The sequence below is a fragment of the Mycobacterium shunyiense genome, from assembly GCF_058270035.1.
In genome coordinates this window covers 1-53751 of the sequence record NZ_JBZDPT010000001.1, presented here as the reverse complement: position 1 = coordinate 53751, position 53751 = coordinate 1, and the positions used below count along the sequence as shown (strand labels likewise).

Here is a 53751-nt window from a genome sequence, read left to right as displayed (position 1 = left end):
CTGCGAGACACCGACCCGCTCGGCGATCTGAGTCTGCGTCATGGATTCGAAGAAGCGCAGCAGCAGCACTGTCCGTTCCCGCTCAGGTAGTTGAGCGAGCAACGGCCGCAACGTTTCCCGATTGTCGATCTGGTCCAGCCCGTCGTCCAGATCGCCGAGCGTGTCCACGATCGCAGGCGCGTCCTCGTCGCCGCCGCCGCCGCTGTCGATCGAGAGCGTGTTGTACGAACTGCCCGCCACCAGGCCTTCGATCACCTCTTCGCGGTCCATGTCGAGTTCCTCGGCGAGCTCAGAGGCCGTCGGGGCGCGTCCCAGCCGCTGGGACAGCTCCGCGGTCGCCGTGCCGAGCCTCAGGTGCAGCTCCTTGAGCCGCCGTGGCACCTTCACCGACCAACTGTTGTCGCGGAAGTGGCGCCGGACCTCCCCCATGATCGTCGGCACGGCAAACGACACGAAGTCCGACCCGGCCTCGACATCGAACCGGTTCACCGCGTTGACCAGGCCGACACGTGCCACCTGGACCAGGTCCTCGCGCGGCTCGCCGCGGCCGTCGAATCGCCGTGCGATGTGATCGGCGAGCGGCAGGCACCGCTCGACGATCCGCTCACGTTGACGTTCGCGGGCCGGCGAGTCCTCGGACAGTCCGCTCAGTTCGCGAAACATGTCGCGAACATCCGCATATTCCGACGTCACCGCAGCAGGCTCGCTCGCCTCGTCGTCAGGGTGATGCCGTGTACCTGTCCGGCGTCGGACCCGTCACCGTCGGTAAAGGTGTTGACTTCGTCGGTCAGGGAGCTCAGCACGTGCCAACTGAAGCTGCCGTGCTCGACCACCGCGGCCTCCGAGCTGGTGGTCGAAGCGGTGATCACCACGGCTTCTTCACGGGGGTCGACCGTCAGTCGCAGGGTCGAATCCGGCAACGCGGCCCGAATCAAAGCCGTGCAGGCCTCGTCCACGGCCAACCGGAGGTCGGCGACGACGTCGAAATCAAGATCTTCGAATGCTGCTACCGCAGCGATAAGTGTACGTACTACAGCCAGGTTCTCCAGCCTGGCAGCGACCCGAATCTCCACTGACCGCTCCGCGCGGTTCAGCGGCTTGGATTGGCCTCGTTCGTCGGCCATCTCACCTCCCGACATCTCGGATCGACAGTATCCCAGGTGGGGACCCGGCCCTCACGAGGCCGCACTGCTGACCACAACGCGTCGCGATGATGTCGGTCTCGACTTCGACACTGCTGTTCCTTTCCTGCGCAGCCCCACGTGGGACTCCGGCCAGGGATGCCCATCGCGGCGCAAGCTGAAACCTGTGACAAACGTGGGATTATCGAACTTATGGATCCGGACCGTCCCGAGCTGGATCAGCGCTGGGATCAGACCGTCCGGCATGAAACGGAAGCCGAACGGCTTGACCGTAACTGGAGCAGTCTGCTGCAGGAACTGCGGGTCGTGCAGACCGGTGTTCAGCTGCTCACCGGCCTGCTGCTGACTCTGCCGTTCCAGGAACGGTTCTCGATGCTCGACGAGCCCATGCGGGACGTCTATCTCGTGACCGTCGCGTGTTCGGCCGCTGCTACCGCGCTGCTCGTCGCCCCGGTCGGGATGCACCGCATGCTGTTCCGCCGGCACCGGTTGAACCTGCTGGTCTCCGCCGCGCATCGGTGCGCGTTCATCGGGTTGGTGTTGCTCGGGCTCGCGATGACCGGGGTGACCGAGTTGATCTTCGATACGGTTGCCGGGCGTGAGGCCGGAGTGATCGCGGGGGTCATCGCCCTGCTGACGTTCATCGGCGTCTGGCTGCTGCTGCCGTTTGCGATGCGGCTGGGTCATCCGATGTCGACCGGGTCCTCAGTCGAGTTCCGCGCGCAGCGCAGCCAGTAGCGGCTGCGCCGCCTCGTCGAGAAAGCGCTGCTGTCCCTCATCACCGATCTGGACCAGGGCGATATCGGTGAATCCGGCGTCGCGGTACGGCGCCACCGCAGCGACGATCGCGTCCAGATCCGGTCCGCACGGGATGGCATCGGCCACGTCCTCAGGACGCACAAACTTGGTTGCCGCCGCGAATCCCGCCGGGGTCGGGAGATCGGCGTTGACCGCCCATCCGCCGCCGAACCAACGGAACTGGTCATGGGCTCGCTCCACCGCCGCGACCCGGTCTGGATCCCAGCACACCGGAACCTGTCCGATCACGCGTCCCTCGGGCAGCACGCCGGTGGCTTGACGACGCTCCTGCCAGCCCTCGACGATCTCCCGGTCGGGAGCGACGTTGATCAGGTGATCGGCGGCCACGGCGAGCTTCTCGACGGATTTCTCACCCGTCATCGAGACGGCGATGGTCACCGGCACTTCCGGCACGTCCCAGATGCGTGCAGAGTCCACCTCGAAGAACTCGCCCCGGAAATCGATCAGGTCCCCGCTCAGGAGTTCTCGAATCAGCTTGATGGCTTCGGCGAGCATGTCGAGGCGACGGTCGACGGTGGGCCACCCCTGCCCCACCACGTGTTCGTTGAGGTTCTCCCCGCTGCCGAGACCGAGGGTGAACCGGCCGTCGGCCAGGATCTGCACGGTGGCGGCCTGCTGGGCGACTATCGCCGGGTGATATCGGATCGTCGGACAGGTCACATACGAATACAGCTGCACGGTATTCGTCGCGTGGGCGACCGCGCCCAGCACCGGCCAGGCATTGGGAGCGTGTCCCTGACTTGCCAGCCACGGGCTGTAGTGGTCACTGCTCACTTCGAAGTCGAAGCCCGCCTGCTCGGCGGATACCGCGTAGTCGACCAGCTGTCGTGGGCCGCTCTGCTCGGTCATCAAGGTGTATCCGAATCTGGCCATGCCGCAGGAATACCCGTGCAGAAGCTCATGAAACTGGGTATGCGGACACCATGACCGAATCACAGACTCTGCAGACTGAGCGCACCGGCGAGCGGCGGATGCGGATCTCGATCACCTGGGTGCTGGCGGTTTTGACCGTCCCCGCGGCCGTGTTGGTATTCCTGTACGGCATGGGTGCGGTGATGGGCATGGCCGGGTGCACCAGCGAGGCGTGCGCGGACAAGGGCCCGGGCGAATTCTGGTTCGGGATTCTGTTCTACGGCGCGCCGGTGGTGCCCGTGGTCACGATCGCCGTATCGATATTCACTGCGCGGCTGCGCTACGGCGTTCTGGTCCCGGTGATCGGATTGGCATTGCTGGCAATCGATTTCGCGGTGCTGGCACTCACCTTCTGAGCCACACCGCATCCTGAGCCACACCGCATCGCAAGACAGGGACCCGGCCGCACAGCGGCCGGGTCGCTCGTCGAAAGGCTCAGCTGCTGGGCCGCTGCCTCATGACGCCGGGATGATCGGTGTACCAGCGATCCTCGATGCGACGCACACGCATGTGCTCGAGCGCCAGCCACATCGATCCGATGAGGAATCCGGCGGCAGACAATGTGCCCACCATCAATCCGACATCGGAATGGCCGGTGGCGAACGCCGCCAGAGTGCCGACGAACAGCACCAACCCCACGAGGATCAGTACCAGCGCGGGCATGATCACGTTGTCCTTCATCGACTCGCCGGCATGCGGCCGGGTTGTCCGGGCGTGGTCAACTGGATCTTTTGGGCCATGCATGGCTGCTCCTTCCGCCATTTCTCGCCCCACCTGCCGTACATGGGCTGCCTTCCACGGTAGATCTCCCGGGCGACTCTGGCGACAAAACCAGCATGATCGCCTTCTGCAGTTACAGAACCCCGTGCGCTGCGCGAACGACCCGGCCCCGACGGGTGCCGTCGGGGCCGGGTCGTTCCGCGGTGGGTCAGGTCAGTGATTGCGGAGCATCCCGATCAGCTCGCGCTTGTTCTTGTCGGAATATCCTTTGATGCCAAGCTCTTTGGCTCGCTTTCGCAGATGATCGACCGTCCAGTCGTCATAGGAACCCGACTCGCCGCCGGCCCGTCCGACACTCGAACGTCCCTTGGCGGCAGCAGCGTTCGAGATACGCGCGGCCTTCTCCTTCGAGTTGCCCTCGTCGCGCAGCTCCTCGTAGAGCTTCTCGTCCTTGATCGACGGATTCGGCATCGTGCATCTCCCTTTCTCAGTACCAGCTTCGCCGCCCGGCAACCGGCCGGCCGATGGCTCCGAGCAGCCAGAACACGCCGCCGATGACCAGCAGGATCACGCCGACCACCCAGAGCAGGTAGATGTTGAAGATCAGGCCGAGGATGAGCAGAATCGCTCCGAGCAGAATCATGGCGACCTCAATTCACGGCGGCGATGGGGGCCATCGCGCTGGGTTGGGGCAAACGGCATTCGTCCACCTTCGGATTTACGCCCGCGTAGTTGAGCGGACCGGCGATGACCGTGAGCGCTATCGCGCCCGCAGTCGCGCAGTTCGTTGATCCACCATGGAAATAATCGCGCTGCCAGGCTGCGACCACGCCGATGATCAGCCAGATGAGCACGAGTGTTCCAAACAATCCACCAAGTCTCATGACATGCGAAGTACCCCGCTGACGCGCGGGTCAAACTTGAGGCAACCGGGTCGATTCCGCTCATCGGTAAGCGTAGACTTACCGTTCGTGACGACTTACCCGTCGGCAGATCCGTGGGCCGCCCTGGCCGACGGCACCCGGCGGGCCATCGTCAGGAGGTTGGCTTCGGGGCCGATGGCGGTGGGCGAATTGGCCCGCGACCTCCCGGTCAGCCGGCCGGCGGTCTCACAGCATCTGAAGGTTCTGAAATGCGCTGGGCTGGTGACGGATCGAGCCGTCGGAACCCGTCGCCTCTACCACGTCAATCCTGAGGGTGTCGCGGCCCTGCGCGCCGAGTTGGACGCCTTCTGGGGCCAGGCGCTGGACGCCTACCGGAACATCGTCGAGCAGGAGGGAGAGTCGAAATGACACCCGCAGAAGTCGAGCCCATCCGCAAGAGTGTCGTCGTCGACACAAAAGTGGAACGGGCGTTCACCCTGTTCGTCGATCGATTCGATGCGATCAAGCCCCGCGAACACAATCTGCTCTCGGTTCCGATCGCGCAGACCGTCTTCGAACCCCGCGTCGGAGGCAAGATCTACGACGTCGGGACCGACGGCAGCCGATGTGAGTGGGCACGAGTCCTGGTCTACGAGCCGCCCACCCGCATCGTCTTCTCCTGGGACATCGGACCGACGTGGCGCCTCGAATCCGACCTGGATCGGACGAGCGAGGTGGAAGTCCGCTTCATCGCCGAAGGCAACGATCGCACCCGGGTCGAGTTGGAGCACCGACATCTCGAGCGCCATGGCGACGACTGGCGGGCGGTGGCCGGCGGCGTCGGCGGCGACGCCGGATGGCCGCTGTACCTGGGGCGCTTCCTCGACCTGGTCACCCGGGAGGGATCACGATGAGCACCGACGAACCGTCGCTCATGGACCTGGCCTGCGCAGAGCGAACCGACCTCGCCGAATTCCTGGCCACCCTGACGCCCGAGCAATGGCGCACCGAGTCATTGTGCGCCGGATGGACCGTGAAAGACGTTGTCGCACACGTCATCAGTTATGAGGAGCTCAACCTCGCAGGGTTGGTGAAACGCTTCACAAAGGGACGGATCGTGCATGCCAACGAGGTCGGAGTCGCCGAGTACTCGGCGATGTCCACCGACGAACTGCTCGCGTTTCTCCACCGACATCTGCGACCGCAGGGCCTGACCGCCGGATTCGGCGGCATGATCGGCCTGGTCGACGGCACCGTCCATCACCAGGACATTCGCCGCGCACTCGGCCGTCCCCGAGTGGTGCCCGCGCAGCGGTTGCAGCGAATACTGCCGTTGGTACCGGGTAACCCACGACTCGGGGCGGGACGGCGGATCAGAGGACTCCGGTTGCGGGCCAATGACATCGAATGGGAGCACGGCGACGGCCCGGAAGTCACCGGCCCCGGCGAGGCGTTGCTGCTGGCCATGACCGGCCGCAGACAAGCCGCCGAAGAACTCACGGGCCCCGGCGCGGCGACCCTGCTCAGCCGGCTCTGACAAGTCATCCGCGAGCACCACGGCCCTGAAGTTCTATTGTTCCGGCCCACTATGGCGTAGAGTCCAACTCAGGTTGAGTTCACAGCCGCCCCGGAATCGTCATCGGGTGCAGGGTAGTGATACTCCCTGTATCCAGGGGTTTTGAGTCCACAGAGCCTGAAGAGTGACGTGACCGCAGTAATTGCTACTGAGGGAGTCACGATGTCCACCATCACCGCCGCGAAGCCGGCGAAGCAATCTTCCACCGACCGCAGCCACGCGCAATTTTTTGCCCAATGGCTGTGGCCGGCCACTTCCGTGATCAGCGTCCAAGGTGAATTGGACGCGTCCAACGCCACCGAGCTGACCGACTGCGGGATCCGGAACAGCAGGCCGCGCGGACAGCTGGTCCTCGACCTCAGCGCAGTCGAATTCTTCGGCGCGGGCTGCTTCGCCTGCCTACACACCATCAACGTGAGGTGTGCCTGCGAGGGCATCGACTGGGTATTGATTCCGAGCGCTGCCGTTGCCCGGGTGCTGGGGATCTGCGATCCCGCCTGCGCCCTGCCGGTCTCCAACGAGCTTCCGGCCGCCCTGTCGATGCTGCGCGATCAGCCGCAGCAGCTGCAGTTGGTGAACGTGCATCACTGACGTCGCGCTGGGGCCCCATGCCGCCGGACGGTCAGCGAGATGCCCAACGTCGGCTTGGGGTTGCCGGTGCGCTCGAAATCGGCGTCGTCGACGAAGGTCTCAACGCGGTCGGTGAGCGCCTCCAGTACCCGTCTGCTGAAGCCGCTCAAGACGGCACTGCCAGGGACGCTTTCGACGCCGTCACAGTCCGTCGACACGCGGACGTTGAGTTCGTGTAGGCGGGGGTCTTCAACCAGCACCAGAGAAGCCCCTGGAGCGGCGATGCCGATCAGCACCGTACACGCTTCATCAACCGCCAGCGCCAGATCGTCCGCGGTGTTCCTGCCGAGGTCTTCATTGTCGGCCAGGCAGCCTGTCATGGTTCTCACCATGGCCAGCGAGTCGGCTCGGGCGGGTACCCGGAGTTCAACGGCGCGCGCTCCGGGCGTGTGGCCGGATCCCCGGCGGGGTATTCGCCGACTGTGCAGCACAGTGAGCCGAGGCCCTGGTACCGAGTCAGACGATGACATACATGTCGCGTACCCGCCGCCATCCGGTCCCTAAACCAGAGTGTCGGACCCGATGAGGCTGCGTCGCAGCGTCGTCGGTGGTCCGGGGCTTCGCCGGGTACGCCGCGGACGTGGATTCGGTTACCGCGACGAAGATGGTGCTGCCGTCACCGATGCGGCAACCTTGAAGCGCATCGAGGATCTGGTCATTCCGCCCGCGTGGAAGAAAGTCTGGATTTGTCCCCACCCCAACGGACACATCCAGGCCGTCGGCACCGACGTTGCGGGACGGCGACAATACCTCTACCACTCCCAATGGCAGCAGGACCGCAGCGAGGAGAAGTTCGACCGGGTGCTTGAGCTCTCAGCGGGGCTGACCGACTGGCGTACCGGCATCGCGGGTGATCTGCGTCGGCGCGGGCTGACCCGCGATCGCGTGCTGGCGCTCGGCCTTCGTCTGCTCGACCTCGGGTACTTCCGGGCTGGTGGGGATCACTACGCCGAGGAGAACAATTCGTTCGGCATCGCGACGCTGCTGCGCGAACACGTCACGCTGCGGCCGGATGCGGTCGGATTCGACTATCCGGCCAAGAGCGGCGTGCGTCGCACGCTGGTGGTGGAAGATCCAGCGGTGGTACGTGCGGTCCGGTCGCTGCAGCGCGCCCGGGGCAATGGCGATCGCTTACTCGCGTACCGCAACTCGTCGGAGTGGATCGAGGTCCATGCCGAGGACCTCAACGTGCGTTTCAAAGAGATGGTCGGTGACGAGTACACCGTGAAGGATCTGCGGACGTGGCATGGCACAGTGCTGGCGGCCGAGGCGTTCGTGGACGCGGATCCGCCGGTCGACGACAAGGTGATCAAGCGCGTCGAAGCCGCTGTGATGCGCGAGGTCTCCGAGGCTCTCGGCAACACCCCTGCGGTCGCCCGTAGCGCCTACGTCGACCCCCGGGTGGTCGACGGGTATCGGGACGGGTTGACCATTGCGGCCGGATTCCGCCGCGCTACCCGCACGCGGAACAGCAACCGACGCCAGGAGATCCTGGACCGCAGTACAGCCCGGCTGATCCGGAAGGTGGCGCGCCGGGCGTGACCGGACACCCGGCGCGTTTGATCAACTGGCCACGGGGTATTCGGGCCGCATGACCCGCGAAGACGTGCCCGACGAGGTGCCGGTTGCCGATGCACTCGAGCAGCAACGCGACCAGACCGATGTGGTGCCCGACGCCGAAGCCCCGGTATCCGATATGGACAGCCCGCCGCTGGAGGCGACAGAACCCGACTGGCAGGAACAACGTGAGGTGGTCGCCGACGACGCGGGCCGCGACGAGTTCGACCGCGAAGACGGCGAGACGCTGCCCAGCTGAGGGTAGGGCGTCATGGCCGGCGAAGGCGACCCCGAAGACAAACCGCGACGGATACGGGTGGCGCTGCTTGTCGTCTTGCTGCTGATCTCCCTGAGTCTGCTGCTGACCCGCTGTCCGGCCAACCGTGACGGCATGTCAGGGCAGCTCGCCCAGGCGATGGAAGAGTCGGTGGCCGCCGCCCGCAGCGGCGCGTACGCCCTCGACCTCAGGACACGTGACCGGTCCACACCGCAACTGGTGAGCGTCCAGATATCCGATGCGCGAGACGAGATCGTCAAGGCCTACAAGAGAATTGCCGACCTCAAAGCCGACGATCCGGTCGATCTCGACCGCCAGAAAATGCTCACCGAAGCCATGACGATGATGATCGGCCACCTCAACACCGCATCGGCGCGGGTCCGCGAGGTCACCTCCGATCCAGAGTTGCCGGTGCTGCGTACGCAGCTGCTGCAATCGGCCGATGCGCTGGAAGCCAGGTACCGCTGATGAAGAAGTTCTTCGCGGTAGCGCTGGGGATCCTGACCGCGATCGGCGGGTTCCTCGACATCGGCGACCTGGTGACCAATGCCGTGGTCGGTTCGCGGTTCGGTCTCGCGCTCGTATGGGTCGTGCTGGTGGGCGTCGTCGGCATCTGTTTGTTCGCCCAGATGGCGGGCCGGGTCGCAGCGGTCAGCGGGCGAGCCACGTTCGAGATCATCCGGGAACGCCTGGGCCCGCGCACCGCCGCGGCCAACCTGAGCGCATCGTTTCTGATCAACCTGATGACGCTGACCGCCGAGATCGGTGGTGTGGCACTGGCCCTGCAACTTGCCACCGACGTCGGGCGGATGCTGTGGATACCGGTGGCAGCCGTGGCCGTGTGGCTGGTGGTCTGGCGGGTCAAGTTCTCGGTCATGGAGAACACCGCGGGTCTGGCGGGGCTGTGTCTGATCGTGTTCGCCGTCGCCGTCTTTGCCCTGCAACCGCATTGGGGTGAGCTCGCCCATCAGGTCGCGCAACCGGTGATTCCCGAATCCGAATCGTCCGCGACGTACTGGTACTACGCCATCGCACTGTTCGGCGCCGCGATGACACCGTACGAGGTGTTTTTCTTCTCCTCCGGTGCCGTAGAAGAGCATTGGAAGACAAAGGATCTCGGGGTCTCACGCCTCAATGTCCTGGTCGGATTCCCGCTCGGCGGCATCCTTTCGGTAGCCATCGCCGCGTGCGCGACGCTGGTGCTGCTGCCGAACCAGATCGAGGTGACGTCGCTGTCTCAGGTGGTGATGCCCGTCGTCGAGGCCGGCGGCAAGCTGGCCCTGGCGTTCGCGATCATCGGCATCGTGGCGGCCACATTCGGTGCGGCCCTTGAGACCACACTGTCCAGTGGCTACACGCTGGCGCAGTTCTTGGGGTGGCCCTGGGGCAAGTTCCGCCGTCCGGCCGAGGCATCCCGCTTCCACGTCGTGATGTTCGTGAGCATCGTCGTCGGCGCTGCCGTCCTGTTCACCGGCGTCGACCCGGTCATGGTCACCGAGTACTCGGTGGTGTTCTCGGCTATCGCCCTCCCCCTGACCTACCTGCCCATCCTCATCGTGGCCAACGATCCGGAATACATGGGTGACAACACGAACGGAAGGTTGCTCAACATGTTCGGGTCCGTGTACCTGGTGATAATCGTGGCGGCCTCGCTGGCGGCCATTCCGCTGATGATCGTGACCGGGGCAGGCCAATGAGAATCGTCGACGCCCGCCTGCACCTGTTGGACCGGCAGATACTCGACGACGACGGCGCGCCGGTCGGGATCGTCGACGACCTCGAACTCGACGGCATCGAGGCCGATGTGGATATCGAACCAGGCAGCCCGCCACCACACGTCAGCGCGATCCTGTCTGGACAGGTGGTGATGACCCGGATCCTCGGCGGCGCGCCGCCGCGATCGATGTTGCACGAAATCCCTTGGGAACAGGTGGCTTCGGTCGGCGTGACCGTGCAACTGACAGCCTCCGAACTTCCGGCGGACGCGGACTGGGTAGAGCGTTGGCTGCGCGACCACATCGTCGCCCGTATCCCGGGAGGGCGCCATGCAGCTGAGTAACCTGCTCGGGCTCCGCGTGCTGGATGCCGGCCATCACCCCCTCGGCACCGTGATCGACGTCCGGCTCAAATTCGCGGACGAGGACGCGGAGCACTCCGGCCGCACCGAACTCGTCGGCCTGGTCGTCAGCCCCCGTACTCGCTCGTCATACCTGGGTTACGAGCGCACGGCCATCAACGCCCCGGCCCTCATCGCAACCATCGCCGCATGGCGCCACCGAGGCACTTTTCTGGCGGCATGGGAAGACGTGGCCCGGGTCGGGTCCAACCACGTCACGCTGCGTGTCGGCTACAGCCGACGCTCGCCGACCCTGCAGAGTCAGTAACCCCGTCGCCGTGGCGGTGCCACAGCAGTTCGGTCAGGGCGTACTCACTGAGAGCCTGCCGCTGCTCGCGCTCGATGACATCGGCGATCCGCTCGAAAACGGACGGTGCTGGTCTGGCCATGTTTCTCACCTTGACTCCAACAGGTTGCTGTATACCCGGGCATGTACCCGGACAAACCGCCAGGCCGGTTTACCAGAGGCCGTGGACGGGCATTCCTCAACCGCCATGACGACGTTCCTCACCGCTCCGCAACCGGGGCTTCCGCCCGCGAAGGGCCCCATCTCCGCCGCGCTGATCGACAGGCTCGGCGATCGCGCGCCACACAACCACCTGGAACCGGTCTGGATCCCGCTGCGCGATTCGGATCCGCTCGGGCTGGACGTGCAACTGTCGCTCTATCTCTGTTACGAACTGCACTACCGCGGATTCTCCGGTGTCGATCAGGACTGGGAGTGGAACGCCGGACTGTTGCACCTGCGCTCACAGTTCGAGCGGAGCTTTCTCGCGGCGGTCCGACGCGAGGTCGGCAGAATCGACCCCGACGACACTGCCGAGCGGGAGATGGCACGCCTGTCGGTCGAGCCCCGTGACGGAACCGGCCCGTCGTATCACCTTCGCGATGCGGGCACGTGGGAACAGATGCGAGAGTACTTCGTGCACCGGTCGGTGTACCACCTCAAAGAGGGTGATCCGCACGCCTGGCTGATCCCCCGCCTCAGCGGACAGGCGAAGGCCGCCTTCGTCGCCGTCGAATACGACGAATACGGAGCAGGCTCGTCGGACCGCATCCACCAGAACCTGTTCGCCGACCTGTTGAAAGAGGCCGAGCTGGACGACGCCTACCTCGGCTATCTCGACGCGGTGCCGGCCGAAAGCCTCGCGTTGGTCAATCTGATGTCCATGTTCGGTCTGCATCGACGACTACGTGGCGCCGCCGCGGGGCATTTCGCGGCCACCGAGATCACCTCCTCACCGGGATCACAGCGCCTGGTGACCGCGTTGGAGCGACTCGAGGCGCCCGAGGCGTGTGTCCGGTTCTACCGCGAGCACGTCGAAGCCGACGCGGTACACGAGCAGGTCGTCCGCCACGACGTGGTGGGCGATCTGGTCCGGCGCGAACCAGAACTCGACTGCGACGTGGTGTTCGGGATGCGGGCGTTCGCCGCCATGGAGGACAGGTTGGCCGATCACCTGATGGAATGCTGGCTGGCCGAACGTAGTTCGCTATGCCGGCCGCTTTCCTGAGTTTTGGCAGGATCGCTTGACCTTGCGGTGGCTGGTGTCACACAACGGATAGGTCTTGGACCGTCGACACGTACAGATGGCCACCATGAACCGATCGGAGTCGACGGTGCTCCCGTCGGGCAGCTCGATTCGAACCGGCCCCTCGACGAGGATCGGCCCACCCTGGACCACCCGCACGGCCCGTCGCTCGGTCATGGCTTGTCCGCCCGGATGACGACCAGTTCCTCTTCGGTCCTGTCATCGGTCAAGCGTCCGGTGTCTCGAAGCCAAGTAGCTTGTGAGTGCAGCACTGGCCCGAACGGAATTCGTTGGGTGACATAGACGTCCACGTTCAGCCCACCTGCCCGCAACAGCCTCACCGACTCCGCGACATCGGCAAACTCGGATTGGACGAGGTACAAAGATCCGCCTTCCGCCAGCATTTCGGCAGCCGCGCGGCACAGCGGGTCGAGTATCAGCCGACCGTCCGGACCGCCGTTCCATGAGGCCATCGGGCCGGTCGACACAATCACTCCGGCAGAGGTTTCCGGCGCCACCGGAACGTAGGGCGGGTTGCACACCACGATGTCGAACGGTTCGTGTTCCAGCGCCTGAGTCCACGAGCCGAGCCTGGCGTCGACATCGACCTGTGCAGCCAATGCGTTGGCCTGGGTACATCGCACCGCGCTCGGCGAAATATCCAGCGCAGTAACCTCACTGGCGCCCAGCTCGGCCGCGGCAACGGCAACCACCCCGCTCCCGGCGCAAAGGTCCACCACTCGGCGGCCGGCCACCTCATCGTTGCCGGTGAGGGCATCGATGAGCAGCCGTGAGTCCTGCTGCGGGCGATAAACGTTCTCGGCGCCAACAGCGATGCTTCCGGAGATCACCCCTATTCGGTACCCATCCGGGCGCCAGGCAAACTCGCTTGTCGCCAACGCCACGATTCGGCACTTCACGTTTAGTGCCTGCGCATCAGGGAATCCAAGATGTGCGTGGAGAAGCCGCGTAGTAAACACCAATCCACTCCTGAAGCGGAAAGGTAGAGCATGACCGAGAAGAACTCAGGACCTGAAGAAGGCATCAAGGGCGTCGTCGAGGACGTCAAGGGTAAGGCCAAGGAAGCTGTCGGCACCGTGACCGGCCGCGAAGATCTTGTGCGCGAGGGTAAAGCCCAGCAGGACAAGGCCGACGCCCAGCAAGACGCCGCCAAGAAGGAAGCCGAAGCCGAATCGGCTCGGGCAGGCGCGAAGGCCGCCGAAAAGCGTGAGCAGGCGAGCCAGCGTCCCTAGCCCGGCCTGATTGAAGAGATGGCCCAGCCAATGGTGGCTGGGCCATCTCGTTTATTCACGTCAGCTGTTCGGCGATTGCCTGATCACATCGGGATGCTCTGCGTACCAGCGTTCTTCGAGGCGCCGCACGCGCTGGTGAGCGATTAGCAGCCACAGACCGCCACCCAGCAGCCCCACGGCCGCCAGGATCGCGAGCACCACCGCAACCCCGGTGTTGCCGGTCGCGAACCCGACCAGGCAGGCGACGAACATCACCAGACCCACGCCGACCAGGATCAGCGCGGGCATGTTGCGGTTGTCTTTCATCGACTCGCCGGCATGGGGTCGGGTTGTCCTGGTGTGGTCGACGGGGTCGTCAGGACCTTTCATCATTTCTCCCTCTCACTCGTAACGCGGGTACTGGCCGACCTTGAGCAGTCCGGCCAGGTGCGCTGCGTTGCGCGCGGCCGCGGCGGTAGCGTCGGCGACCGGACCGGGCACCTCGTCGAGATCCAGGTAATCGGTGCCGTGCATGGCCTCGCCGTTCCAGTACGTACAGCCCTGGGCCGGAATGGTGTAGCCGATGTCGTTGAGCGCCTGGAAGAGGTCGGCCACGGTCTTGTGCGCGCCGTCCTCGTTGCCGACCACCGAAACCAGCGCCACCTTGCCCGCCAACACCGGCCTGCCCGCATCGTCGGTGTTGGACAACTCGGCGTCCAGCCGCTCCAGAACGCGCTGCGTGATGCTCGATGGATGCCCGAGCCATACCGGTGTCGACAGCAGCAGGATGTCGGCGTCGAGAATCTTCCTGCGGATCTCGGGCCACTGGTCGGCGCCACCCATATCCGCTTCGACGCCGGGCTCGATGATGAAGTCGGCGCACCGCACCGACTCGGTGTCGACTCCCAGCACACCGAGGTTCTCGCGGACCTGATCGGCGATCAGCTCGCTGCTGGACTCGGCCGGCCGACGCTTGAGACTGCAGACCAAAGCCAGCGCAGTCAGGTTCGGCGCGGTCATGAGTCCCTCTCCCAGTTCGCTTCGGATCAGCGCCGGGAGTCTTCCCAGGACGGGGTCGGGCTAAACCTCTGGGCGGATCCGCTGGTGGGCGGTGAGCAGCAATCGGTCGAACACCACGCGGCTCGGAAGGGTCTCGGAGTAGTCGAGCGCCAGGAAATCTCGTGCCAGCTGCTCGGCCAGCAGGCGCAGCTTGACATTGGTTTCCTGCGACCGCCATTTCAGCAGCTCGAACGCCGCATCTTCGTCGAGGCGGTAGATCAGCATCAACATGCCTTTGGCCTGCTCGATCGCACCACGGGCCTCGGCGATCTCCGCGACCACCTCGGTGACCGCCTGTTGCTGGGCCTGCGCGATCGAGGGTGAGACGTCGACGTAGAAACCGTGCGTGCCGATGACCGCACCGGTGTCGTCGAAGAGCTGATCGCCGACAACGACGACCTGGTGGACGTCGCCTGCCGTATCGATGATCCGGTGACGGGTGCTGAACGCACCCGAGGTGCGCCGCATCTCGAGCAGGGTGGCGGCCACCTGCCCGTAGTCCTCGGGGTGCTTGTGGGACAGCACCACCTCGGTCGTCGGGTTCGCGGTGCCCGGTTCATACCCGTGCATCCGCTCTACCTGGGGCGACCATTCCCAGCGTTCATCGGCGAAGTAGAACCGGAACCAACCGACCCGCTGCGCCTCGCCGCCGGCAAAGGCATGCTCAATCGGCGACTTGGGGTTCCCCTCGGCCGCGTCACTCGTCACGAGGTTGAGAATAACTCGCCCGGCACATTGCGCCTCACTTGATTGTCACAGGTGACGTCTACATTCGGCGCTGTGAGACGGCTTCGGATCAAGCTCTTCATCGCAGCCGGGGGCGCAGCGGCGATTGCGAGCTATCTTGCCGGGGTCGACGCGGCATGGAGCCTGGTCATCGGCCTCTTCGTGCCGCTGGTCTTGGGGGCCACGCCGCGGTTCGTGGCGGGGGCCTTCCGTGGTGCGCGCATACCCAGCGCCCGTGAACAGACCGCCACCCAGATGACCGGGCTGGAGTTCGAGGACCGCGTGGCCCAGGTGGCTCGCAGCGCTGGGTTGCCGGTCATCATGACCCCTCTCACCGGCGACTGGGGGGTGGATCTGATCGTCGGTCGCCGGCCCAACCGGATTGCTGTGCAGTGCAAATGCCTGTCGCGTCCGGTGGGGGCCGGAGCCGTTCAGGAGGTCGTCGCGGGCGCTCCGATGCAGGACTGTGCCAGGACCATGGTGGTCACCAACAACGAATTCACCCCGGCTGCACGCAAACTCGCCGAACTTCACGGGTGCGAGTTGGTGAGCGGGGCCGAGTTGCCCAGGCTCAAGTCGATCCTGCGCCGCGCGGCGGCGGCGGAGAGTGCGCCCTAGCCCGCCAGTGGCGATCTCAGCGCAGCCCGGACCGCTTCGAGGCACGCGTCGATCTCGGTACGCGTGACGGTAAGCGCCGGGCGGAACCGCACCGAGTCGGTACCGCTCGGCAGCATCATGACGTGGCTGCTCCACAACCGACGGACCAGCTCGTCGCGGGCGGCGGTCGAGGGCAGGCTGAACGCACACATCAGGCCACGTCCTCTGGGATCGAGTACGGTATCGGCGAAATCCACTGCCAACTCTCGCAGCTGGCCGAGAAGGTGGTCGCCGATCAGCGCGGCGTTGCGCAACAGTCTGTCGGACTCGATGACCTCCAGGATGCGGCGTGAACGCACCATGTCGACCAGGTTTCCGCCCCAGGTGGAGTTGATCCGCGAGCTGACGGTGAACACGTTGTCGACGACCTCGTCGACCCGCCGGCCCGCCATCATGCCGCACACTTGGGTTTTCTTCCCGAACGCGACGACATCCGGGGCGACCCCCAATTGCTGGTAGGCCCAGGCTGTTCCGGTGATACCACACCCGGTCTGCACCTCGTCGAAGACCAGTAGTGCGTCGAATTCGTCGCACAGCTCCCGCATCGCGGCGAAGAACTGCGGCCGCATGTGTCGGTCACCACCCTCACCCTGGATCGGCTCGGCGATGAAGCAGGCGATGTCGTACGGGTGGGCCTCGAAGGCCGCCCTCGCCTGCCGTAGCGAATCAGCTTCGGCCGCAGCAATATCCACCCCGGGCCGCAGGTACGGGGCGTCGATACGGGGCCAGTCGAACTTGGGGAAGCGAGCCACCTTGACCGGATCGGTGTTGGTCAGCGACATCGTGTATCCGCTGCGGCCATGAAAGGCTCCGCGCAGATGCAGCACCTTGGTACCGAGGGCCGGGTCGATCCCGCGGGCCTCGTTGTGCCGGCTCTTCCAGTCGAACGCCACCTTGAGGGCATTCTCGACCGCCAGCGCTCCGCCATCGACGAAGAACAGATGCGGGAGGTCCGCGTCCCCGAGGACCCGGCGGAAGGCGTCGACGAAGCGGGCCAGCGGCACGCTGTAGACGTCGGAATTGCTGGGCTTGTTCACCGCGGCCCGCGCCAACTCGGCCAGGAAGTGTCCGTCGTCGGCCAGCGCGGGATGGTTCATCCCGAGCGCCGACGAGGCAAAGAAGGTGAACATGTCCAAGAAGCGGTCGCCGGTACGCGCATCCACCAGGTAGGAGCCTTGGGAGCGGTCGAGGTCGAGGACGAAATCGAAGCCATCGGTCAGGATGCTGCGGGCCAGGACGGCTCGTACCCGGTCAGGCGTTACCTGCGGCGTAGGTGTCAACACTGCAGTCATGACACCATCTTAGCGGAATCTTTACGGCAAATATCGGCGTAGACAGTAATTGTTACGGAACGTAGTCCCGCCCGCTGTAAAATGTCTGCAAGATGATCGTGCTGCGCGTGCGGACGTTGGCAGCGGTCCTGATCCGCTGGAGCAGGTCCTCCAACGCCCGCGCCGAGGCCACCCGGACCAGCAGAATGTAGCTCTCGTCACCGGCGACCGAGTGGCACGATTCGATTTCGGGGATGTGCTGCAACCGGGCCGGTGCATCATCGGGTTGGGACGGATCGAGAGGGGTGATGGCGACGAACGCCGAGAGCATGTTGCCCAGCGCCTCGGGGTTCAGCCGCGCCGTGTATCCGGTCACCACGCCCCGCGACTCCAACCGGCGCACCCGCGCCTGCACCGCCGAGACCGACAATCCGGCCACTGCCGCCAGCTGCGCCAGTGTGGCCCTGCCGTCAGCCACCAGCGCGCGGACGAGCGTCCGGTCGGTGTCGTCCAGCGCGTGCTCGTCGGCTTCACCCATGGTCGGAACTGTAACGCCGCCACCAACCAGAAAGGCAGACGATGACCACCACCGAACGGACCCACCTCCCCACCGCGGAGGAACTGCGGAGGCGGGTACGGCAGGCCCTGAACTCCATTGGCGCCGGCATCGAACTCGGTGAGCCGACCGCACCGGGTCCTGGTCTGCACGCCAGCACCCCGATCAGCGGCGACGTATTGTTCACGCTGCCAGAGGACACTTCCGATGAGGTCGATGCCGCGATCACCGCTGCGGCACAGGCCTTCTCGACGTGGCGCACCACCCCGGCACCGGTGCGCGGCGCGTTGGTGGCACGTCTGGGCGAGTTGCTCGTCGAGCACAAGACAGATCTGGCGACACTGGTGACGGTGGAGGCGGGCAAGATCACCTCAGAGGCGCTCGGCGAGGTGCAGGAAATGATCGACGTCTGCCAGTTCGCAGTCGGACTGTCGCGCCAGTTGTACGGCCGCACCATCGCTTCCGAACGCCCTGGACACCGGCTGATGGAGACGTGGCACCCGCTGGGCGTCGTCGGGGTGATCACCGCGTTCAACTTTCCGGTTGCGGTGTGGGCGTGGAACACCGCGATCGCCCTGGTGTGCGGCGACACCGTGGTGTGGAAACCCTCTGAGCTGACGCCACTGACCGCGATCGCCTGTCAGGCGCTGATCGAACGCGCCGCGACCGATGCCGGTGCGCCGACCGAAGTGAGCCGGCTGATCCTCGGCGGGCGCGAGTTGGGTGAACGACTGGTCGACGATCCGAGGGTGGCGCTGCTGAGCGCGACCGGTTCGGTCCGGATGGGTCAGCAGGTGGGCCCACGCGTGGCCGCCCGGTTCGGCAAGGTGCTGCTCGAGTTGGGTGGCAACAATGCCGCGATCGTGGCGCCCTCCGCGGATCTGGATCTCGCCGTGCGCGCCATCGTGTTCTCGGCCGCGGGGACCGCGGGACAGCGCTGCACCACGCTGCGCCGATTGATCGTGCACTCGTCCGTCGCCGACGACCTGGTGTCCCGAATCGTCTCGGCCTACCAGAGCCTGCCCGTCGGTGATCCGAGCGTGGACGGCACCCTGGTCGGCCCGCTCATCCACACTCGCGCCTATCGCGACATGGTCGGGGCACTGGAGCAGGCCCGCGCCGATGGCGGCGAGGTGTTCGGCGGTGAGCGTCACGACCTGGGTGACGAAGGTGCGTTCTACGTGGCTCCCGCAGTGGTCCGGATGCCGGCGCAGTCCGCGGTGGTGCACACCGAGACGTTCGCGCCGATTCTCTACGTCCTGACCTACGACGATATCGACGACGCGATCGCCCTGAACAATGCGGTACCGCAAGGGCTTTCCTCGGCCATCTTCACCACCGATGTGCGTGAGGCCGAGCGGTTCATGGCCGCCGACGGATCCGACTGTGGTATCGCCAATGTCAACATCGGTACCTCGGGCGCCGAGATCGGTGGCGCGTTCGGAGGCGAGAAACACACCGGTGGTGGCCGCGAATCGGGCTCCGATGCTTGGAAGGCGTACATGCGTCGCGCCACCAACACGGTGAACTACTCCTCCGAGCTGCCGCTGGCGCAGGGCGTGCACTTCGGATAACCCGATCATCCGTCTTGTTGACACACGACGTCGACGTACACGGTGGTGAACTGCAGCGCGGTGGTGCGCGTTGCGGGCACCCCGTGCACATCGGTCACCCGGCATTGCGACAGTGGAACTCCCTTGTCCCCGTTGATCTGAACGGTGTACCCGGCCGCCGCCAGGTCCCGCACCACATCCGGTGCTCTGGTACCGCCGGTGGGTGCTGCTGAGGCCGGGGCGGCAGCGCCGAGGAGTCCCATTGCCACTGCCACAGCGCATATCGATCGGTTCATCTGGAGGCCCTCTCGCATCCGTAGGTTTCACCTATCGATACGCACGGTGGTTACATCCGGTTCAGGCCGGCCGCGCCGGCGGCCTCGGGGCCAGCACCTCGATGCTCCCGCCACGCTCCCGGACATCGAAGTGCGGCAACGGTTTCGGGGCGATCGGAAGTTGATGCTTGAGGACCTGGCCGGCCGGCGAGAACGATGTCACATGGCACGGGCAACGCAGGCTGTCCGCAGCCCCGTCGAACCACAGCTTGCACCCCTGATGGGTGCACGCCCCCGACACCGCGTCGACCGTGCCCCCCGCCCGACGGACGAATCCCGACACGGTGCCGAGGTCGAACGGCAGCACCGACCCCTCGGCAAGATCGGCGCTTCTCGCCACCGGCAGCCACTGGCCGTCGTTGGGCACCAGGTCACCGCCGCCGGCCTGCGCAGGTTCGGTGGGCTGCTCCCGGCCGGTGACCACATGATCGATCGATACGGCCGCGACGGCGGCGGTCGCCGCCGCGGCGGTGCCCACGATGACCTGTCGGCGGGTGGCCGACAGTCCGTGCCGCGCAGGCGCGGGTTCGTCCGAGTCTGCATGGGAAAGCTGTTGGGCGATACGGCTCTTGAGGTCATCGACGAACTCTGGGCGGGGTTCGTCCGCGTCGGGACGTGCTGCCCGCAGCTCGATCGCCGCGCGGATCTGTGCGGCGTCGAAGTCGTCGGCCGGGAAGGATTCGGGTCGTCGCCCGGCGAGTAGATCGTCGACGTATTTGCGTACCCCGCGCCTGGTCACCGTGACCCTCCCTCGTTGATCTGAGCGGCCAGTCGCAGTGCCCGGTGTTGCAGCACCTTGGCGTTGGCAACGCTGACCCCCATGTCATTCGCCGATTCCCGCACCGAACGGCCCTGTAGGAAACGCAGTTCGAGCACGCGACGGTACTGCGGTGGCAGTTGGGCCAGGACCTCGGCGACACGTTGCGGTGCGGTGTCGGTCCCGCTGTCCGGTTCGAACTCTGCCGCGGCCACGTCGTCCTCGATCACCGTGATCTCGCGTCCCATCGTCGCCCGCCAGTGCGCGGCCAGCACGGTGCGCGCGGTGGCCCGGAGATACGAGCGGACCTCGGCCACGCTTGCCGAGAGCCGCAGCGGCCGCAGCGCAGCCAAGAAGACCTCCGAGGTCAGATCCTCGGCGTCAGCGCGGCTGCCCAACCGCGCGTATAGCAATCGATACACCCACGTCACGTTGTCGTCGTACACGGCGTCCCAGCTCGGATAACACCCCTCCGGCACGATCCGCAGTTCGGTGCGCTCACATTCGGCCGGCATCGCGCATCCCACCCGCCTTTCGTCGCGGGGAGCCCCGCACAGAACTTCCGCACACCTAGGTAGGACGACGGGTTACACGCGCGCGAAGTTCACACCCGACCGGCAGCCGCCCGTGTAACCCGGCGCGCTATCTCCTGGTGACTGTTTCGCACCGCTCCCTGACACAAGGAGGTCCCGATGGTCCGACGACTCCCGGCACATGCGGCTGTCGCCGCCCTCGCGATCACGGCATCCGCCTGCACGAGTATGCCGTCCGCGGCGCCGCCGACGGTGGATTTCAGTGCCTCCGACGGCACATCGGTCGGCATGGCCCCGATGGACGGAATGGGTTCGATGGGCCCGCCCGCACCGTCGAGCACACCGCCGGCACCGATCTCCGGAACCGCGGTGAGCATCGACAACTTCACGTTCGCTCCCGCCACGCTGACGGTGCACCGTGGCGACACCGTGACGTGGACCAACCACGACGAGGAACCGCACACCGTCGCGGCCGGCGACGGCTCGTTCCGCTCCCCCGGCATGGACTCCAACGCCACCTTCAGCTTCACCTTCACCAATCCGGGCAGCTACGACTACATCTGCTCGATACATCCCTCCATGCACGGCACCGTGGTGGTGACCCCATGACCGATTCGCACACCATGAGCCGTCGCCAACTCATCCGCCACGGCGCCTGGTTCGGCGCCGCGGTCGGACTCGCGGTGGTCGGCGGTGAGGTGATCTCGCATGCCGCGGCCAAACCCTCCGGGGTGGTATCGGGGCCGACAGTGCGTTTCGCCCAGGTCTCCGACAGCCATATCGGGTTCAACGGATCCGCCAACACCGATGTGGCCGGGTCCTTCGGCCGGGCCGTCGATCAGATCAATTCGCTGGGCTACACCCCGGATTTCGTCATTCACACCGGTGATCTCACCCACCTGTCCACGCCTGCACAGTTCGATCAGGTCAAGCAGATGATGAGCGGCCTCAAGACCCCGCACGTGTTCACCGTGCCCGGCGAACACGATTCGGTCGACGACGCCGGCCAGAAGTACCGGTCGGTGTTCGGCGCGGGCACCCGCGGCGACGGGTGGCACAGCTTCGACATCGCCGGGGTACACGTCATCGGACTGGTCAACACGTTGAACCTGAAGAAGCTGGGCCACCTGGGTGTCGACCAACTGGACTTCATCGAAAAGGACGTCGCCCCGTTGTCTTCGGATACTCCGATCGTGGTGTTCAGCCACATTCCGTTGTTCGCGATGTACCCGGACTGGGGCTGGGGCACCGACGACGCCACTCAGGCGTTGAGCTACCTGCGCCGGTTCGCTTCGGTCACCTGCCTCAACGGACATGTGCACCAACTGTTCTCGAAGATCGAGGGCAACGTGACATTCTACAGCGGAACCACCACCGCCTATCCCCTACCGCATCCTGGCGACGGTCCGGCACCCAAACCGCTGACCCTCCCGGCCGGTCGCCTGCACGACGCACTCGGAATCCGGGAAGTCAGCTACACCAAGGGCACCACGGCACTGGCGCTCAAGGAGGACCGGCTGTAAACAGGAGGCATGCAGATTGAGAACTCGGTCGCGATCATCACCGGCGCCGGATCGGGAATCGGCCGTGCGCTGGCCGCATCGTTCGCCGCGGCGGGCGCCCGGGTGGTCGCCGCCGATCTCGATGCGGAGTCGGCCGAGCAGACTGCCGCCCAGATCCTGGCGGCCGGCGGACAGGCGCTCGGTGTTCGGGCCGACGCAGGCGCCACCGCCGATATCGAGGAGCTGACCGCCACCGAGTTCGGTCCGGCCGACATCTACGTCGCCAACGCCGGGATCCTCGGCGCGCCGGGCCTCGGCACCGACGAGAGCTGGGACGCCATTCTCGACGTCAACCTGCGCGCACATATCCGCGCCGCGCAGGTGCTTGTGCCGCAATGGTTGTCGCGCGGCGGCGGATACTTCGTATCCGTGGCCTCGGCGGCCGGTCTGCTGTCCCAGATCGGAGCCGCCGGGTATGCCGTGAGCAAGCACGCCGCGGTCGGCTTCGCCGAATGGCTGGCCATCACCTACGGCGATGACAACATCGGGGTCAGCTGTGTGTGCCCGCTGGGTGTGGACACCCCACTCCTCGACGCGGTACGCACTTCGGCCGATCCGGACGCCGCGGCCGGCGCCGCGTCGATCGTGCAGTCCGGCGAGGTCATCAGCGCTGAGCAGGTGGCCACCGCAACGGTCGAGGCCGTGCAGTCGGGCCGATTTCTCGTGCTGCCGCACCCGCAGGTGCTCGACATGTACCGGCACAAGGGTTCGGATTACGATCGGTGGCTCGCCGGGATGCGCCGCTACCAGCGCTCACTGCGCTCCGGCCGATGAGCGGCCTGCCGGCAACGATTGCGGCGGCACGTACACACCCAGCGATATGCGGTGCCACCAGACGTGTTCGTGCCGCAGCTCGGTCCACGTGCTGAACTCATACCGGTACAGCTTCGCCCGCACGTATCGCGGCGGATCGTCCGGGAAGGGATTGCACCGCAGCAGCTTCAGCGTGTCTCGATCGTTCTCCAGCAGCCGGGTCAGCAACATGCGCAGCCAGCCGTGGGCGTACGCCGGTGAGATGGCGGCGAACCACATCAGCCAGTCCAACCGAAGGTGATAGGGCGCGAACTGCCGCGGCCATCGACGGACATCGCCGGGCTTGCCCTTGAACTCGTACTCCTTCCACACGGTGTGCTCACCCAGGCTGGCGTTCGAGGTGCCCTCCAACACCACCTCGTCACGGGCGCGCCCGACAGTGCCGAACGCGCCGTAGGAATTCACCAGGTGATACCGGTTGTACGAGGCATTCATCCGCTGACGTTTCGAGATGAGGTTGCGGGCCGGCAGGTAGCTCATCACCGCCACCGCGACCGCGAAGCCGACCACCGTCACGATGAACCACACTGGGGTCGGGCCGAATTGATGTTCAGGAACCGGGAAAAGTGCGGCGGCACTGGAATCCGACACCGCACTGAAGGCCAGGACGATCGTGATCCAGTTGAGCCAGGCGAAGTTGCCCGACGCGACCAGCCACAGCTGGGTGATGATCACGACGAGCGCGGCCCCGCTGGCCACCGGTTGCGGGGCGAACAAGGCGAACGGCACGATGAGTTGGGCAAAGTGGTTGCCGGCCACCTCGATTCGGTGCAGCGGCTTGGGCAGGTGATGGAAGAACCAGCTCAGCGGCCCCGGCATGGGTTGCGTTTCGTGGTGGTAGTACAGGCAGGTGAGGTTGCGCCAGCACGGATCACCGCGGAGTTTGATCAACCCGGCACCGAACTCGACCCGGAACACCAACCACCGAGCCAACCACAGCACCAGCAGCGGCGGGCCGACGTCGTCGTTGCCCAGGAAGATCACCAGGAACCCGGCTTCCAGCAGCAGCGATTCCCACCCGAACGAGTACCACGTCTGGCCGACGTTCACGATCGACAGGTACAACGCCCACAGGAGCAGCCAGACCGGCATCGCGACCCACAGCGGCACCATGTCTCCGCAGCCGGCGAGCAGAGCGGCGGAGAGCAGCGCCCCCGTTGCGCACACGCCGGCGAAGAAGCGGTCACTGTAGTGAAACTGAAACAGGCTCGGGGCGCTACGGAATGAGTTGGCAGCCAGGAATCGCGGAATCGGCAGCAGGCCTCGAGAACCGAGGAGGCCGCGGAACTGCCGGGCCGCCACGATGAACGCGATCAGGTAGATCGCGGCGGTCCCCCGCTGCAATACCTGTCGGGCCAACCAGTATTCGTCTGCGATGAACCATTCCATGCGCGGACCTGACGACGTTGCGGGCCTGTCCACGAAAACGGTACCCCGAATCGGGACATTTCATGCGCGGTACGCCGACGCTAGCGGCGCCGCAGGCTCAACCGGAAGCCGGCCGGCATCATGGTCAGGCGCTCCTGCACCTGCAGCGTGTAGTCCGGATCAGCGATCAGCTCATAGCGACGGATCAGTACGGCCAACATCAACACGGCTTCGTGGAGCGCGAACTGTCTACCTATGCAAGATCTTTCACCGGTTCCGAACGGCTTGTACAGGCCACCGGGACGCGTCCGCATCTGCTCCGGGGTGAACCGGTCGGGGTCGAATGCCTCCGGGTCGTGCCCCCAGCGCGGATCCCGGTGCAGGGTCGAGGTCAGGGCCAGCGCCCAGTCGCCCTTGCACATCGGGTGAATTCCGGCCAGCACGGTGTCCTCGCGGGCCGCGCGATAGTAGGCCGGAACCGTGGGCTGCAACCGCAATGACTCATCGAGAACCCGCCGGACATACCGCAGTTTGGCGATCTTCTCGAACTCGGGCCGCTGCTCGTCGCCCCACACCTCCTCGACCTCGGCGCGGGCCCGGGCCAACACCTCCGGGTGCCGCGACAAGAAGTACAGCGCGAATGACAAGGCACCAGAGGTGGTTTCATGCCCCGCGATCAGAAAGTTGATCAGCTGGTAGCGGATGTTGGCGGCGTCGAGATCGGACTCCAGCATGATCTGCAGCAGGTCGTCGTGGCTGCCCGAGCGCTGGGCCCGCCGGGTGGCGACGATGTCGTCGGCCAGTGCGTGCAGATAGCGCGCGTCGCGGCGGAGCCGGCGCTCGTAGCCCCGATAGACGAAGGAGGGCAGGAAGGTCTCGCGCAGTACCCCGAGCCGGTCTGCGCCGAGCAGCGCCGAGACCATGTGTGCGACGAACGGGTGGACGGTGTCGCTCTGGAAACACCGAAACGAATAGCCGGCGGTGCACCGCCCGATGGTCTCCAGGGTGACCCGGGTGGTGTCGGCCGAGACGTCGACGGTTTCGCCGGTACCGGCCTGCTGATCCCAATGGTCGGTGAGCTCGTCTGCGACGTCGAACATCACCGCGTGGTAGCGACGCATCGCGGCCTGGCTGAAGGCCGGCATCAGCAGCTGATGGGCGTTGAGCCAGTTCGGCTCGTCGTTGTAGGCGGTGAACAGTCCATCGCCGGCCACGATCCGCAGGGCCTCGATATCAGGGCCCACATGCTTGCAGAACCGGGTTTCGTCGTTGAGATCGTTGACCGCGTCGGCACCGGCGGCCACCACGTAACGGGCACCCAGGAACCGGAACTCGCAGATCGGCCCCAGCTCGGCCATGCCCATGGCGTTCTGCATCGAGGAATCCGGCTGCAGCCCGAAGATGTCACCCAGCAGGGGCACCCGCCGCGGCGGGTGGGGCAGTTTCGGATACTTGGCGCCTTCAGGTGAGGTCCGCGCGCCCACGACGGTCATGACACCAAGATTCCGCCTTGTTATACATGTATCAAGTAAGGGCTTGGCGTTAGGCTGCAGTCGTGGGTGCCGAGTCGAGACGCCGGCTGTCCCCCGCCGACAGACGCAACGAGCTGTTGGCGCTGGGAGCCGAGGTGTTCGGCCAGCGGCCGTACGACGAGGTCCGCATCGACGAGATCGCCGAGCGCGCCGGAGTCTCTCGCGCCCTGATGTACCACTACTTCCCCGACAAGCGGGCCTTCTTCGCCGCCGTCGTCCGGGCCGAGGGCGAGCGGTTGTTCGAGGCCACCAGCACGCCTCCCGAGCCTGGTCAGAGCCTGTTCGGCCAGCTGCGCGCCGGAGTTCTGGCCTATCTGCGCTACGACGAGGAGCATCCGCACGGCGCGTGGGCGGCGTACATGGGCCTCGGTCGCACCGACCCGGTGTTGCGCGGCGTCGACGATATCGACAACGACCGCCAGGCCGACCGGATCATGGGCCGGATCAGAGACGCGGCGTCCGAGCCTCTGGACGCCAAGGTCGAACGCGATCTGCGGGCCACCGTGTACGGCTGGCTGGCCTTGACCTTCGAGATGTGCCGGCAACGGCTGAAGGACCCCTCGATCGACGCGGGATTCGTCGCCGACAGCTGCGCGCATGCCCTGCTCGACGCCCTCGGCCGGGTCCCGGGCCTGCCCGCCGAACTGGTGTGTGCGGCCGCTCCCGAACACCGCTGAAACCCACTTGTCGGTGCCGCGCGGCAGGATGGCTAGATGACCACCACGCCGGCAGACCCGCTGGCCCGGTTCAGTGCGCTGACCCGGGAGTGGTTCACGGCTGCCTTCCCGGCCCCGACGGCCGCCCAGGCCCAGGCCTGGTCCGCGATCGCCGAGGGGCAGAACACCCTGGTCATCGCCCCCACCGGGTCGGGTAAGACCCTCGCCGCGTTCCTGTGGGCCATCGATGAGCTGGCCCAGTTGCCGCCCGATCCCCGCTCCGGCACCACGGTGCTCTACGTGTCGCCACTCAAGGCGCTGGCTGTCGACGTCGAACGCAACCTGCGCACCCCGCTGACCGGGATCACCCGGGTGGCCGAACGTCACGGGGTGCCGGCCCCGTCCATCAGCGTCGGCGTTCGCTCCGGGGACACCCCACCCAGTGCGCGCCGCGCGATGCTGGCCAAGCCGCCCGACATCCTGATCACCACGCCGGAATCCCTGTTCCTGATGCTGACCTCGGCGGCCCGCGAGACCCTTGCCTCGGTCCGGACAGTGATCGTCGACGAGGTCCATGCCGTCGCCGCCACCAAACGTGGTGCGCACCTGGCTCTTTCACTCGAACGGCTCGACCAGCTGCTCGACAAACCCGCCCAGCGGATCGGGTTGTCGGCCACGGTGCGCCCTCCCGAGGAGGTGGCCAGGTTCCTTTCCGGCCAGGCCCCCACCACCATCGTCGCCCCTCCCTCCGGCAAGACCTTCGATCTCTCCGTACAGGTCCCGGTGCCGGACATGGCCAACCTCGACAACAACAGCATCTGGCCGGACGTCGAGGAGCGCATCGTCGACCTGATCGAGGCCCACCAGTCCTCGATCGTGTTCGCCAACTCCCGCCGGCTGGCAGAGCGGCTGACCTCACGTCTCAACGAGATCCACGCCGAGCGCGCCGGCATCGAGCTCTCACTCGACCACAACCCACAGGTCGGCGGGGGTGCGCCGGCCCAACTCATGGCCAGTGGGCAGGCCAACGGCGCGCCCACGCTGCTGGCCCGGGCCCACCACGGCTCGGTCAGCAAGGAGCAGCGGGCCCAGGTCGAAGACGACCTCAAGAGCGGCCGCCTGCGCGCCGTCGTCGCCACCTCCAGCCTGGAGCTGGGCATCGACATGGGTGCGGTCGATCTGGTGATCCAGGTCGAGTCGCCGCCGTCGGTCGCCAGCGGGCTGCAGCGCATCGGACGCGCCGGGCACCAGGTCGGCGAGATCTCCCAGGGCGTCCTGTTCCCGAAGCACCGCACCGACCTGATCGGCTGCGCGGTGACGGTGCAGCGCATGCGCTCCGGCGACATCGAGACAATGCAGGTGCCGGCCAACCCGCTCGACGTGCTGGCCCAGCACACGGTCGCGGCGGCCGCCCTGGAACCGGTGGATGCCGACGCCTGGTTCGACGCGGTGCGCCGCAGCGCTCCGTTCGCCACGCTCCCGCGCAGTGCGTTCGAAGCGACGTTGGACCTGTTGTCCGGGAAGTATCCGTCCACGGAGTTCGCCGAGCTGCGGCCGCGGCTGGTCTACGACCGCGACCACGGCACCCTGACCGGCCGCCCCGGCGCCCAGCGCCTGGCAGTCACCTCCGGCGGGGCCATTCCCGATCGCGGGCTGTTCACCGTGTACCTGGCCACTGAAACCGAAAAGCCTTCCCGGGTCGGCGAACTCGATGAAGAGATGGTCTATGAATCTCGCCCGGGCGATGTCATCTCGCTGGGCGCCACAAGTTGGCGGATCACCGAGATCACCCACGACCGGGTTCTGGTGATCCCCGCCCCGGGTCAGCCGGCCCGGCTGCCGTTCTGGCGTGGCGACAGTGTGGGACGGCCCGCCGAATTGGGCGCGGCGGTCGGGGCCTTCACCGGGGAACTCGCCGCACTCAATCGCGCTGAGTTCGATGAACGTTGCCAGACAATGGGTTTCGCCGGATTCGCCACCGACAACCTGTACCAGCTGTTGCACGATCAGCGCGAGGCCACCGGTGTGGTCCCCAGCGACAGCACTTTTGTGGTGGAGCGCTTCCGGGACGAGCTGGGCGATTGGCGGGTGATCCTGCATTCTCCGTACGGCCTGCGGGTCCATGGGCCGCTCGCCCTGGCGGTCGGCCGACGGTTGCGGGAACGCTACGGGATCGACGAGAAGCCCACCGCCTCAGACGACGGCATCATCGTGCGGCTGCCCGACAGCGGCGAAACACCGCCCGGTGCAGACCTGTTCGTGTTCGACGCCGACGAGATCGAACCCATCGTCACGGCCGAGGTGGGCGGGTCGGCGTTGTTCGCGTCCCGCTTCCGCGAATGCGCCGCGAGGGCACTGCTGCTGCCGCGCCGGCACCCGGGCAAGCGGTCCCCGTTGTGGCATCAACGGCAACGCGCCGCACAACTGCTCGACATCGCCCGCAAGTACCCGGACTTCCCGATCGTGCTGGAAACGGTGCGCGAATGCCTGCAGGACGTCTACGACGTCCCCGCCCTGACCGAGCTGATGCGTCGGGTGGCCCAACGCCGGCTGCGCGTGGTCGAGGTGGAAACCGCCACCCCGTCACCGTTCGCGGCCTCGCTGTTGTTCGGCTATGTGGGCGCGTTCATGTACGAGGGTGACAGTCCCCTGGCCGAGCGGCGCGCTGCCGCACTCGCCTTGGACACCGTGCTGCTCTCCGAACTGCTCGGCAGAGTTGAGCTTCGCGAACTGCTGGATCCGGCGGTCGTCGCCTCGACTTCGGCTCAGCTGCAGCACCTCACCGAGGAGCGCGCTGCCCGCGACGCCGAGGCGGTGGCCGACCTGCTGCGGATGCTGGGCCCGCTCACCGAGGCCGAGATCGCCGAGCGCGCCACCACCGACACCATCGGGGGCTGGCTCGACGGGCTGCACGCCGCCAAACGCGCGCTGCCCGTGACCTACGCCGGCCGGACCTGGTGGGCAGCAGTGGAAGACATCGGGCTGTTGCGCGACGGGGTCGGTGCGCCGGTACCCGTCGGGGTCCCCATGGCGTTCACCGAATCCGTCGACGACCCCCTGGGGGATCTGATCGGACGCTATGCCCGTACCCACGGTCCGTTCACCACCACCGAGGTCGCCGCGCGGTTCGGGCTCGGCCTGCGGGTGACCGCAGATGTGTTGGGCCGCATGGCTGTCGACGGCCGGTTGGTGCGCGGGGAGTTCGTTGACGATCTTCCCGGCGACCAATGGTGCGATACCGAGGTGCTGCGCATCCTGCGCCGTCGCTCATTGGCCGCGTTGCGCGCCCAGGTCGAGCCAGTCAGCACCGCGGCCTATGGCCGCTTCCTGCCGTCCTGGCAGCACGTCGGGTCCAGCCACAGCTCGGGTATCGACGGGTTGGCCTCGGTGATCGAGCAACTGGCCGGGGTCCTCCTGCCCGCGTCGGCCGTGGAATCGCTGGTGTTTGGGCAGCGGGTTCGCGACTATCAGCCGGCCATGTTGGATGAGCTGCTCGCTTCCGGGGAGGTCATGTGGTCCGGTGCCGGGCAGATCGGCAGCACTGACGGTTGGGTGACGTTCCACCTGGCTGAGACGGCGCCGCTGACGCTGCCGGTCCCTGCCGAGATCGAGTTCACCGATACCCACCGGGCCATCATGGAGACGCTGGGGCATGGAGGAGCGTATTTCTTCCGTCAGCTGACCGATCAAACCGCCGAATCCGAGCTCAAAACGGCTCTGTGGGAGCTGATCTGGGCCGGCTGGGTCACCGGAGATACCTTCGCTCCGGTGCGGGCGATGCTGTCTGGTCCCCGACGGACTGGGGCACCTGCACACCGTCAGCGTCAGCGGCCGCCACGACTCAGCCGCTACAGCGTCGCACGCCCGCACAGTCGCGCGGCGGATCCGATGGTGTCCGGCCGGTGGTCGGCATTGCCTGGTGCCGAACCGGATTCGACCGTGCGGGCGCATTTCCAGGCCGAGCTGCTGTTGAACCGGCATGGGGTGCTGACCAAGGGGGCGGCGGCAGCTGAGGGCGTGCCGGGCGGGTTCGCCACCTTGTACAAGGTGCTGAGTGCATTCGAGGATGCCGGTCGCTGCCAGCGGGGCTACTTCGTCGAGTCACTCGGCGGGGCCCAGTTCGCGGCGGCCTCGACCGTCGACCGGCTCCGGTCCTATCTCGACGGAGTCGATCCCCGGCGCCCCGAGTACCACGCCGTCATGCTCGCCGCGACCGACCCGGCCAACCCGTACGGCGCCGCGTTGGCTTGGCCCGATCGCTCAAGCGACTCCGATGCCCATCGGCCCGGCCGCAAGGCCGGCGCCCTCGTCGCACTCGTCGACGGACAGTTGGTGTGGTTCCTGGAACGTGGTGGCAAGACCCTGCTCAGCTTCACCTCCGATCCCGACACACAGCGGGCCGCCGCAGGCGCGCTGGCCGAACTCGTGAGCGCCGGGCGCATGCCGTCACTACTGGTCGAGCGGATCAACGGGGTTGCCGTACTCGATCCCGGGGTCGACGAGGATCGCGCCAGCGTGCAAGAGGCGCTGGTCGGCGTCGGGTTCGCCCGGACCCCGCGCGGGTTGCGACTTCGGTAAATTTGAAGCGCCATGCCTGAGGGTGACACCGTCTTCCACACCGCCACCGCGTTGCGCGACGCGCTGGCAGGCAAGACGTTGACCCGCTGCGACATCCGGGTGCCCCGCTACGCCACTGTCGATCTGACCGGACACGTGGTCGACGAGGTGATCAGTCGAGGCAAGCACCTGTTCATCCGGGTTGGTCCGGCCAGCATCCACTCTCATCTCAAGATGGAGGGCAGTTGGCGCATCGGCTGGCCCAAAGGTGCGGCGCACCGCATCCGCATCGTGCTGGAGACTGCCGACAGCCGGGCCACCGGGATCGATCTCGGCGCGCTCGAAGTACTCGACCGCGACACCGATATGGCCGCGGTGGAGCATCTAGGTCCTGATCTGCTCGGCCCCGACTGGGAGCCCCGCACTGCGGTGGCCAACTTAACCGCCGATCCGGATCGGGCCCTGGCACCGGCCCTACTCGATCAACGAGTGATGGCAGGGGTGGGCAACGTCTACTGCAACGAGCTGTGCTTCATTTTCGGACGTCTGCCCACCTCGCCCGTGAGTTCGCTGACCGATCCTCTACGCGTCGTGCAACGCGCCCGGGACATGCTGTGGCTCAACCGGTCCCGCTGGAACCGCACCACGACCGGCGACACCCGAAACGGACGCCAGCTGTGGGTGTACGGCCGCGCCGGTGAGCCCTGCCGACGCTGCGGAACGCAGATCGAGACCGATGCCGGCGGTGAGCGGGTTACCTACTGGTGTCCGGTGTGCCAGACCTGATCCCTTGTGCGGTAACGATTGTGGATTCCCCCTCGGCGAACCTCGACCACTATGGCGTAGGCGGCACTCCCGCAACTTTCGCAATGATGCGATCACGCAGTGCTGCGGGGATACTCGTCATGATCGACACCTGAAACTTACTTCCGAGTCCGACCAGGTATCGAGCTCTGGGCCGACGCGCGGTGAGCGCCTCCTCGACCACCGCGACCACGTTGGAAGTCGGCACCGCCATCTTCTTCGACATCGGGATGAACCTTTTCATCCCCGCAATGTGCTTGTCGTACAAGGCGCGATACTCTGCCGACATCGAGGTTTCCAGCTCCACCACCATGTCGTCGGCGGTGCGCCACATGTCGGTGTCGGTCTGCGCCGGCTCCACCACAGCCACGCGCACGCGCCACGGTCGCAGCTCGATCCTGAGCGCGTCCGCAGCGGCTTCCAAGGCAAATTTGGACGCCGCGTATGCCCCGAGTAGCGGCGAGGACAGTCGCCCGTTCACGCTGGAGATGAAGATCGCCCGTCCACCGGAGGCCCGCAACTTCGGCAGCACGGACCGGGTCACCGCAAATTGGCCAATCACGTTGACATCCAACTGTTTGCGCCAGTCATCCGGGCTGAGCGTCTCGATCGGACCGGCCACCACGATGCCTGCATTGTTCACGACCGCGTCGAGCCGCTGCGGGAGCGCGGCAGGCAGAGCGGCGAGATGCTCCGCATTGGTCACGTCAAGAATCACCGCAGAGATGCGTTGTGGGTTGAGCTCCGTCACCGCGGCACCGTCGGACTGCGATCTGACTCCCGCGATGACGTCCCACCCGGTCGCGGCCAGGTGCTCGACGATGGCCTTGCCGATTCCGCGGCCAGCTCCGGTGACAAGAACTGAAGGCATGGGGCCAGGGTACTTCGGATTTACCTCGATTACCTGCTAGCTCTGATGCGGGCGCGTAGCCGACAGCGCCTGGGCGACCTCCCGCGCCACCCGAATGCCGGATTCGATGGCGCCCTCGATGTAGCCCGCGTGATCGCTCGCGGTTTCGGTTCCCGCCCAATGGATGTCGCCGACGGGCTCAAAGGGCCACGGAAGTAACCCGTCCAAGGTGCCCGCGATGGGCAGTGCCATATAGCCGCCGCCGACGTATTCATCAGTCTGCCACGACTTCTCATGCCAGCTGACCGGCTCAAGTACCTCTGGCCCGATGTGACCGATCAGGGGTTTCAGCACGGCCCTGCGACGCTCATCGGCACTGAGGCCATCGAGTTGACGGGCCGCGGGTCCGCCGATGAGTACACACAGATGCCCCGGACCGTCCGGCGGGCTTGTGTCGAACACGCCGCTACCCGGGCCGTCGAGGACGATGAGCTCGCCACCCTTGCGCTGCCTCCAGAACGGGCGGTCGTAGACCGCAATCGCCTTGTAAACCGATCCCATATACGTGCCATCCGCGAGCCGTGCCCGTTCGGGCGGCAGCGGTGGTTGGTAGGTGATGGACCGCGCCATTGGCGCCGGCACTGTGACAATGACCTTGACGGCTCGCACCTCGCCCGCGGTGGACTGGATCGTCACGCCAGTTTCACCGCGACTGATCTTTACGACCCTATGCCCCAAGCGGATCCGCGAACCGAGCTCGGCAGAGAATCCATCGGCCAACCCTCGCATGCCCTCCACGAGCAGGGAGTCTTGCGCGCCTCCTTTGGTCGACAGCATGGTGAGCACGCCGCCCTGCTGGCGGACCATTCGCGCCATCGCGTAGACCGAGTGCCGATCCAGATCGGCAGTCCACGACACCGCCGCAATCACTTCCAGCAGCCGGCGTGCAGTGCGGCCCGGCACGCGGCGCAGCCACGAGTCCACAGCCTTGTCGTTCCACCCCTGCGGAACTCCGGTGCGGGACAACACCTCTACACCGGCCAGCGCCAATGCGGCCATGAGAACAGCCGGCGATACCGCCGACAGCCGACGTGAGCGGTCGATGAGGCCGGGCATCGGACCCGTGTGCATCTGATAGCTGGTGAGACCGAACTCGTCGACCAGCGAAGCGAGCCGGTGGTGCCCGTGGCCGATCCACTGACCACCGAGGTCGACCGTCGACCCCAGGGCGGTCGTCTCGCTCATCGTTCGGCCGCCGAGCCGGTCTGCAGCTTCCAACACCAGCACGTCGATCCCGCGACGGTGCAGCTCGCGGGCTGCCATCAGCCCTGATACCCCTGCGCCGACCACGACCACCGTGGCCTGTTCCGTTGCGTCATCTCGTGTCGTCATGACGATCCGCCATTTCTAAGTCGGTCAACCGTCCGACTTTTATAGCACGCGAGGACCCGAGGGCGACAGGCCCGGCGCCGTCCTCAGGCCACTAGGCCGAAGGCTGCGGGTCCGCGAGCGTCACCAGCATCTGGATCGCGCGGTCGAGGTCACGGCGCGCGCGCTGACGGTCCCGGCTCGCCACGTACTGGATGATCAGCCCGTCGAGCATCGCGAGCCCCAGGCGGCCCAGCGTGGCGAACTCGACAGCGCAGCGCTCCCCGGCGGCGTTCGCCGCCTGCTCGCAGAACTCGGTGACGAGCGCGGTGTACCGGTCGTACTGCAGCCGCGCCAGCCCCTCAGAGCCCTCACTGCGTACGGAGTACATCGCCAGTTCGTACTGCATGACCTGCACGCCGACGTCACCTTCGACGAGAGCCTCCCAGAACGTCGTGACACCGTGACTCAGGGCGTGCGCAAGACCTTGGTCCAGTTCCAGGCTGCCGTGCACGGTGGCGACGACATCGTCGATGACGGCGACGATGACGGCGCGCAGCATCTGATCTTTGGAAGGAAACACGTAGTGCAAGGTGCCCAGCGGGATGCCCGCCTCCGCCGCGACTGCGCGCAGGGTCGTCCCCGGCACGCCGACGTCACTGAGCACGCGGATCGCTGCCGCGACGATCTGCTCGTGACGCTCGGCTGCCTTGACGTAGGCCATCAGAACCTCTCCCCTCAACTGAGCGACAGCTTAGGGTGAAAATATGGCCAACACCGTCGTCCGCGCTACGTCACCGGACGACCTTGATGCGATCAGCGCGATCTATGCCCACCATGTCGAGACCGGGGTCGCCACGTTCGAACTGATCCCACCGCACCGCGAAGAGTGGGAGCGTCGGCTGGCGACCGCCCGCGAACGTGAATTGCCGTTCCTCACCGCGACACTCGCCGATGAGATCGTCGGCTATGCCTACTGCTCGCCGTGGAAACTGCGCCCGGCCTATCGGCACACCGTGGAGAACTCGATCTACCTCGCACCACAAACCGCCGGCCGCGGCATCGGAACCCTCCTGCTACAAGGACTTCTGGACGGCTGCACTGCGGCAGGCATCCGTGAGGTCATCGCTGTGGTGGTCGACACCGACGAGGCGGCGGCATCCCTTGCCCTGCACCGCAAACACGGTTTCGCCGAGGCGGGCCGACTGCGTGCGGTCGGGTACAAGCACGGACGGTGGCTGGACACGGTACTGCTGCAGTGCAGCCTGTCGGTCAGCAGTTGACGAGTTCGGGCTCGCAGATCGGCTGCGATGCAGGCTCCTTGGCAGCCGGCTCCTCGACCGGAACCTCCTTGGGTGCAGCATCCTTGGGTGCAGCATCCTTGGGCGTGCCGCCCCACGGGAACGCCAGTCGCACGATCTTGCGCACCACGGAGGCGAACTGCTTGTGGATCGGACCCGTGTTGTAGGGCAGGCCGTACCGCTGGCAGATCTCCTTCACCTCGCCGGAGATCTCGGCGTAGCGATGCGCCGGGATGTCCGGGAACAGGTGGTGTTCGATCTGGAAGGACAGGTTGCCACTGAAGATGTGGAACCACTTGCCGCCGGTCAGGTTTGCCGAGCCGAGCAACTGGCGGAAGTACCACTGCCCGCGGGTCTCGTTCTCGGTCTCCTCGATGGTGAACTCGTGCGTGCCCTCCGGGAAATGGCCGCAGAAAATGATGGTGTAGGACCACACGTTGCGCATCAGATTGGCGGTCATGTTGCCCGCGAACACAAATGGCGCGAACGGGCCTGCCAACAACGGGAAGGCCACATAGTCCTTCACGGTCTGCTTGCGCACCTTGGCCCACATCTCGCGCAGCATGTCCTTCTTGTCCCGCAGGCGGATTTCGCCGGTACGGATGCGCTCGGTCTCGAGCTCGTGCAGCGCGACGCCGTACTGGAAGAACACCATCAGCAGGAAGGCGTACAACGGATTGCCCAGGTAGTACGGGCTCCACTTCTGGTCCTCGCTCATGCGCAGGACGCCGTAACCGATGTCGCGGTCCATGTCGACGATGTTGGTGTAGGTGTGGTGCATGTAGTTGTGCGAGTGCCGCCACTGATTGGACGGGCACGCCGAATCCCACTCGAAGTTCTGGCCGCGCAACGCCGGATCGCCCATCCAGTCGTACTGGCCGTGCATCACGTTGTGGCCGATCTCCATGTTGTCGAGGATCTTCGACAGCCCGAGCATCACCGTGCCGATCGGCCAGGCCGGCGGCAGGAACAGCAGTGCACGGCCGCCAACCTCGAGCTTGCGCTGCATCTTGATGATGTCGCGGATGTAGGTGGCGTCACGCTCACCGAGGTCGGCGAGGGCGCGTTCACGGATGGAGTCGAGTTCGGCGCCGAAGGTCTCGAACTGCTCAGGGGTCAGGGTGTAGTGAGTCATGGTGTGTCCTTTCTTCGAAAAGGGCTGAAAGTAGATGTCTAGAGGTCGATCTGGACGTCGCCGCAGGGGGCGCTCACACAGATTTCGATGTTCTCGTCAGGGTCTGTCGAGACCGCGCCGGTGATCAGGTTCTTCACCGGACCGCTGATCTTCCTGCGGGTGCAGGTGTGGCAGATCCCCATCCGGCAACCGCTCGTCGGATTCAGTCCGGCGGCCTCGGCCTGCTCGAGGATCGAGCGGCCGTCGTCGACGACTGCGACGACACTTTCCGTGAAGGCGACGGTTCCGCCGGACACCTCGGTCGGTACGGCGATCACCGGCGGCACAAAGCTCTCCGACTGGGCTCCGGGCAGCAGGTCCTTGACCGCGGAGACCAGAGCCGGTGGGCCGCAGACGAACACCGCGTCGGGGTTCGGCATCGCGGCGGCCAGATGGTCCGGACCGAAGTACCCGGTCAGATCGCCCCGGTCCGAGCGGGTGTAGCTGTGCAGCACCGTGACGCCCGGCGTCGCGGCCAGCTCTGTCGCGTACGCAGCCTCTTCGGGGTTACGGGCGTAGTGGATGAAGGCGACCTCACCATCGAAGTGCTCCTCGCGCAGGGTGCGCAGCATGGAGAGCACCGGCGTGATGCCGCTGCCGCCGGAAACCAACAGGATGCGGCGGGGGCGCTGCTCCGGAAGTGTGAAGTCGCCGCCGACCGAGTCGAGGCCGAGGACCATACCGGGCGCTGCGTTGCGGTACAGGTACTGCGAGACCAGTCCGCCGTCGTGCAGACCGATGGTCAACTCGATGACGGGGCTGCCTTCGGCGTTGGCCGGCGAGTAGCACCGGGTGCGGCGGCGGCCGTCGATCTCCACGGTCAGGTTGATGTGCTGGCCGGCCTTGAAACCCCGCCACGCGTCGTTGGGCTGCAGGGTCAGGGTGACGCTGCGTGGCGTCTGCTTGCGGACGGCGACCACCCTGGCGCGGGCGTCATCGACGGTCCAGGTGCGGTCGTAAACCTCGGTGTACCGGTCCACGCCATGCGGGCCGGTGAGGATCCCAACCAGGGCGGAGCGCCGGATCCGGCGGCTCAAAGTTTCGGTGAACATATGTACACGATGAGTCCATCGATACGTTCACGTCAAGGGTTAATACCCAGGTTGTTGTGCGGATCACGTGGTGAACAAATGTGCCAATATGTCATACACAATCGTTCCGATCAGGCGTTCGATGTCTCTGTGCTAGCTTTTTTCGGTGAACAGTCGTAGCCCCAGTTCACGAGACCGGCGGTCAAGCCGCTCGTCAAGCTCCCGGCCCAAGGACAATCTGTCTCGCGAGGAGCGCAAGGAAGCCACCCGCCGCGCGATCATCACGGCCGCCCTGAAGTTGCTCGAAGAGGACAGTTTCAGCGCGCTCAGCCTGCGTGAGGTCACCCGGGAGGCCGGCATCGTGCCTGCCGCCTTCTACCGGCACTTCGAAACCATGGACGCGCTCGGCCTGGTGCTGATCGATGAGTCCTTCCGCGCCCTCCGGGAGATGCTCCGGCGGGGTCGCGCCGGCCAGCTCGACCCCAAGCGCATCATCGAGTCCTCGGTCGACATCCTGTTCAACAGCGTCAGTGAACGGCCCGAGCACTGGCGCTTCATCAGCCGGGAACGCAACAGCGGAGTCACCGTCGTGCGCTATGCGATCCGCACGGAAATCCGGTTGATCACCTCAGAGCTGGCCATCGACCTGGCCCGGCTACCCGGCTTGACCACGTGGAGCAGCGAGGATCTCAATATCCTGTCCGGGCTGTTCGTCAACTCGATGATGGTCACGGCGGAATCCATCGAGGATGCCAACGACGCGAAGGCGCTCGAAGATATCAAGCAGAACGCACGTAAGCAGCTCCGCATGATCGTGGTCGGCGTCGCCGGCTGGAGTAGCGGCTGACTTCACCGCGGGACCGCGGCAATGGGAAAATGCCACATGGCCATCAAGATTGACGCTCTCGATGCCGCGCTGCTGTCGGCATTGGCGACCGACCCACGCACGCCGATTCTTGAGCTGGCGTCGCGACTGAAGGTCGCCCGCAACACGGTGCAGGCGCGCATGAAGCGGCTCGAGGAATCCGGTCTGGTCCGCGGCTTCCCACCCAACATCGACCTGGCGGAACTCGGGTACGCGGTGCACGCCTTCGTCGGTATCGAAACCGACCAGAACAAGATGAACGCCATCATCGACGCACTGCGTGCGGTCCCCCACGTGCTCGAGGTGCACGCAACGACCGGGCGGGCCGACCTCCTGGTCCGCATTGCCGCGCAGACCCAAGAGGAGCTGCTGCGGCTCATCCAGGAAGTGCATCGGATCGACGGCGTCAAGCATTCGGAAACCATGCTGGCGATGGCGACTCCGGTCGAATACCGGTCCCTGCCCCTCGTGCAGCATCTGACTCAGCACTCAACAAAATGACGCGTGGATCACAGTGTTCCACGTCACAATTGAGCAATCTGATCAACATTTTCGTCAACTATTGACGCGGATCACCCTCCACGGCAGATTTCGCTGCACCGATTGCTAGTAGTTCTCGCTTCGCAGCTCACGATCTGAGTTGTGGAAAGTGTGGAGGTTATCCGTGACCAGCGTGCTGTCCCGATCCGAACTCACCGCGACCGAACCCGTCGCTCCGTACGACCTCGACGACCGGTATCGAGTGGGGGCCGGCCCGGTATTGCTCACCGGAGTGCAGGCGATCGCGCGAATGATGGTCGAACAGCATGTCCGTGACCTCCGTGCCGGTCGGCGCGTGGCGACCTTCGTCTCCGGCTACCAGGGCAGCCCACTGGGCGGTGTGGACAAGATGCTCCTGGGCATGCCGAACGTACTGGCCGAGCACGACGTCGTCTTCACCCCAGGGTTCAACGAGGAACTCGCCGCCACCTCCGTCTGGGGCAGCCAGACCGACCTCCCGGCAGGCACGGCAACCCACGACGGCGTCGTCGGAATCTGGTACGGCAAGGGTCCCGGCGTCGACCGCGCCACCGATGCGCTGCGGCACGCCAACATGTACGGCGTCAACCCGCGCGGTGGTGTGCTGCTGCTCGTCGGCGACGATCCGGCATCGAAGTCGTCGACGGTGCCTGCGGTCAGCGAACGGTCCCTGGCCGCACTGGGCATCCCGGTGCTGTTCCCGCGCAACGCCGAAGAGATCATCACAATGGGCATGCAAGGTGTCGCGCTGTCGCGGGCCTCTGGCTGCGTCGTGGCGATGAAGATCGTCGCCGATGTCGCCGACGGCGCGTGGACGGTCGACGCCGAAGTGTCCGATCTCGCCATCAAGGTGCCCGAAGTCCAGTGGGATGGACGGCTATTCACCTACCGCCAGCGCCCGATGGCCGCCCCGGCGGACAGCCTGCTCGCCGAGGCCGACCTCTACGGACCGCGCTGGGCGACCGTGCGCGCCTTCGGTACCGCGAACGACCTCGACGTAGTCGAAGTAGACCCGATGCGCGCCAAGATCGGCATCGCCGCCACCGGAACGACGTTCGACGCGGTGCGTCAGGCGCTGGTCGACCTCGGCGTCGACGACGCGGCGCTGCACCGGGCGGGAATCCGCCTGCTGCGCATCGGGATGCCATACCCGGTCGGCCGGGAGTCGGTCAGGGAGTTCGCCCGCGGCCTCGAGCAGATGATCGTCGTGGAGGACAAGACCGCCTTCATCGAGACTCAGGTCCGCGAAATCCTCTACGGCACCGCTGATGCCCCCCAGATCATCGGGAAGTACGACGCCGCCGGCACACCGCTGTTCCCGCTCGGTGGTGAGCTGACCGCCGGCCGCCTGCTGGCACCGCTGCGCCGTGTGCTGCGCGACCATGTCGAGTTGAAGCGCATGCCACCACCTGCTCTGTCACTGGAGGTGTTGTCCGCCAAGCGGACCGCGTACTTCTGCAGCGGCTGCCCGCACAACCGCTCCACCGCGATCCCGGAGGGCTCGATCGGCGGGGGCGGTATCGGCTGCCACACACTCGTCACCATGTCGGGCCGCAGCGACAGTGCAGTCGTCGGCCTGACACAGATGGGCGGCGAAGGCAGCCAGTGGATCGGGCAGGCGCCGTTCACCGATGTGCCGCATCTGTTCCAGAACGTCGGCGACGGCACCTTCTTCCACTCCGGGCAGCTCGCGGTGCAGGCCTGTATCGCGGCCGGGGTGAACATCACCTACAAGCTGCTCTACAACGAGGTTGTCGCCATGACCGGCGCGCAGGACGTCGAGGGCGGACTTGGCGTTGCCGGGCTCACCCACAAGCTCACCACCGAAGGCGTCCGGCAGATCATCGTATGCGCCGACGAACCCAAGCGGCACAACAGGAAAGCCCTTGCCAAGGGCACGCTGCTCTGGCACCGCGACCGGCTCGATGAAGCACAGAAGGTCTTGCGCGAGATCCCGGGCGTCACCGTCCTCATCTATGACCAGCACTGCGCCGCCGACGCCCGCCGCCAACGCAAGCGCGGCACCCTGCCCACCCGCAACACCCGCGTGGTGATCAACGAAGCGGTCTGCGAGGGCTGCGGCGATTGCGGCACCAAGTCGAACTGCTTGTCCGTGCAACCCGTCGATACCGAGTTCGGGCGCAAGACGCGTATCGACCAGACCTCGTGCAACACCGACTACAGCTGCCTCGACGGTGACTGCCCGTCGTTCGTCACGGTGGAGCTGACGCCGGACGCCAAGGGCCGCAAGGCAGCCCGACGGAAGAACGCAGAGCCGCCGCGTGTCGCGGACCCGGGCTTCGGCGTCCCTACCGGCACCCAGAACGTCCTGCTGGCCGGCATCGGTGGCACCGGGATCGTCACGGTCAACCAGGTTCTGGCCACCGCCGCGCTGCGCGCCGGCTACGAGGTGGAGAGCCTCGACCAGATCGGGCTCAGCCAGAAGGCCGGACCGGTCGTATCCCACCTGCGGTTCTCGACCAGCACCTTGGAGCCCGCCAACCGGCTGACCCCGGGTGGCGCCGACTGCATCATCGCGATCGACCTGCTGACGGCGACCGAGGGCCGCAACCTCGCCTACGGCAGTCCGGAGCGCACGGTTGCCGTCGCCTCGACAAGCCAGACCCCGACCGGCGACATGGTGTACGACAAGTCGGTCGCCTATCCCGAGACCCAGTCGCTGCTGGACCGGCTCACGGTGGTCACCCGGGCACTCACCCATTTCGACGCGCTCGCCGCGGCCGAGGCGTTGTTCGGCAACACGGCCGCGGCCAACTTCCTGGTCATCGGTGCCGCGTTCCAGAACGGCGGGTTGCGTCTGCCCGAGGCGAGCATCGAGGAGGCCATCGGCATCAACGGTGTCGCAGTCGCCGCCAATGTCGCGGCATTCCGCTGGGGCCGGGTCGCGGTCGCCGATCCGGCTGCGTTCTCCGCCGCGGTGGATGCAGCGCTCCCGAAACGCACACCGACCGTTGCCAGCCCGGAACTGTTGGCAGGAACCACCTTCGACGGCGAGGTCCGCCGCCTCGTCGAACTGCGGGCCGGTGAGTTGGTTCGCTACCAGAACGCAAGAATCGCCAGGCGCTACGTCGACGCGGTGCAGTCAGTCTGGCAGTCGGAGCGTGCGGTCACCGACAAGACCGCCTTCAGCGAGGCCGTCGCGCGGGGACTGCACAAGTTCACTGCGTACAAGGACGAGTACGAAGTGGCACGCCTATTGGTCGATCCGGCCTTCCTGGCCGACGTGCAGGCGCAGGTGCCCGGCAGCGAGAATCTGACCTATCGGCTGCATCCGCCCGCTCTGCGGGCGATGGGCCGCTCGAAGAAGGTCGGATTCGGGCCGAGATCGCATATGGCACTGAAGCTGCTCGCCAAGGCCAAGGTGCTGCGCGGCACCAAATTGGATCCATTCGGCTACGCCCATGTCCGGAAAGTGGAGCGGCAGTTGCTGTCCCATTACACCGACATGGTGCTCGGACTCGCCGCCGCATTGGACGCAGACAACTACGACACCGCCGTCGAGGCAGCCGGCCTGGCCGACCTGGTCCGGGGCTACGAGGACGTCAAGCTCGGCAACGTCGAGCTGTACCGGGCACGCCTGCGCGACCTCGGTATCACCGTCTGACCTGCCTCCACTCCTATCTGTCCGGCCGCCGCCCAGCGGCAGTGTCACCCACGCCGCCCAGCGGCAGTGTCATCCACGCCGCCCAGCGGCAGTGTCACCCCATGCCGCCAAACATGCGGCACCAGAAAGGAATCCCTAGTGACAGTCATGCCCACCACCCTCGGGGTCTTCGGCCGATCCCGCGAGCTGAGTGCGAGAAGCCACGAGCAGGTCGTGTTCTGCGAGGACGAGAAGTCCGGACTGAAGGCCATCATCGCCATCCACTCGACCGTCCTCGGCCCTGCGCTCGGCGGCTGCCGGATGTACCCGTACGCCGACGAATTCGAGGCCCTCGAGGACGTGCTGCGGCTGTCCTGGGGAATGACCTATAAGGCCGCGGCGGCCGGGGTGAACCTGGGCGGTGGCAAGTCTGTCATCATCGGCGACCCGAACAGCGACAAGAGCGAAGAGCTGTTCGCCGCCTTCGCCCGGTTCGTCGACAATCTCGGCGGACGGTACGTCACCGCGGGTGACGTCGGCACCAACACCGACGACCTCGACGTCATCGGCAAGTACACCACGTACGTGACCGGTCGCAGTACCGCCGCTGGTGGTTCCGGCGACAGCGCGCGGCTGACCGCACTCGGCGTGTTCAACGCCATGCGCGCAGGCGCCGAATCCGTCTGGGGTACGGCATCGTTGGCAGGCCGTACCGTGGGCGTCGAAGGCGTCGGCAAGGTGGGACGCGAACTGATCGCCCTGCTGCTCGCCGACGGCGCGGAGGTAGGTGTGACCGACGTGAACGACGCTGCACTGCGTCGCGTCTCGATCGATCATCCGTCGGTTCGCCTGCTGAGCTCGGTGGCAGACGCACCCGTCGACATCTACGCGCCGTGTGCACTGGGGGCTACCCTGACACCTGCGAGCGCGGAAACCATCGAGGCGAAGCTGATCTGCGGCGCGGCCAACAACCAGCTCGCCGATCCTGGTGTCGAGCAACTGCTTCGCCGGCGCGAGATCACCTGGGTACCTGACTTCGTCGCCAACGCCGGCGGTCTCATGCAGGTCGCCGGTGAATTGCAGGGTGTTGACCGCGCAACGGTAGAAGCCGACGTGACCCGCATTTTCGACCGAACCCGCGAGATCATCTCTGCGGCACGGGACTCGGGGATCAGCATCGGTGCGGCAGCGAACCGGTTCGCCGAACGACGCCTCGACGGCGCGATCTGATGTCGGCCGGCGGCGGATGGTTCCGTACCAAGTCGATAGAGCAGTCGATCCGGGACACCGATGAACCCGACTCGAAGCTACGCAAGGATCTGACGGCAAAAGATCTCACCGTCTTCGGCGTCGCGGTCGTCATCGGTGCCGGTATCTTCACCCTGACCGCTCAGACCGCGGGCACCATGGCGGGACCGTCCGTATCGCTGGCCTTCATTCTCGCGGCAATCACCTGCGGGCTCACCGCACTCTGCTACGCGGAGTTCGCCTCCACCGTCCCCGTCGCGGGCAGCGCCTACACCTTCTCCTACGCCACCTTCGGTGAGTTGGTCGCCTGGATCATCGGCTGGGACCTGATATTGGAGTTCGCGCTCGCGGTATCCGTTGTCGCCAAAGGCTGGTCGCAATACCTCGGCGAAATCCTCGGCGGATCGATGTCGCCAGTCGCGCACTTCGGGTCGGTCAAGTTCGACTGGGGTGCGGTGGTGATCATCGCCATCGTCGGTTTCCTGCTGGCGACCGGGACCAAGCTGTCCTCACGGGTGTCCGCCGTCGCGGTGGCGATCAAGCTCGCAGTGATCGTCCTGATCCTCGTGGTCGGCGCCGGCTACTTCAAGGCATCGAACCTCACACCCTTCATCCCGCCGGCTCAGCCGTCAGCCAAAGCGGACGGCGTGCACCAGTCGATGCTCGGGTGGCTCACCGGGACCGGCGGCTCGAGCTTCGGCTGGCTGGGCCTGCTGACTGCGGCCAGCATCGCCTTCTTCGCCTTCATCGGCTTCGACGTGGTCGCCACCGCGGCGGAGGAGACCCGCAATCCGCAGCGTGACGTACCGCGCGGCATCTTCGGAGCGCTTGCCATCGTCACGGTGTGCTACGTCGCCGTCTCATTCGTCCTCACCGGCATGGTGCCGTACACCCAGCTCCAGGGCGACAATGCCACCCTGGCAACGGCATTCGCCCTGCACGGTGACACTTGGGCGAAGAACATCATTTCGATCGGAGCGTTGGCCGGCCTGTCGACCGTCGTCATGGTGATGTTCCTCGGTCAGACCCGGGTCCTGTTCGCGATGTCGCGCGACGGACTGCTCCCCCGCCGCCTCGCGTACACCGGCAGGCAGGGCACCCCGGTGCGATTGACGGTCATCGTGGGAACGGTGTGCGCGCTGCTCGCGGCGTTCGTCGACTTCGGCACTCTTGCGGGAATGGTCAACATCGGCACCCTGTTCGCATTCATCCTCGTCGCGATCGGCGTCCCGGTCCTGCGCCGGACCCGGCCCGATCTGAAGCGCGGCTTCCGTGTTCCGTTCGTTCCGGTGATACCGGTTCTGGCCGCACTCTCCTGCCTGTGGCTGATGTTCAACCTCGAGTTGGAGACCTGGCTGCGCTTCGCGATCTGGATGGCGATCGGCGTGGTGCTGTACTTCGCCTACGGCCGCTCCCATTCGATGCTGGCGCGGCGGCCGGAGCGCCGCGACGTCACCGACCTTGCTGAAGTGTCAGTCTGAACCAAGGTGCGGCGGATAGGGTCCCGCTCATGTCCCTTGCAGAGCCACTTGACCTCACCTACCCGCGCCCCGACATCGCAGTCGTGACCCTCAATCGGCCCGAGAAACTGAATGCGTTGTCGTACGAACTGGTCGAGGCCCTGCACGCCACCCTCGACGACATCGCGGCGAACAACGAGTGCCGCGTCGTGGTCCTCACCGGCGCCGGACGCGGCTTCTGCTCGGGCCTGGATCTGAGCAATCCCAACCCGCCCGAGGCGGGCGGCGGCACCGAGTTTCCCCGCTCGGGCATGCGCTGGCAGGAACGCATCGCCAACTTGACGGTCAAGCTGCATCGGCTGCGCCAGCCCGTCATCGCCGCGGTCAACGGTGCTGCCTACGGCGGTGGCTTCGCGCTGGCCGCAGCCAGCGACATCCGCATCGCCGGACCCGCCGCGAAGTTCTGCACACAGTTCATCAAGCTGGGCATCGGCGGCTGTGACATCGGGGTGAGCTATACCCTGCCCAGGATCATCGGCGCGGGCCCGGCGTTCGATCTGATCCTGACCGCGCGGGCGGTCGATGCGACCGAGGCGCTGCGACTCGGCCTGGTCACCCGCATCGTCGACGACACCGCCGACCTGCTCGAAGCCGCCCTGCAGATCGCCGAAACCCTCTGCGGCTATGGCAAATTCGGCCTGGAATCGACCAAGCAGGTGCTGTGGGCCAATCTCGATGCCGGCTGCCTGGAAACGGCGCTGCATGTCGAGAACCGCAGCCAGATCCTGTCGGTCGGCACCGGCAGTCTGAGCGGGACGGCTCAGTTCACGAAGCGTGAGTGAGCATCACGGTGAAGTTGTCGTACACCGGGACCGTCATCGCGCTGTCCCGCCACCGTCGACGATGATCACCTGCCCGGTCATGTAGCTGCCGGCGTCCGAGCACATCAGCAGTGCCGCGCCGACCATCTCATCCGGGGTGGCCAGGCGCTTCATCAAGGTCCCGCCCTTCATGAGGTCGATGGCCTCCTGCGGGTTGTTGCGCATCATGTCGGTGTCGACCGGTCCCGGCGCCAAGGCGTTCACCCGGATTCCCAGCGGGGCGAACTCAGCCGCCATCGACCGGGTGACCGACATCAGCGCGGCCTTGCCCGATGCATAGATGGACAGCGCCGGGGCGAAATTGAACGCCCCGACCGACACCATGTTCAGCACCGCGGCCTTCGCGCTGGCCTTCAGATGCGGCAAGGCGTGCTGCACCAGGAACACCGGTCCGCGCAGGTTCACCTCGTAGGACTTGGCCCAGGCCTCCGGCGTCATCTGCCCCAGCGGCTGGGCCAGTGCGTTCGCCGCGTTGTTGACCACCACGTCGACCCCGCCGAACTCGGCGACCGTTCGCTCCACGAGGGCGCCGAGTTCGTCGATGTTGCCGCTGTGGGTGGGCACCCCGATCGCCTGTCCCCCCAGTTCACGCAGGTGCGCGGCCGCCCGATCGCAGGCGTCGGCCTTGCGGCTGGCAACCACCACACGCGCGCCGGCCAGCGTGAAGCCCTCGGCGAGGGCCAATCCGATCCCACGGGTGCCGCCGGTGACGATCACGGTGCGGTCGGTCATGTCGAACAGATGGTCAAAGGTCTCACGGTTCACCCCGTCAGTAGACCATCACCACGGTCCGGTCGTGCAAGGCTTCAGCCCAATGTCCGCGCACTCACGAATTCGCGACCCTCACCGGTGATCGGGTCGGTGAACTCGAGGCGCTGGGCCAACAGTTGCAGTGGATGGTCGAAATCATCCGGCGCGACGTCGATCACGTTGGGGTACAAGGAGTCCCCGATGATCGGCAACCCGATCGAGTTCATGTGCACCCGCAACTGATGTGTCTGCCCGGTGCGGGGCGACAGCCGGTACAGCCCGCTTCCCAGCTCCTCGACATAGGTCTCGGCGTTGGGCGCCCCGCATTCCTCGAAGGCCTGTAACCGACCGCGGTGCTTGATGATCCGGCTGCGCAGGGTGATGGGCAACGACACCGTGGCAGTGCCTGCGGCCCGGGCCAGGTACGTCTTGCGGGTCTTACCCTCGGCGAACAGCCGCTGATAACTTCCCCGCACCTCGGGACGCACGGTGAGCAGCAGCACCCCGGCGGTCAGGCGGTCAAGCCGGTGCGCCGGGCTCAGCTCCGGCAGGTCCAGCTTCCGACGCAACCGCACCAGCGCAGTCTGCGCGACGTGCCCGCCGCGCGGCATCGTGGCCAGGAAGTGTGGTTTGTCGACAACCACGATGTCGTCGTCGCGATACAGCAGCGGGATGTCGAACGGCACCTCCACCTCGTCAGCCAGATCTCGGTAGAAGTAGACATGCGCGCCCGCGGGCAATTCCGTGGTGGCGTCGACAACCGTGCCATCGGGCAGAAGCACTTCTCCGGCAAGCACTTTCGCGCCGATACCGAACCGCTGCTGCAGCTCGTCGTACACGTTCACCAGGGATTCCCCGGTCGCTGCGCTCCCGCCCGCCGGACCACGCAGCCGCAGCCGCGCCGGGCCGATTCCGTCACGCACCGGCAGCGGCGGCGATGCGCGCCTGCGCTTAGAGTGTTGGGGCCCGCCCCGCTTCAATGTCCCGTCAATTCAATGGCACGGGTTCGAGGATCTCGGCGCGGGCCTCGGGCGCGGCCTGGCGCAGCGCATCGGCGGACTCGTCGTCGGGCTGGGTCTGCGACAGCACCTCGGCCTCCACCCGGGCGACATAGGTGGCGACCTCGCGGTCGACGTCCTCGGCGGACCATCCCAGTACGGGCGCAACCACTTCGGCGACCTCACGGGCGCAATCGACTCCGCGGTGCGGATATTCGATGGCGATCCGCATCCGGCGGGCCAGGATGTCCTCAAGGTGCAGAGCACCTTCGGCCGCCGCAGCGTAGTAGGCCTCGACCTTCAAGTAGACCGGCGCAGCGGTGATGGGTGCCAGCAGTTCAGGCCGACCCTCCGCCATCTTGAGCACCTCACTGATCAGCGAGCCGTACCGGTCCAGCAGGTGCCGGACGCGATAAGGATGCAGTCCGTATTGCTTGCCAACGTATTCGGTCTGGTTGATCAGGGCGAAGTATCCGTCGGCGCCCATCAGCGGGACCTTCTCGGTGATCGACGGCGCCACCCGGGCCGGGATGAATTCTGCGGCAGCGTCAATCGCGTCAGCGCCCATCACTCGGTAGGTGGTGTACTTTCCGCCGGCGATCGCCACGAGCCCGGGAGAGGGCACCGCGACGGCGTGCTCACGCGAGAGCTTCGAGGTCTCCTCGCTCTCACCGGCCAGCAGCGGACGCAGCCCGGCGTAGACACCGTCGATGTCGTCGTGGGTCAACGGGGTTGCCAGCACGGTGTTGACATGGCCGAGGATGTAATCGATGTCGGCCTTGGTCGCGGCGGGATGCGCGAGGTCGAGATTCCAATCCGTGTCGGTGGTCCCGATGATCCAGTGCGTACCCCAAGGAATCACGAACAGCACCGACTTCTCGGTGCGCAGGATGATCGCCACCTCGCTGACGATCCGGTCCCGCGGCACCACGATGTGTACCCCCTTGGAGGCACGCACCCGGAACCGCCCGCGTTCCTTGGACAGGGCCTGGATCTCGTCGGTCCACACCCCGGTGGCGTTGACCACCACGTGGCCCCTCACCTCGGTGATGGCGCCGTCCTCGGAATCGCGCAGCGTGACACCCACCACGCGATCACCTTCGCGCAGCAACGCCACCACCTGGCTCGACGAGCGCACGACCGCGCCGTAGTGGGCCGCGGTGCGGGCCACCGTCATGGTGTGCCGAGCGTCGTCAACCACGGTGTCGTAGTAGCGGATACCGCCGATCAGAGAACTACGCTTCAGCCCCGGCGCCAACCGTAGCGCTCCGGACTTGGTCAAATGCTTTTGCGCCGGAACGGATTTCGCGCCACCCAGTTGGTCGTAGAGGAAGATGCCCGCCGCGATATAGGGCCGCTCCCACCAACGGTTGGTCAACGGGAACAGGAACGGCAACGGCTTGACCAGGTGCGGCGCCAACGTGGTCAGCGACAGTTCACGCTCGTACAGGGCTTCACGCACCAGGCCGAATTCGAGTTGCTCGAGATACCGCAACCCGCCGTGGAACATCTTGGAGCTGCGACTGGAGGTGCCGGAAGCGAAATCGCGGGCCTCGACGAGCGCCACGGTGAGTCCGCGGGTCGCGGCGTCCAACGCCGCTCCGGCGCCCACCACACCACCGCCGATGACCACCACGTCGAATTGTTCACTGCCGAGTCGTTGCCAGGCTTGCGCCCTGTGCTGCGGTCCGAGGAAGGTTTGCCCGTCGCCCGGTGCTGAGATCGGGTCAGTCACGATTCCCAGGCTACGTGGGTGACGTGGGATCTGCCCGATTCTGCTCGTCCTCGGCCAGTCCAATTCGTCTGTGCCGGCCCTTTTGAGCGGTAGGTTCCCTAGCGTGTCGAATCAACCCCCGGGCTTGCCGGGACAGCCGTACCCGCCCGGTGGTGTCGGGCCGACGGGATACGGATACGGACCGCCGCCTGGTTACTATCCCGGCCCGCCGCAACAGAAGGCGGCGCCGAAGAAGCTCTGGTACGGCGTCGGCGCGGCACTGCTCATCGTCGGGGTTCTGGTTGTGGCGTTCGGAGTCTTCGGTGTGTCCAGGTTTTCCGACGCCGCGCCCGATCCCGAACACACCTTCGCGAACGGCGAGGTGACGACGGTGCATTTCGACGCCGGTGAGACCAGGGTGATCTTCGCTGCCGAACCTGATGAGAATCACCACGTTCGGTGCAACGTCAGCACTCGAACCGGTACCGACGATGACATCAAGGTGGACAACTACGACGGCACCCTCACGATCAACCAGTGGCAGGCCTTGTTCACCGTGACCGTGCAAAAGGCCTCGGACTATGCCGTCACATGCAAAGGTGCTGCCTCAGACGAGTTCGGCGTGGGTGGTGACGCCAAACCCGCATCGCTCGTCGGCGGTATTTTCGCCATCTTCGGCGGCGGCATCTTGTGTGTCGCCGGGGTCCTGACGCTCATCATCACGGCGCTGATGCGACGACGCCGCCAGGCTTGACACCAGCCGGCTAGTCCAGGTCGTCGTGCTTCATCAATTGCCGCGCGGCCTCGGTGATCGAACCGGACAACGACGGGTACACCGAGAAGGTCTGGGCCAACTCGGTGACCGGGATACCGTTCTGAACCGCCAGGGCGATCGGCAGGATCAGCTCGGAGGCGATCGGGGCCACCACGACGCCGCCGATCACCACCCCGGTAGCCGGGCGGCAGAAGATCTTGACGAAACCACGGCGCAGGCTGGACATCTTGGCCCGGGCATTCGTGTTGAGCGGCAGGGTCAGGGTGCGGGCCGGCACCGACCCGTCGTCGATCGCGGCCTGGGGAACCCCGACCGCGGCGATCTCCGGTCGGGTGAACACCGCCGCGGCGACGGTGCGCAAGCGGATCGGGGCCACGGCCTCGCCGAGGGCGTGATACATCGCGATGCGTCCCTGCATGGCCGCGACCGAGGCCAGCGGCAGCAGTCCGGTGCAGTCTCCCGCCGCGTAGATGCCGGACACCGAGGTCCGCGACACGCGGTCGACTTTGAGGTAATTGCCCGGCCCGAGCTCGATGCCGACGCGCTCCAGACCGAGACCACTCGTGTTGGGCACCGAGCCGACCGTCATCAGCGCATGGCTGCCGTCGACGGTGCGCCCGTCGGCCATCGTGACGCGCACGCCGCTCTCGGTGCGGGTGACCGACTCGGCGCGGGCGTTCTTGACCAGGGTGACGCCGCGTTCGGAGAACACCTCCTCCAGCACAGCCGCGGCATCGGAGTCTTCGTGCGGCAGGATCTGGTCGCGGCTGGCCACGACCGTCACGGTCACCCCGAGTTCGGTGTAGGCGTTGACGAACTCGGCGCCGGTGACACCTGACCCGACCACCACGAGATGCTCGGGCAGCGCTTCGAGGTCGTAGAGCTGGCGCCAGTTGAGGATGCGTTCCCCGTCGGGCACGGCGTTGGGCAGCACCCGCGGGCTGGCGCCGGTGGAGATCAACACCACATCGGCCGTCAGCTGGCTGACGGCACCGTCCGGGCCGGTCACCTTGACCCGGTGCTGGGCCATGCCGGGGACGTCGTCGATCAGTTCGCCGCGGCCCGCGATCAACTCGATACCCTCGCTGCGCAGCCGGTCGGCAATATCCTCGGACTGTGCCGTGGCCAGGTTCTTCACCCGCTCGTTGATCTGCGGCAGCGAGATCTTGGACTGCTCGAAATCCAACGAATATCCCAGGTTGGGAGCGCGCCGAAGTTCGGTCCGCACGCCTGTGGAGGCGATGAACGTCTTGGACGGCACACAGTCCCACAGCACGCACGCGCCGCCGATACCGTCGCAGTCGACGATGGTGACGTGAGCGACCTCCGGGCCGCGGGCAGCGGCGACGAGAGCCGCCTCATAGCCGGCGGGTCCGCCGCCGATGATCACGATGCGGGTAGCCACGGCACCAACCTAACCAACTTTGCGCACTAAGCTGTCTTACCGTGCCGCTTTACGCCGCCTACGGGTCCAATATGCATCCGGAGCAAATGCTCGAGCGGGCTCCGCATTCCCCGATGGCCGGAACAGGGTGGTTGCACGGCTGGCGGCTGACGTTCGGCGGTGAGGACATCGGCTGGGAAGGCGCGCTGGCGACCGTCGTCGAGGATCCGCTGTCCAAGGTGTTCGTGGTGCTCTACGACATGACGCCGGCCGACGAGCATTCCCTCGATCGGTGGGAGGGCTCCGAACTCGGGTTCCACAAGAAGATCCGCTGCCGGGTGCACAGGTTGTCGTCGGACACCACGACCGACCCGGTGCTCGCATGGCTGTACGTGGTCGACGCCTGGGAGGGCGGTCTGCCCTCGGCCCGCTATCTCGGAGTGATGGCCGACGCCGCTGAGATTGCCGGGGCGCCGGACGAGTACGTGCACGATCTGCGCACCCGTCCCGCTCGCAATATCGGGCCGTAGTTTTCCTCCGCGAGCGTGCGTGTTTGCCGCCCGACACGCCGCATTTCGCCCACAACCGCGCACCCTCACGCCGCGCGAGCGTGACTTAACTGCGCATTGATCCGGGCCACCATTTCCCCGCCGCGGTGCCGCACGTCCTCGAACACGATTGCGATGACGATCCACCCGATGTCCATCAGCGCGGCGGTGCGCCTGCGGTCGTCGCGCAGCGCGTCCGGACTGCCGTGCCAATCCAGGCTGTCGTACTCGACGGCGATCCGTTGCCCGGGCCAGGCGAAGTCCAGCCGCCTGACCTGGCCGTTGCCGTCGATGACCTCAAACTGGAGTTCGGGCGCAGGCAAGCCACCGTCGAGCATCACAAGCCGAGCCTCACTCTCCATCGGCGACTCGGCGCGCTCGTCGGCCAGCGCAATGAGGTTGCGGACGGCGACGATGCCGCGACGGCCGGCCTGCTCAGTAGCTGCGCGCCAAAGTTCGGTGCGGCTACACGTGCCGCTGCGTAGTGCGGCGTCCAGCGTGGCCAGAGCGCGCGGGCGGCGTACTGCGCGCGCCACCTCGATCGCAGTCCAAGCCGGCGCCGTGACGTATCTGCCAGCGACGACGGTGAGCGGCGCGCCATCCCGTCGGTGCACCACCAATCCGTCGACCGACCGCAGTTGGCAGCCTGGCGGATTGAGGACGTGCAAGTCAGCCGACCCTTCGGTGTCGAACCCGTGTACAGCCGCGGCGCTCGTCAGACACAGCGGCACCTTCTTGCCACACGAGAGGTCCAAGCCGTGTAACCGGAGCTGCTCGGTGGGCTCACCTCGACAGTAAATTCCGTGCCAGATTCGTTCGAGCACGCCAGACTTCACCGCCGATTCGAACGCGTGGCGCGTCATGCGGGCCAGTATCTGGCCGCTGCCGGCCACGCCGTTCTGCTCGTCGAACACTGTCATCAGTTGCTGGTCCATGCCAACGAGCTTTGTTGGTGCGCAACATCTTCGGAAGACACACTCTGCGGATCTGTGGATGAACTGCGCGCTGTGCACAACCGGTGGGCGCCGAGCGTGGGCATAATGCCGGCGCTGCGCGGCGCGTCGGGCGGCAGACACGCACTCAGTGTGAATGTGGTGATGCCGCTGTTGCGGTGGTTGGGTTCTTTTCACCTGGTGTTTGGCTCAGACACGCACTGCCACCTCTGT

61 protein-coding genes (1 of these 61 only partly in view) are annotated in these 53751 nt (G+C 66.1%); 31 read left to right on the top strand and 30 right to left on the bottom strand.

What is annotated here, in order from left to right; translation table 11 throughout:
- Both AC4ELS_RS00305 and AC4ELS_RS00300 read right to left on the bottom strand, forming a co-directional pair.
- Positions 1 to 663, bottom strand: the 5' portion of a protein-coding gene (locus AC4ELS_RS00305; protein WP_236734879.1) for an RNA polymerase sigma factor SigF. It extends 60 nt beyond the left edge of the window; 663 of the gene's 723 nt are visible here — the first part of the coding sequence; the start codon lies at positions 661 to 663; the stop codon falls past the left edge of the window.
- A gap of 26 nt (positions 664 to 689) precedes the next feature.
- Positions 690 to 1124: an ATP-binding protein gene (locus AC4ELS_RS00300; protein WP_448442494.1), complete on the bottom strand. Its 435-nt coding sequence runs from the start codon at positions 1122 to 1124 to the stop codon at positions 690 to 692.
- A gap of 210 nt (positions 1125 to 1334) precedes the next feature.
- Here AC4ELS_RS00300 and AC4ELS_RS00295 point away from each other — a divergent pair, with 210 nt between their 5' ends.
- The gene (locus tag AC4ELS_RS00295) at positions 1335 to 1880 is read left to right on the top strand and encodes a DUF6328 family protein (RefSeq protein WP_499045157.1); all 546 of its coding nucleotides are present in this window, start codon (positions 1335 to 1337) and stop codon (positions 1878 to 1880) included.
- Here AC4ELS_RS00295 and AC4ELS_RS00290 read toward each other — a convergent pair.
- Positions 1848 to 2834, bottom strand: a complete 987-nt coding sequence (locus AC4ELS_RS00290) for an LLM class F420-dependent oxidoreductase (protein ID WP_463789955.1) — start codon at positions 2832 to 2834, stop codon at positions 1848 to 1850. The genes AC4ELS_RS00295 and AC4ELS_RS00290 overlap by 33 nt on opposite strands.
- A 50-nt stretch (positions 2835 to 2884) precedes the next feature.
- Between AC4ELS_RS00290 and AC4ELS_RS00285 the strand changes: the two genes are divergently transcribed.
- Positions 2885 to 3229 (top strand): hypothetical protein, encoded by a 345-nt coding sequence (locus AC4ELS_RS00285; RefSeq protein ID WP_463789954.1) that lies wholly within the window; start codon positions 2885 to 2887, stop codon positions 3227 to 3229.
- A 79-nt stretch (positions 3230 to 3308) separates the two neighbouring features.
- On the opposite strand, the gene usfY (AC4ELS_RS00280) is transcribed toward AC4ELS_RS00285, so the two are convergent.
- The 4 genes from usfY (AC4ELS_RS00280) to AC4ELS_RS00265 all read right to left on the bottom strand — a co-directional run bounded on the left by usfY (AC4ELS_RS00280) (position 3309) and on the right by AC4ELS_RS00265 (position 4477).
- Positions 3309 to 3617 carry a protein UsfY gene (gene usfY / locus AC4ELS_RS00280; protein WP_064886496.1) on the bottom strand — a complete coding sequence of 103 codons (309 nt, stop codon included), beginning with the start codon at positions 3615 to 3617 and terminating at the stop codon, positions 3309 to 3311.
- Between the two features lie 189 nt (positions 3618 to 3806).
- Positions 3807 to 4064: a DUF7218 family protein gene (locus AC4ELS_RS00275; RefSeq protein ID WP_064886636.1), complete on the bottom strand. Its 258-nt coding sequence runs from the start codon at positions 4062 to 4064 to the stop codon at positions 3807 to 3809.
- 16 nt (positions 4065 to 4080) lie between these two features.
- Entirely contained in the window at positions 4081 to 4236 is a 156-nt protein-coding gene (locus AC4ELS_RS00270; protein WP_088304566.1) for a hypothetical protein, read from the bottom strand.
- A 7-nt stretch (positions 4237 to 4243) separates the two neighbouring features.
- The gene (locus tag AC4ELS_RS00265) at positions 4244 to 4477 is read right to left on the bottom strand and encodes a hypothetical protein (protein WP_055111862.1); all 234 of its coding nucleotides are present in this window, start codon (positions 4475 to 4477) and stop codon (positions 4244 to 4246) included.
- A gap of 87 nt (positions 4478 to 4564) precedes the next feature.
- Here AC4ELS_RS00265 and AC4ELS_RS00260 point away from each other — a divergent pair, with 87 nt between their 5' ends.
- The 4 genes from AC4ELS_RS00260 to AC4ELS_RS00245 all read left to right on the top strand — a co-directional run bounded on the left by AC4ELS_RS00260 (position 4565) and on the right by AC4ELS_RS00245 (position 6623).
- Positions 4565 to 4885: an ArsR/SmtB family transcription factor gene (locus tag AC4ELS_RS00260; RefSeq protein ID WP_448442485.1), complete on the top strand. Its 321-nt coding sequence runs from the start codon at positions 4565 to 4567 to the stop codon at positions 4883 to 4885.
- Positions 4882 to 5370, top strand: a complete 489-nt coding sequence (locus AC4ELS_RS00255; protein WP_499045153.1) for an SRPBCC family protein — start codon at positions 4882 to 4884, stop codon at positions 5368 to 5370. Before AC4ELS_RS00260 ends, AC4ELS_RS00255 begins: the two co-directional genes overlap by 4 nt.
- A complete protein-coding gene (locus AC4ELS_RS00250; protein ID WP_448442481.1) occupies positions 5367 to 5993 on the top strand; it encodes a maleylpyruvate isomerase family mycothiol-dependent enzyme in 627 nt (208 codons plus the stop codon). The genes AC4ELS_RS00255 and AC4ELS_RS00250 overlap by 4 nt, the downstream gene beginning before the upstream one ends.
- Positions 5994 to 6194: 201 nt before the next feature.
- Positions 6195 to 6623, top strand: a complete 429-nt coding sequence (locus AC4ELS_RS00245; protein ID WP_448442479.1) for an STAS domain-containing protein — start codon at positions 6195 to 6197, stop codon at positions 6621 to 6623.
- Here the strand turns inward: AC4ELS_RS00245 and AC4ELS_RS00240 are convergent.
- Positions 6617 to 6982, bottom strand: a complete 366-nt coding sequence (locus tag AC4ELS_RS00240) for a hypothetical protein (protein WP_448442477.1) — start codon at positions 6980 to 6982, stop codon at positions 6617 to 6619. The genes AC4ELS_RS00245 and AC4ELS_RS00240 overlap by 7 nt on opposite strands.
- Positions 6983 to 7184: 202 nt before the next feature.
- Between AC4ELS_RS00240 and AC4ELS_RS00235 the strand changes: the two genes are divergently transcribed.
- The 7 genes from AC4ELS_RS00235 to AC4ELS_RS00205 all read left to right on the top strand — a co-directional run bounded on the left by AC4ELS_RS00235 (position 7185) and on the right by AC4ELS_RS00205 (position 12126).
- Entirely contained in the window at positions 7185 to 8204 is a 1020-nt protein-coding gene (locus tag AC4ELS_RS00235) for a DNA topoisomerase IB (protein WP_448442475.1), read from the top strand.
- A 49-nt stretch (positions 8205 to 8253) separates the two neighbouring features.
- A complete protein-coding gene (locus AC4ELS_RS00230) occupies positions 8254 to 8478 on the top strand; it encodes a hypothetical protein (RefSeq protein ID WP_498885184.1) in 225 nt (74 codons plus the stop codon).
- 12 nt (positions 8479 to 8490) lie between these two features.
- Positions 8491 to 8964, top strand: a complete 474-nt coding sequence (locus AC4ELS_RS00225; RefSeq protein ID WP_499045152.1) for a hypothetical protein — start codon at positions 8491 to 8493, stop codon at positions 8962 to 8964.
- Complete coding sequence (locus tag AC4ELS_RS00220) at positions 8964 to 10193, top strand: Nramp family divalent metal transporter (protein ID WP_448442471.1); 1230 nt, start codon at positions 8964 to 8966, stop codon at positions 10191 to 10193. Before AC4ELS_RS00225 ends, AC4ELS_RS00220 begins: the two co-directional genes overlap by 1 nt.
- Positions 10190 to 10555 (top strand): PRC-barrel domain-containing protein, encoded by a 366-nt coding sequence (locus tag AC4ELS_RS00215; RefSeq protein ID WP_499045149.1) that lies wholly within the window; start codon positions 10190 to 10192, stop codon positions 10553 to 10555. The genes AC4ELS_RS00220 and AC4ELS_RS00215 overlap by 4 nt, the downstream gene beginning before the upstream one ends.
- Complete coding sequence (locus tag AC4ELS_RS00210) at positions 10542 to 10880, top strand: hypothetical protein (RefSeq protein ID WP_498885189.1); 339 nt, start codon at positions 10542 to 10544, stop codon at positions 10878 to 10880. Before AC4ELS_RS00215 ends, AC4ELS_RS00210 begins: the two co-directional genes overlap by 14 nt.
- Before the next feature lie 226 nt (positions 10881 to 11106).
- On the top strand, positions 11107 to 12126 hold the full coding sequence (locus AC4ELS_RS00205) for an iron-containing redox enzyme family protein (RefSeq protein WP_448442466.1): 1020 nt from the start codon (positions 11107 to 11109) through the stop codon (positions 12124 to 12126).
- On the opposite strand, the gene AC4ELS_RS00200 is transcribed toward AC4ELS_RS00205, so the two are convergent.
- Positions 12106 to 12321, bottom strand: coding sequence for a CDGSH iron-sulfur domain-containing protein (locus tag AC4ELS_RS00200; RefSeq protein WP_064886647.1), 216 nt, complete (start codon positions 12319 to 12321; stop codon positions 12106 to 12108). The two genes, AC4ELS_RS00205 and AC4ELS_RS00200, sit on opposite strands and share 21 nt — an antisense overlap.
- Complete coding sequence (locus AC4ELS_RS00195) at positions 12318 to 12995, bottom strand: HemK2/MTQ2 family protein methyltransferase (protein WP_463805750.1); 678 nt, start codon at positions 12993 to 12995, stop codon at positions 12318 to 12320. The genes AC4ELS_RS00200 and AC4ELS_RS00195 overlap by 4 nt, the downstream gene beginning before the upstream one ends.
- A 159-nt stretch (positions 12996 to 13154) precedes the next feature.
- Between AC4ELS_RS00195 and mbp1 the strand changes: the two genes are divergently transcribed.
- A complete protein-coding gene (gene mbp1, locus AC4ELS_RS00190; RefSeq protein ID WP_029107199.1) occupies positions 13155 to 13397 on the top strand; it encodes a microaggregate-binding protein 1 in 243 nt (80 codons plus the stop codon).
- A 60-nt stretch (positions 13398 to 13457) separates the two neighbouring features.
- On the opposite strand, the gene usfY (AC4ELS_RS00185) is transcribed toward mbp1, so the two are convergent.
- Genes usfY (AC4ELS_RS00185) through AC4ELS_RS00175 form a run of 3 tightly spaced genes read right to left on the bottom strand, consistent with a single transcriptional unit; the run spans position 13458 to position 15143 of the window.
- Positions 13458 to 13766 carry a protein UsfY gene (usfY, locus tag AC4ELS_RS00185; RefSeq protein WP_448442461.1) on the bottom strand — a complete coding sequence of 103 codons (309 nt, stop codon included), beginning with the start codon at positions 13764 to 13766 and terminating at the stop codon, positions 13458 to 13460.
- Between the two features lie 12 nt (positions 13767 to 13778).
- Positions 13779 to 14396: a flavodoxin family protein gene (locus tag AC4ELS_RS00180; protein ID WP_448442459.1), complete on the bottom strand. Its 618-nt coding sequence runs from the start codon at positions 14394 to 14396 to the stop codon at positions 13779 to 13781.
- 60 nt (positions 14397 to 14456) lie between these two features.
- Positions 14457 to 15143, bottom strand: a complete 687-nt coding sequence (locus tag AC4ELS_RS00175; protein ID WP_498885194.1) for a PAS and ANTAR domain-containing protein — start codon at positions 15141 to 15143, stop codon at positions 14457 to 14459.
- A gap of 72 nt (positions 15144 to 15215) precedes the next feature.
- On the opposite strand from AC4ELS_RS00175, the gene AC4ELS_RS00170 reads away from it, so the two are divergent.
- Positions 15216 to 15779: a restriction endonuclease gene (locus AC4ELS_RS00170; protein ID WP_498885196.1), complete on the top strand. Its 564-nt coding sequence runs from the start codon at positions 15216 to 15218 to the stop codon at positions 15777 to 15779.
- Here AC4ELS_RS00170 and lat read toward each other — a convergent pair.
- Both lat and AC4ELS_RS00160 read right to left on the bottom strand, forming a co-directional pair.
- Positions 15776 to 17110 carry an L-lysine 6-transaminase gene (lat, locus tag AC4ELS_RS00165; RefSeq protein ID WP_498885198.1) on the bottom strand — a complete coding sequence of 445 codons (1335 nt, stop codon included), beginning with the start codon at positions 17108 to 17110 and terminating at the stop codon, positions 15776 to 15778. The two genes, AC4ELS_RS00170 and lat, sit on opposite strands and share 4 nt — an antisense overlap.
- 52 nt (positions 17111 to 17162) lie before the next feature.
- On the bottom strand, positions 17163 to 17627 hold the full coding sequence (locus AC4ELS_RS00160; RefSeq protein ID WP_064886653.1) for an Lrp/AsnC family transcriptional regulator: 465 nt from the start codon (positions 17625 to 17627) through the stop codon (positions 17163 to 17165).
- A 41-nt stretch (positions 17628 to 17668) separates the two neighbouring features.
- On the opposite strand from AC4ELS_RS00160, the gene amaB reads away from it, so the two are divergent.
- Positions 17669 to 19219: an L-piperidine-6-carboxylate dehydrogenase gene (amaB, locus tag AC4ELS_RS00155; protein ID WP_498885200.1), complete on the top strand. Its 1551-nt coding sequence runs from the start codon at positions 17669 to 17671 to the stop codon at positions 19217 to 19219.
- Between the two features lie 5 nt (positions 19220 to 19224).
- On the opposite strand, the gene AC4ELS_RS00150 is transcribed toward amaB, so the two are convergent.
- The 3 genes from AC4ELS_RS00150 to AC4ELS_RS00140 form a co-directional block, all read right to left on the bottom strand.
- The gene (locus tag AC4ELS_RS00150) at positions 19225 to 19461 is read right to left on the bottom strand and encodes a hypothetical protein (protein WP_498886169.1); all 237 of its coding nucleotides are present in this window, start codon (positions 19459 to 19461) and stop codon (positions 19225 to 19227) included.
- Between the two features lie 94 nt (positions 19462 to 19555).
- Positions 19556 to 20272: a Rieske (2Fe-2S) protein gene (locus AC4ELS_RS00145; protein WP_498885202.1), complete on the bottom strand. Its 717-nt coding sequence runs from the start codon at positions 20270 to 20272 to the stop codon at positions 19556 to 19558.
- Positions 20269 to 20805 (bottom strand): RNA polymerase sigma factor, encoded by a 537-nt coding sequence (locus AC4ELS_RS00140; RefSeq protein WP_498885204.1) that lies wholly within the window; start codon positions 20803 to 20805, stop codon positions 20269 to 20271. The genes AC4ELS_RS00145 and AC4ELS_RS00140 overlap by 4 nt, the downstream gene beginning before the upstream one ends.
- Before the next feature lie 315 nt (positions 20806 to 21120).
- Here AC4ELS_RS00140 and AC4ELS_RS00135 point away from each other — a divergent pair, with 315 nt between their 5' ends.
- From AC4ELS_RS00135 to AC4ELS_RS00125, 3 genes are read left to right on the top strand one after another with little or no spacing between them, the layout of a single operon-like run.
- The gene (locus AC4ELS_RS00135; protein ID WP_463805914.1) at positions 21121 to 21432 is read left to right on the top strand and encodes a cupredoxin domain-containing protein; all 312 of its coding nucleotides are present in this window, start codon (positions 21121 to 21123) and stop codon (positions 21430 to 21432) included.
- Positions 21429 to 22346: a metallophosphoesterase family protein gene (locus AC4ELS_RS00130; protein WP_498885206.1), complete on the top strand. Its 918-nt coding sequence runs from the start codon at positions 21429 to 21431 to the stop codon at positions 22344 to 22346. The genes AC4ELS_RS00135 and AC4ELS_RS00130 overlap by 4 nt, the downstream gene beginning before the upstream one ends.
- A 9-nt stretch (positions 22347 to 22355) precedes the next feature.
- Complete coding sequence (locus tag AC4ELS_RS00125; protein WP_498885208.1) at positions 22356 to 23159, top strand: SDR family NAD(P)-dependent oxidoreductase; 804 nt, start codon at positions 22356 to 22358, stop codon at positions 23157 to 23159.
- Here AC4ELS_RS00125 and AC4ELS_RS00120 read toward each other — a convergent pair.
- Positions 23139 to 24587 (bottom strand): lipase maturation factor family protein, encoded by a 1449-nt coding sequence (locus AC4ELS_RS00120; RefSeq protein WP_498885210.1) that lies wholly within the window; start codon positions 24585 to 24587, stop codon positions 23139 to 23141. The two genes, AC4ELS_RS00125 and AC4ELS_RS00120, sit on opposite strands and share 21 nt — an antisense overlap.
- A gap of 80 nt (positions 24588 to 24667) precedes the next feature.
- Positions 24668 to 26059, bottom strand: a complete 1392-nt coding sequence (locus AC4ELS_RS00115; RefSeq protein WP_498885212.1) for a cytochrome P450 — start codon at positions 26057 to 26059, stop codon at positions 24668 to 24670.
- 62 nt (positions 26060 to 26121) lie between these two features.
- Here AC4ELS_RS00115 and AC4ELS_RS00110 point away from each other — a divergent pair, with 62 nt between their 5' ends.
- Genes AC4ELS_RS00110 through nei2 form a run of 3 tightly spaced genes read left to right on the top strand, consistent with a single transcriptional unit; the run spans position 26122 to position 32097 of the window.
- Positions 26122 to 26775: a TetR/AcrR family transcriptional regulator gene (locus tag AC4ELS_RS00110; RefSeq protein WP_064959603.1), complete on the top strand. Its 654-nt coding sequence runs from the start codon at positions 26122 to 26124 to the stop codon at positions 26773 to 26775.
- 36 nt (positions 26776 to 26811) lie between these two features.
- Entirely contained in the window at positions 26812 to 31332 is a 4521-nt protein-coding gene (locus AC4ELS_RS00105) for an ATP-dependent helicase (RefSeq protein ID WP_499045145.1), read from the top strand.
- Between the two features lie 12 nt (positions 31333 to 31344).
- Positions 31345 to 32097, top strand: coding sequence for an endonuclease VIII Nei2 (gene nei2 / locus AC4ELS_RS00100; protein ID WP_499045142.1), 753 nt, complete (start codon positions 31345 to 31347; stop codon positions 32095 to 32097).
- Between the two features lie 49 nt (positions 32098 to 32146).
- Here nei2 and AC4ELS_RS00095 read toward each other — a convergent pair whose 3' ends face one another.
- The 3 genes from AC4ELS_RS00095 to AC4ELS_RS00085 all read right to left on the bottom strand — a co-directional run bounded on the left by AC4ELS_RS00095 (position 32147) and on the right by AC4ELS_RS00085 (position 35057).
- Positions 32147 to 32986: an SDR family NAD(P)-dependent oxidoreductase gene (locus AC4ELS_RS00095; RefSeq protein WP_499045139.1), complete on the bottom strand. Its 840-nt coding sequence runs from the start codon at positions 32984 to 32986 to the stop codon at positions 32147 to 32149.
- A gap of 36 nt (positions 32987 to 33022) precedes the next feature.
- Complete coding sequence (locus AC4ELS_RS00090; RefSeq protein WP_499045136.1) at positions 33023 to 34357, bottom strand: flavin monoamine oxidase family protein; 1335 nt, start codon at positions 34355 to 34357, stop codon at positions 33023 to 33025.
- A 91-nt stretch (positions 34358 to 34448) separates the two neighbouring features.
- A complete protein-coding gene (locus AC4ELS_RS00085; RefSeq protein ID WP_499045133.1) occupies positions 34449 to 35057 on the bottom strand; it encodes a TetR/AcrR family transcriptional regulator in 609 nt (202 codons plus the stop codon).
- A gap of 43 nt (positions 35058 to 35100) precedes the next feature.
- Between AC4ELS_RS00085 and AC4ELS_RS00080 the strand changes: the two genes are divergently transcribed.
- Positions 35101 to 35616, top strand: a complete 516-nt coding sequence (locus AC4ELS_RS00080) for a GNAT family N-acetyltransferase (RefSeq protein ID WP_448442431.1) — start codon at positions 35101 to 35103, stop codon at positions 35614 to 35616.
- On the opposite strand, the gene AC4ELS_RS00075 is transcribed toward AC4ELS_RS00080, so the two are convergent.
- On the bottom strand, positions 35606 to 36769 hold the full coding sequence (locus tag AC4ELS_RS00075) for a fatty acid desaturase family protein (protein WP_499045131.1): 1164 nt from the start codon (positions 36767 to 36769) through the stop codon (positions 35606 to 35608). The two genes, AC4ELS_RS00080 and AC4ELS_RS00075, sit on opposite strands and share 11 nt — an antisense overlap.
- 38 nt (positions 36770 to 36807) lie before the next feature.
- A complete protein-coding gene (locus AC4ELS_RS00070) occupies positions 36808 to 37860 on the bottom strand; it encodes a ferredoxin reductase (RefSeq protein ID WP_499045129.1) in 1053 nt (350 codons plus the stop codon).
- 145 nt (positions 37861 to 38005) lie between these two features.
- On the opposite strand from AC4ELS_RS00070, the gene AC4ELS_RS00065 reads away from it, so the two are divergent.
- The 6 genes from AC4ELS_RS00065 (at position 38006) to AC4ELS_RS00040 (ending at position 46377) form a co-directional block, all read left to right on the top strand.
- A complete protein-coding gene (locus AC4ELS_RS00065) occupies positions 38006 to 38686 on the top strand; it encodes a TetR family transcriptional regulator (RefSeq protein WP_064879435.1) in 681 nt (226 codons plus the stop codon).
- Positions 38687 to 38722: 36 nt separating this feature from the next.
- The gene (locus AC4ELS_RS00060) at positions 38723 to 39205 is read left to right on the top strand and encodes an Lrp/AsnC family transcriptional regulator (protein WP_055111379.1); all 483 of its coding nucleotides are present in this window, start codon (positions 38723 to 38725) and stop codon (positions 39203 to 39205) included.
- Between the two features lie 163 nt (positions 39206 to 39368).
- Positions 39369 to 42848, top strand: a complete 3480-nt coding sequence (locus tag AC4ELS_RS00055) for an indolepyruvate ferredoxin oxidoreductase family protein (RefSeq protein WP_499045126.1) — start codon at positions 39369 to 39371, stop codon at positions 42846 to 42848.
- A 147-nt stretch (positions 42849 to 42995) separates the two neighbouring features.
- Positions 42996 to 44057: a Glu/Leu/Phe/Val dehydrogenase dimerization domain-containing protein gene (locus AC4ELS_RS00050; RefSeq protein WP_499045556.1), complete on the top strand. Its 1062-nt coding sequence runs from the start codon at positions 42996 to 42998 to the stop codon at positions 44055 to 44057.
- Complete coding sequence (locus AC4ELS_RS00045; RefSeq protein ID WP_499045123.1) at positions 44057 to 45556, top strand: amino acid permease; 1500 nt, start codon at positions 44057 to 44059, stop codon at positions 45554 to 45556. The genes AC4ELS_RS00050 and AC4ELS_RS00045 overlap by 1 nt, the downstream gene beginning before the upstream one ends.
- A gap of 29 nt (positions 45557 to 45585) precedes the next feature.
- Positions 45586 to 46377 carry an enoyl-CoA hydratase/isomerase family protein gene (locus tag AC4ELS_RS00040; RefSeq protein ID WP_499045121.1) on the top strand — a complete coding sequence of 264 codons (792 nt, stop codon included), beginning with the start codon at positions 45586 to 45588 and terminating at the stop codon, positions 46375 to 46377.
- Positions 46378 to 46410: 33 nt separating this feature from the next.
- Here AC4ELS_RS00040 and AC4ELS_RS00035 read toward each other — a convergent pair whose 3' ends face one another.
- The 3 genes from AC4ELS_RS00035 to AC4ELS_RS00025 form a co-directional block, all read right to left on the bottom strand.
- Positions 46411 to 47181 (bottom strand): SDR family NAD(P)-dependent oxidoreductase, encoded by a 771-nt coding sequence (locus tag AC4ELS_RS00035; RefSeq protein WP_499045119.1) that lies wholly within the window; start codon positions 47179 to 47181, stop codon positions 46411 to 46413.
- 41 nt (positions 47182 to 47222) lie between these two features.
- A complete protein-coding gene (locus tag AC4ELS_RS00030) occupies positions 47223 to 48089 on the bottom strand; it encodes a pseudouridine synthase (RefSeq protein WP_499045117.1) in 867 nt (288 codons plus the stop codon).
- 64 nt (positions 48090 to 48153) lie between these two features.
- On the bottom strand, positions 48154 to 49899 hold the full coding sequence (locus AC4ELS_RS00025) for a glycerol-3-phosphate dehydrogenase/oxidase (protein ID WP_064879423.1): 1746 nt from the start codon (positions 49897 to 49899) through the stop codon (positions 48154 to 48156).
- Between the two features lie 103 nt (positions 49900 to 50002).
- Here AC4ELS_RS00025 and AC4ELS_RS00020 point away from each other — a divergent pair, with 103 nt between their 5' ends.
- On the top strand, positions 50003 to 50632 hold the full coding sequence (locus AC4ELS_RS00020) for a hypothetical protein (protein ID WP_499045115.1): 630 nt from the start codon (positions 50003 to 50005) through the stop codon (positions 50630 to 50632).
- A 10-nt stretch (positions 50633 to 50642) separates the two neighbouring features.
- Here the strand turns inward: AC4ELS_RS00020 and AC4ELS_RS00015 are convergent, their stop codons facing one another.
- Positions 50643 to 52058, bottom strand: coding sequence for an NAD(P)H-quinone dehydrogenase (locus AC4ELS_RS00015; protein ID WP_064879419.1), 1416 nt, complete (start codon positions 52056 to 52058; stop codon positions 50643 to 50645).
- Between the two features lie 41 nt (positions 52059 to 52099).
- Between AC4ELS_RS00015 and AC4ELS_RS00010 the strand changes: the two genes are divergently transcribed.
- Positions 52100 to 52567: a gamma-glutamylcyclotransferase family protein gene (locus tag AC4ELS_RS00010; RefSeq protein WP_064879416.1), complete on the top strand. Its 468-nt coding sequence runs from the start codon at positions 52100 to 52102 to the stop codon at positions 52565 to 52567.
- 65 nt (positions 52568 to 52632) lie between these two features.
- Here the strand turns inward: AC4ELS_RS00010 and AC4ELS_RS00005 are convergent, their stop codons facing one another.
- Positions 52633 to 53520 (bottom strand): type IV toxin-antitoxin system AbiEi family antitoxin, encoded by an 888-nt coding sequence (locus tag AC4ELS_RS00005; RefSeq protein WP_499045113.1) that lies wholly within the window; start codon positions 53518 to 53520, stop codon positions 52633 to 52635.
- Positions 53521 to 53751 lie beyond the last annotated feature (231 nt).

Excerpts from the sequence above, each read along its gene's own strand:
- AC4ELS_RS00150 (WP_498886169.1), bottom strand. The coding sequence starts at position 19,461 with ATGGGACTCCTCGGCGCTGCCGCCCCGGCCTCAGCAGCACCCACCGGC.
- AC4ELS_RS00060 (WP_055111379.1), top strand. The coding sequence starts at position 38,723 with ATGGCCATCAAGATTGACGCTCTCGATGCCGCGCTGCTGTCGGCATTG.
- nei2 (WP_499045142.1), top strand. The coding sequence starts at position 31,345 with ATGCCTGAGGGTGACACCGTCTTCCACACCGCCACCGCGTTGCGCGAC.
- AC4ELS_RS00285 (WP_463789954.1), top strand. The coding sequence starts at position 2,885 with ATGACCGAATCACAGACTCTGCAGACTGAGCGCACCGGCGAGCGGCGG.
- AC4ELS_RS00160 (WP_064886653.1), bottom strand. The coding sequence starts at position 17,627 with ATGGGTGAAGCCGACGAGCACGCGCTGGACGACACCGACCGGACGCTC.
- AC4ELS_RS00080 (WP_448442431.1), top strand. The coding sequence starts at position 35,101 with ATGGCCAACACCGTCGTCCGCGCTACGTCACCGGACGACCTTGATGCG.
- AC4ELS_RS00215 (WP_499045149.1), top strand. The coding sequence starts at position 10,190 with ATGAGAATCGTCGACGCCCGCCTGCACCTGTTGGACCGGCAGATACTC.
- AC4ELS_RS00270 (WP_088304566.1), bottom strand. The coding sequence starts at position 4,236 with ATGATTCTGCTCGGAGCGATTCTGCTCATCCTCGGCCTGATCTTCAAC.
- AC4ELS_RS00125 (WP_498885208.1), top strand. The coding sequence starts at position 22,356 with ATGCAGATTGAGAACTCGGTCGCGATCATCACCGGCGCCGGATCGGGA.
- AC4ELS_RS00225 (WP_499045152.1), top strand. The coding sequence starts at position 8,491 with ATGGCCGGCGAAGGCGACCCCGAAGACAAACCGCGACGGATACGGGTG.
- AC4ELS_RS00095 (WP_499045139.1), bottom strand. The coding sequence starts at position 32,986 with ATGCCTTCAGTTCTTGTCACCGGAGCTGGCCGCGGAATCGGCAAGGCC.
- AC4ELS_RS00245 (WP_448442479.1), top strand. The coding sequence starts at position 6,195 with ATGTCCACCATCACCGCCGCGAAGCCGGCGAAGCAATCTTCCACCGAC.
- AC4ELS_RS00135 (WP_463805914.1), top strand. The coding sequence starts at position 21,121 with ATGGACGGAATGGGTTCGATGGGCCCGCCCGCACCGTCGAGCACACCG.
- AC4ELS_RS00205 (WP_448442466.1), top strand. The coding sequence starts at position 11,107 with ATGACGACGTTCCTCACCGCTCCGCAACCGGGGCTTCCGCCCGCGAAG.
- AC4ELS_RS00045 (WP_499045123.1), top strand. The coding sequence starts at position 44,057 with ATGTCGGCCGGCGGCGGATGGTTCCGTACCAAGTCGATAGAGCAGTCG.
- AC4ELS_RS00075 (WP_499045131.1), bottom strand. The coding sequence starts at position 36,769 with ATGACTCACTACACCCTGACCCCTGAGCAGTTCGAGACCTTCGGCGCC.
- AC4ELS_RS00105 (WP_499045145.1), top strand. The coding sequence starts at position 26,812 with ATGACCACCACGCCGGCAGACCCGCTGGCCCGGTTCAGTGCGCTGACC.
- usfY (WP_064886496.1), bottom strand. The coding sequence starts at position 3,617 with ATGCATGGCCCAAAAGATCCAGTTGACCACGCCCGGACAACCCGGCCG.
- AC4ELS_RS00040 (WP_499045121.1), top strand. The coding sequence starts at position 45,586 with ATGTCCCTTGCAGAGCCACTTGACCTCACCTACCCGCGCCCCGACATC.
- AC4ELS_RS00295 (WP_499045157.1), top strand. The coding sequence starts at position 1,335 with ATGGATCCGGACCGTCCCGAGCTGGATCAGCGCTGGGATCAGACCGTC.
- AC4ELS_RS00235 (WP_448442475.1), top strand. The coding sequence starts at position 7,185 with ATGAGGCTGCGTCGCAGCGTCGTCGGTGGTCCGGGGCTTCGCCGGGTA.
- AC4ELS_RS00180 (WP_448442459.1), bottom strand. The coding sequence starts at position 14,396 with ATGACCGCGCCGAACCTGACTGCGCTGGCTTTGGTCTGCAGTCTCAAG.
- AC4ELS_RS00230 (WP_498885184.1), top strand. The coding sequence starts at position 8,254 with ATGACCCGCGAAGACGTGCCCGACGAGGTGCCGGTTGCCGATGCACTC.
- AC4ELS_RS00130 (WP_498885206.1), top strand. The coding sequence starts at position 21,429 with ATGACCGATTCGCACACCATGAGCCGTCGCCAACTCATCCGCCACGGC.
- AC4ELS_RS00220 (WP_448442471.1), top strand. The coding sequence starts at position 8,964 with ATGAAGAAGTTCTTCGCGGTAGCGCTGGGGATCCTGACCGCGATCGGC.
- lat (WP_498885198.1), bottom strand. The coding sequence starts at position 17,110 with ATGACTGCAGTGTTGACACCTACGCCGCAGGTAACGCCTGACCGGGTA.
- AC4ELS_RS00210 (WP_498885189.1), top strand. The coding sequence starts at position 10,542 with ATGCAGCTGAGTAACCTGCTCGGGCTCCGCGTGCTGGATGCCGGCCAT.
- AC4ELS_RS00115 (WP_498885212.1), bottom strand. The coding sequence starts at position 26,059 with ATGACCGTCGTGGGCGCGCGGACCTCACCTGAAGGCGCCAAGTATCCG.
- AC4ELS_RS00250 (WP_448442481.1), top strand. The coding sequence starts at position 5,367 with ATGAGCACCGACGAACCGTCGCTCATGGACCTGGCCTGCGCAGAGCGA.
- AC4ELS_RS00290 (WP_463789955.1), bottom strand. The coding sequence starts at position 2,834 with ATGGCCAGATTCGGATACACCTTGATGACCGAGCAGAGCGGCCCACGA.
- usfY (WP_448442461.1), bottom strand. The coding sequence starts at position 13,766 with ATGAAAGGTCCTGACGACCCCGTCGACCACACCAGGACAACCCGACCC.
- AC4ELS_RS00120 (WP_498885210.1), bottom strand. The coding sequence starts at position 24,587 with ATGGAATGGTTCATCGCAGACGAATACTGGTTGGCCCGACAGGTATTG.
- amaB (WP_498885200.1), top strand. The coding sequence starts at position 17,669 with ATGACCACCACCGAACGGACCCACCTCCCCACCGCGGAGGAACTGCGG.
- AC4ELS_RS00255 (WP_499045153.1), top strand. The coding sequence starts at position 4,882 with ATGACACCCGCAGAAGTCGAGCCCATCCGCAAGAGTGTCGTCGTCGAC.
- AC4ELS_RS00300 (WP_448442494.1), bottom strand. The coding sequence starts at position 1,124 with ATGGCCGACGAACGAGGCCAATCCAAGCCGCTGAACCGCGCGGAGCGG.
- AC4ELS_RS00050 (WP_499045556.1), top strand. The coding sequence starts at position 42,996 with ATGCCCACCACCCTCGGGGTCTTCGGCCGATCCCGCGAGCTGAGTGCG.
- AC4ELS_RS00005 (WP_499045113.1), bottom strand. The coding sequence starts at position 53,520 with ATGGACCAGCAACTGATGACAGTGTTCGACGAGCAGAACGGCGTGGCC.
- AC4ELS_RS00085 (WP_499045133.1), bottom strand. The coding sequence starts at position 35,057 with ATGGCCTACGTCAAGGCAGCCGAGCGTCACGAGCAGATCGTCGCGGCA.
- AC4ELS_RS00200 (WP_064886647.1), bottom strand. The coding sequence starts at position 12,321 with ATGACCGAGCGACGGGCCGTGCGGGTGGTCCAGGGTGGGCCGATCCTC.
- mbp1 (WP_029107199.1), top strand. The coding sequence starts at position 13,155 with ATGACCGAGAAGAACTCAGGACCTGAAGAAGGCATCAAGGGCGTCGTC.
- AC4ELS_RS00140 (WP_498885204.1), bottom strand. The coding sequence starts at position 20,805 with ATGCCGGCCGAATGTGAGCGCACCGAACTGCGGATCGTGCCGGAGGGG.
- AC4ELS_RS00090 (WP_499045136.1), bottom strand. The coding sequence starts at position 34,357 with ATGACGACACGAGATGACGCAACGGAACAGGCCACGGTGGTCGTGGTC.
- AC4ELS_RS00275 (WP_064886636.1), bottom strand. The coding sequence starts at position 4,064 with ATGCCGAATCCGTCGATCAAGGACGAGAAGCTCTACGAGGAGCTGCGC.
- AC4ELS_RS00265 (WP_055111862.1), bottom strand. The coding sequence starts at position 4,477 with ATGAGACTTGGTGGATTGTTTGGAACACTCGTGCTCATCTGGCTGATC.
- AC4ELS_RS00240 (WP_448442477.1), bottom strand. The coding sequence starts at position 6,982 with ATGACAGGCTGCCTGGCCGACAATGAAGACCTCGGCAGGAACACCGCG.
- AC4ELS_RS00070 (WP_499045129.1), bottom strand. The coding sequence starts at position 37,860 with ATGTTCACCGAAACTTTGAGCCGCCGGATCCGGCGCTCCGCCCTGGTT.